This window comes from Virgibacillus sp. JSM 102003 (genome assembly GCF_041949995.1).
Taxonomy (GTDB): domain Bacteria; phylum Bacillota; class Bacilli; order Bacillales; family Amphibacillaceae; genus Lentibacillus.
Genome location: NZ_JBHFQH010000004.1, coordinates 1 through 57,671, shown reverse-complemented (window position 1 = coordinate 57,671; position 57,671 = coordinate 1). Strand labels below are relative to the sequence as shown.

Sequence of the window (57,671 nt, the reverse complement as noted above, 5' to 3'; positions counted from 1 at the left end):
GAAACAGGAGAATTTGCAAAACAAGCGAACGGGGCATGTATGATTCGCTACGGTGATACCTCTGTGTTATCAGTAGCAACAGCATCCAAAGAACCGAAAGACTTACCCTTTTTCCCATTAACTGTTAATTATGAAGAACGTTTATATGCTGTAGGGAAAATACCTGGAGGCTTTATTAAGAGAGAGGGTCGCCCAAGCGATAAAGCTACACTAACTTCACGTTTAATTGACAGACCAATTCGACCACTTTTCCCAGATGGCTATAGAAATGAAGTACAAGTTATCAGTACGGTAATGAGTGTTGATCAGGATTGTTCATCCGAAATGGCTGCAATGATAGGATCTTCTATTGCATTGGGAATTTCTGATATCCAGCTTTCTGAACCAATAGCAGGAGTGAACGTTGGGCTTGTAGATGGTGAGTTCATTATTAATCCTGACGTTGAGCAACAAAAGAATAGTGAAATTGAATTAACTGTGGCAGGTACAAAAGATGCTATCAACATGGTTGAAGCTGGTGCACAGGAAGTACCAGAAGATGTTATGCTTGAAGCCATCATGTTTGGACATAAGGAAATTATTCGCCTTGTTGAATTTCAAGAGAAAATAATTGCAGCTGTAGGCGTTGAAAAAGCGGATATGCCATTAATTGATACTGATGAAGACATTGCTGCAAAAGTGGAGTCTGAAGCTAAAGATAAATTGCAGAAAGCAATTAAAGTAGAAGAAAAACACGCCCGAGAAGAAGCAATCAGTAATGTGAAGAATGAGATATTAGCTTCATACGAAGAAGCCGATGAAGAAGTTATTAGCGACGTAAAAGCTACACTTGAAAAAATGGTGAAAGAAGAAGTACGTCGGCTAATTACTAAAGAAAAAGTACGTCCAGATGGCCGTAAAGTAGATGAAATACGTCCGTTATCATCGAGAATTAACGTTTTACCAAGGACTCATGGTTCTGGTCTTTTCACACGTGGACAAACTCAGGCTTTGAGTGTGTGTACTTTAGGGGCATTAGGAGATGTACAAATTTTGGACGGTCTTGATTTAGAAGAGTCCAAGCGTTTTATGCATCATTATAATTTCCCCAAATATAGTGTTGGCGAAACAGGACCAATAAGAGGACCAGGTCGTCGTGAAATTGGACATGGAGCTTTAGGTGAGCGTGCCCTTGAAAAAGTCATTCCTTCAGAAAAAGACTTCCCATATACAATTCGTTTAGTATCTGAGGTTTTAGAGTCGAATGGTTCTACATCACAAGCAAGTATTTGTGCAAGCACTTTAGCAATGATGGATGCTGGTGTACCAATTAAGACACCTGTTGCCGGTATTGCGATGGGTCTTGTTAAATCTGGTGAAGACTATACAATATTATCAGACATTCAAGGTATGGAAGATGCACTTGGTGATATGGACTTTAAAGTAGCCGGAACTGAAAAAGGTGTTACAGCGCTCCAGATGGATATTAAAATTGATGGACTTTCAAAAGAAATTTTGAAAGAAGCATTAACCCAGGCTAAAAAAGGCCGCATGCATATTCTGGAATCCATGCTTGCGACAATTAAAGAGCCAAAATCTGAGCTGTCACAATATGCACCTAAGATCCTAACGATGAAAATAAATCCAGATAAAATCCGTTCTGTGATTGGACCAAGTGGGAAACAAATCAATCAAATAATTGAAGAAACAGGAGCAAAAATTGATATCGAACAGGATGGAAGTGTGTTTATATCATCAACCGATGCTTCCATGAATGAAAGAACAAAAGAGATTATTGAAGATCTTGTACGGGAAGTTGAAGCAGGACAAATGTATCTGGGTACTGTGAAACGTATTGAGAAATTCGGAGCGTTTGTGGAATTATTTAAAGGAAAAGACGGCTTGGTTCATATTTCTGAACTGGCAGAAGAACGAACTAACAAGGTTGAAGACGTCGTATCAATTGGTGATCAAATTATGGTCAAAGTTAAAGAAATTGATAATCAAGGTCGGGTTAACCTCTCAAGAAAAGCGGTTTTAAAAGAAGAAAAAGAAAAAAGTGAAAAATCAAGTATGTAAATGAATTAATGAAACAAGAAGCTGGAATGCCAGTTTCTTTTTTTATTTGTATACCAGGAAATTATAAAATTTAAGTGCTGTGGATAATTGGACATCAGAATCAGCGACGTCCAGCCCCGACGTACAGGACGTACTAGTGCCGGTGACGCCACAGGACGTGGCGTTCTCACCGGCCAGCGCCTAGCGCCAAGTGGACGTCCCTCTCCGTGTCTACGATTATGAAATAAAGGATGTTCGACTAAAACCACCACATCCTGTGGCAACGTTGACCCACGAGCGATGTGCGAGCACGGTACCGAATAGGTGCTTACTCTTTTTATTTACATATCTTGTCCCTTACATTCATATTAATGAATGAGGGGGGATTTGAATGTATCGATACCGTTCTATTGTTCATTTTTGCGTATTCGTTATTATTGTAGGTTTGGCATTTAACAACAGCTATAACCCATTTATTTTGAACGATGCTGAAACATTTTCTTATACTGTATCCAAATCGGAGGATTCTCTTTATCAAAAAATTAGAACAAAAAGTACTGATTACAGAAAACCTCCTGAAAATGCAATAATCGATAAAGTGTGGAAGAAAATACCTGGATTAAATGGTGTCCGTGTAGACATAGATAAATCGTTTGAGCAAATGAAAAAGGGTGGTGTTTTTGATAAAACACTACTTGTATATAATCAGGTTCCACCTGAAGTTACATACGATGAGCTACCAGCAGCTCCAACTTATCGTGGCCACCCTGAAAAAAATATGGTTTCATTTTTAATCAATGTAGCATGGGGAAATGAGTATATTCCTTCGATACTAAACGTTCTAAAAAAGCATAACGTTAAAGCAACATTCTTTATTGAAGGTAAATGGGCGCAGGAAAATGCTGATTTTGTCAAAATGATTGATGAACAAGGTCATGTAATAGGTAATCATGCATATAATCATCCGGATATGTCAAGGTTATCGAAACAACAAATTACCGAACAGATAAACCGAACAAATGAAATTCTCAAGGCAATTACTAATAATAAACCAAAATGGCTAGCTCCGCCAAGCGGTAATTATAATGATCAAGTAGTTAAAATTGCACACGAAATGAACATGGAGACAATTCTGTGGAGTGTAGATACCATCGATTGGAAGAATCCATCTGTATCTGTTATGATGAACCGAGTAAACAACAACATCCATCCTGGTGCGACAGTATTGATGCACCCTACTTCCTCAACAGCACAAGGATTAGATTCGCTAATTGTGAATATAAAAGAAAAAGGTTATAAGATTGGAACTATTACTTCATTACTTAGTGAGGAAAGATAGCATTTGGATGGACATTAGGAGGAAATACATTGATAGAGAAACATACTAGTAATAATGGACTTCGAATTGTTTTAGAAAATATACCTGCTGTACGATCTGTTACAATAGGAATTTGGATACTAACTGGATCAAGGAATGAGTCCGAGCGAACAAATGGAATCTCGCATTTTCTCGAACATATGTTTTTTAAAGGGACAAAAAAAAGATCCCCACAGGATATTGCAGAAGCTTTTGATGCAATAGGCGGACAGGTTAATGCATTTACATCGAAGGAATACACTTGTTTTTATGCTAAAGTTATTGACTCACATAAGGAATATGCTCTGGAAATTTTAGCTGATATGTTCTTTAACTCTACCTTTGATGAAGAAGAAATGGAACGTGAGAAGAAGGTGGTTTTGGAAGAAATTAAAATGTATGAAGATACACCAGATGACATTGTGCATGATATTCTGGCACGTGCTTCATATGGGGGGCACCCATTAGGCTACCCGATACTAGGATCTGAAGAACAGTTATTATCCTTTAAACCGGATTCATTGAGGAAATATATAAAAGAGAGCTATACACCTCAAAATGTAGTAGTTTCTGTTGCAGGTAATGTAGATGAATCATTTATTAAAACAGTCGAAAGTTATTTCGGCAATTATGAATCAGACTCAGAGCGTGCAAAATTAAAGAAACCTGAATTCTTAGCAAATAATATTGAACGTAACAAAGATACTGAACAAGCTCATTTATGCCTGGGATATAATGGCTTGGCTGTCGGAGATGAGAATTTGTACAGCTTAATCATCATGAATAATGTACTGGGCGGCAGCATGAGTTCAAGGCTTTTTCAGGAAGTCAGAGAAAAACAGGGATTAGCATATGCTGTATTTTCCTACCATGCATCATTTCAGGATAGTGGAATGCTGACTATCTATGCTGGAACAGGAAATGATCAATTACCGCAATTGCAAGATACAATAAATCAAACTGTGGAGCAGCTTATAAATAATGGCTTAACTGATAAAGAACTTAAAAATAGTAAAGAACAGTTAAAAGGGAATCTCATGCTAAGTTTGGAGAGTACCAGCAGTCGGATGAGTCGTAATGGAAGGAACGAATTACTCTTAAACAGGCATCGATCTTTAGATGATATGATTCAGGAGATTGATGCAGTTAATCACGAAAAAATACAGAATGTAATTAAGACGATATTCGAACAATCCCCATCAAGTGCATTAATTGCACCTAATACGTCTTCTTGATCATAGATTATCTTAAATGGCATATATATACTAATAGCTAGAAATCATGGGGGCGATCATATGCGCTATAAGGATATTAGCGGTAAGGAAATTGTTAATGTCAACCATGGATCACGGTTGGGTATATTAGGTCAAACAGATCTTGAAATCAATGAAAGAACAGGTCAAATTGAATCGTTTGTCATTCCTAATTACAAATGGTTTGGATTAAAGAAAGAAGGCGAAGAGACAAAAATCAGATGGAGTTCAATTAAAAAAATTGGCGAAGATATGATCATGATTGAAATCGATTAAAGAAGTACCTACGAGGAAGGCTAGTGTCATTTTTATGATACTGGCCTTTTTTTTGTTTCATCTAATCACTAACCCATGATATGCACATAAGCTATAAAGAAATGAATTTAGTGAAAGTATGTCTGGAGGGGTTTTTCAACGATGAATCAATTGATTGCCGTTATAGGTGGAGATGCACGTTACCTGGAATTAATACGACAGTTGCAGACACTGCCTGATACAACCATCTTTTTAGTTGGATTCGATAAGTTAGAACAAGGGTTCACAGGATTAAAACAGGTGGATATTGGTGAATTGGAGCAGGAAAAGTTAGATGCAGTTATTCTGCCAATAACTGGAACAAATAGTGATGGGTATGTTGAGACCGTTTTTTCCGATCAGGAAATTCAATTAACAAAACAGTGGTTTTCTAAATTAAAAAAATCATCGATTGTATTTACTGGAATAACAAACGACTTTTTAACTGCTGTTACCGATCAACTTCATGTTTCCCTGATACCATTATTCGATCGGGATGATGTAGCCATTTACAACTCAATTCCAACTGCAGAAGGTACAATTATGATGGCAATAGAGCATACAGACTATACAATACATTCGTCACGAGTGATCGTTGTAGGATTTGGCAGAGTGGGCAATACTGTAGCAAATAAATTCTCGGCTCTTGGGGCGAAGGTTTCTGTGTGTGCCAGAAGTATTATGGATCTCGCCAGAATAACTGAGATGGGGCATACAGCTATTCCATTTGATAAGTTACATGAGCATACAAGTAATTGCGACTTATTAATTAATACGATTCCAGCAAAAGTAGTTAGAAAGGAATCCATTCAACAGCTTCCGTCACATGCGTTTATTATTGATCTTGCTTCAAAGCCTGGCGGTACTGATTTCGATTATGCTGACCAGCGTGGTATTAAGGCGATTTTAGCCAGAAGCCTCCCGGGTATAGTAGCACCAAAGACTGCAGGCAAAATTCTGGCCGATGTAATCAAGCAATTTTTAACTAATGAGGAGGAACGTATATAATGTCATTAGAGGGAAAGCGTATTGGATTTGGAGTTACAGCATCACATTGTACGTATGATAAAGTATTTCCGCAATTAGAACGTCTGGTTGAAGCTGGAGCAGATGTAATACCTATTGTAACGTATACTGTCAGAACCACAGACACCAAGTTTGGCAAAGCAGAAGACCATGTTAAGAAAATAGAATCCATTACAGGTAAAAGTGTAATCACAACAATGCCTGAGGCGGAACCATTAGGCCCAAAATTACCTCTGGATTGTATGGTAATTGCTCCATTAACCGGAAACTCATTAAGCAAAATGGCAAATGCATTAACTGATTCCCCGGTATTAATGGCTGCAAAGGCAACAATGCGAAATCAGAGTCCAGTGGTTCTTGGAATAGCTACTAATGATGCACTTGGGTTAAATGGTGTAAATTTAATGAGATTAATGGCAACAAAATTTATTTATTTTATTCCATATGGCCAGGACGATCCGATTAAAAAACCGAATTCATTGGTTGCAGACATGGGCTATCTGCTTGATACTGTTGAACATGCGATGCAGTATAAACAACTTCAGCCTGTAATTATACCTCATGAGTATGATAATATGGTAAAATAAATAGAATCTTATTATAGTGAGGTGTCATTACAATGACAAAGAAAACAGCATATAATATTGCAGTAGTAGGTGCAACTGGTGCAGTCGGCCAAAAAATTACTCAAATACTTGAGCAAAAGAATTTTCCAATAAATGAGCTGAAACTTTTATCATCAAAGCGGTCAGCAGGCACAAAGCTATTGTTTAAAAATAAGGAAATAACAGTAGAAGAAGCAACACCAGAAAGTTTTGCTGGCGTAGATATTGCTTTATTTTCAGCTGGGGGTTCTGTCTCTAAACAGTTAGCACCAGAGGCAGTAAAACATGGTGCGGTTGTAGTTGATAATACAAGTGCTTACAGAATGGATAATGAAGTTCCTCTAGTAGTACCTGAGGTTAATGAAGAAGATATTAAATCACATAAAGGAATTATAGCAAATCCAAACTGTTCAACTATTCAAATGGTAGCTGCTTTGAAACCAATTCAGGAAGCATTTGGCATATCTCGTGTAATTGTTTCAACATATCAGGCAGTTTCCGGTGCAGGTAATGAGGCATGTAATGAATTAGAAAATCAAACAAACCAATATCTAAATAATGAGGATATGACTGCTGAACTATTACCTGTGAAGGGTGATGAAAAGCATTATCCAATTGCCTTTAATGCACTTCCGCAAATCGATGTATTTCAGGAGAATGGTTATACATTTGAGGAAATGAAAATGATTAATGAAACCAAAAAAATAATGCATGCACCAAATTTACCTGTAGCAGCTACTTGTGTGAGACTACCTCTTTTTACGTCACATGCTGAAAGTGTTTATATTGATGTCGAGAAAGAAGGTTTAGCAGTAGAAGATATTTGGAACGTGTTGAGGGATGCAGATGGGGTAATACTTGAGGATGACCCAAGCACACAAACGTACCCAACCCCTTTAAGTGCGTCAAACAAAGAAGAAGTTTTTGTGGGTCGTGTCCGGAAAGATCTGGATAATAATAAAGGGTTCCATTTATGGGTTGTATCAGATAACCTAGTAAAAGGTGCTGCATGGAACACGATTCAAATTGCCGACCGTTTAATAAAAAATAACTGGCTTTAATTTAGAGGTGAAATAATGCAGGTATTAGTACAAAAATTTGGTGGTACTTCGGTACAGACCGAAGAAAATAGAAATCATGTTATTAAACATATTAAAAATGCTCTAATTAACAATTATAAAATAGTTGTTGTTGTATCTGCATTGGGAAGAAAACCTGATCCATATGCTACAGATACATTATTGGATTTAATAGGTTTTCCTTCGAATCATAATTCAGATCGGGAACTTGATTTATTAATGTCCTGTGGTGAAACGATTGCTTCAGTCGTTTTATCTAACGAACTCCAAAAAAATCATATAAGTGCTTCAGCTTTAACTGGAGCACAAGCCGGATTCATTACAAACGAGGATCATAACCGAGCAAAAATAAAAGAGGTAAGAACAGAGCGAATCCTTAAGGAATTTGAACAGCATGATGTAGTAGTTGTAGCTGGGTTTCAAGGACAAACATCTACTGGTGAAATAACAACTATTGGCAGAGGTGGCAGTGATACAACAGCAGCTGCCTTAGGTGCTGCACTAGAAGCGGAAAGTATTGAAATTTTCACCGATGTAAATGGAGTAATGACTGCCGACCCTCGAGTTGTTTCTTCGGCTCGACCCCTAGATATAGTTACGTATACCGAAATATGTAATTTAGCATATCAGGGAGCAAAAGTTATTCACCCGCGTGCTGTTGAGATTGCTATGCAATCAAAAATTCCAATGCGTGTAAGATCAACTTACTTACAGGAAGAAGGAACTTTGGTTACTGCATCCAGATTGCAGGAATTAGACAGAGATATTCCAGACCGGTTAATAACTGGAATTGCTCATATTTCGTCTATAAGCCAAATTAAAGTACAAACTAAAGAAGAGGCGCATCGTTTACAGTCTGAAGTATTTAAAGCAATGGCTGAGGCTGGTATATCAGTTGATTTTATTAATATTTCGCCGACAGGGGTAATTTATACAGTTCCAAATGCACATAAAGAAAAAGCGGTGCATATCTTGGAGACATTAGGTTTTCAGCCTGAAATAACAGATAACTGTGCGAAGGTATCTGCAGTTGGCGCTGGTATGACAGGAGTTCCTGGTGTTGCTTCAAGGATAGTTCAATCGTTGACGAATGCCGGTGTTCAAATATTACAATCAGCAGATAGTCATACAACTATCTGGGTTCTTATTCATGAAAAAGACTTAAATGCTGCTGTTAATGCACTACATGATGTTTTTGAATTAAGCGGTGATAATGGTATATAAGGCATAAAATGAGGCAGGTGTACTAACATGAAGTTTGGCAAAGTTTTAACAGCAATGGTAACACCACTTGATAAAAGTGGTAATATTGATTTCGGTCAGACAACGAAACTGATCGAATATTTATTGGAGAACGGCAGCGAGGGGCTGGTTATAGCAGGTACGACTGGCGAATCGCCAACGTTAACAGCAGAAGAGAAGGTATCTCTCTTTAAGCATGTTGTAGAGAAAGTAAATAATCGAGTCCCTGTTATAGCAGGTGCAGGCAGTAATAACACATCTTCAGCGGTGACGCTAACAAAAGAAGCGGAATCGGTTGGAGTAGATGCTATAATGCTTGTAACACCATATTATAATAAACCAAATCAACAAGGGCTTTACGAGCATTTTTCTACAATTGCAAACGAAACAAAACTACCAGTTATGATGTATAATATACCTGGTCGTTCTGTTATAAAAATGAGTGCTGATACGATTATTCGTTTGAGCGAAATAGAAAATATTGTGTCCGTTAAAGAAGCTAGCGGTGATCTTGATTTGACATCAAAGATTATTGAAGAGACCACTGATAACTTTAGTGTATATTGTGGGGAAGACGCAATAACATTACCTATGCTGGCTATTGGAGCGGACGGTGTTGTCTCAGTTGCATCCCACGTCATCGGAAATGAAATGCAGAGTATGGTTAATGCCTATCAATCAGGTAATGTAGGGAAAGCTGCATCACTACACCGAAAATTATTACCGATTATGAACGGTTTGTTCGCAGCACCTTCGCCTACACCTGTGAAAGCGGCATTGAAAATGAAAGGTATGGATGTTGGTGGTGTTCGTTTACCTTTAGTACCGCTTACTGAAGAAGAAGAAAATACGTTAAAACAATTAATTTATTAATAAAAAATTATCGGCAGCTTCTGCCGGTAATTTTTTATTGTTTGTATTATAAACTTCCTCTTCGTTCATACTAACTTTATACGTATTGAACATAGAAAAAGGGAGTGTCTTAACATGCAAAAAGACCCATCTAAAAAGGATGATCAGAATCAAGGAGATCAATCAAATCCGTCATCATTAGTACAAAAGATTCAGCAGTTAGGTCAATCTAATGTCCCGCAAGCGCCAGACTCCAATGTTCATGTTTTGTCTATCATCGGGCAAGTTGAAGGGCATGTACAATTGCCCCCACAAAATAAAACAACAAAGTATGAACATTTATTACCCCAACTTATAGCAATTGAACAAAACCCTAAAATTGAAGGGCTTATTGTGTTATTAAACACAGTTGGTGGTGATGTGGAAGCAGGTCTTGCACTCTCCGAAATGATTGCATCGATTTCCAAGCCCACAGTGTCTATTGTGTTAGGTGGAGGTCATTCGATAGGAGTACCAATTGCAGTTGCCACAGATTACTCATTTGTCGTTCCCACTGCAACAATGACTATTCATCCAATTCGGTTAACAGGATTGGTGATTGGCGTACCCCAGACGTTTGAGTATATGGATAAAATGCAAGATCGTGTCATAAACTTTGTTACCCAGCATTCCAATATTAAGGAAGAAAAATTTAAGGAGTTAATGTTTGCAAAAGGTAACCTTACACGAGATATTGGAACAAATGTTGTAGGGGATAATGCTGTTGAATATGGTCTGATAGATGAAGTAGGAGGAGTAAATGAAGCCATGAAAAAAGTAAATGAAATGATTAAAAATAATAAACAATCCGAAGATCAGGTGATCCAGTAATGTTATACACACCTTTATCGGAAACAGATATTTTTCCAACTTCTGAAAAGGATTTCTCCAATCGCCATTGTGTTTCCTACCAAGGAAAAAATTTATATGTAGAACAGGAAGAAGATGGAAGTTATCAATTACTACAATTATTATCTACGGACCCTCAGGACTTTATGAATAGTAATTACAACCCTGGAACTATTTTACGGTAATCTGTAAGCTATCAGAAAAAATCTGTGCTATAATGGAATTAATTAACCCTTGCCTAACAAACGGCAGGGGTTTGCTATTCAATTGTTTGGACGGATTGCTAGATGTAATAGAGGTGATAACTTTGGCAAAGAAAAAAAGAAGAAAAAAGAAAAATCAATTAAAGAAACAAGTGAAATTTGAATTATTAGGATTACTTTTTATATTTCTAGCTATTTTTGGAAGTGGAGCTAGCGCTATTAGCGATGGAGCCATTCCAGGTGGCCTTGAATATATTTTTCGTTTCTTTCTGGGAATCTGGTATTTTATAGCTTCAATATTTTTATTCATTACAGGAATAATGCTGATGGTTAAAAGACGCTATCCAAATTTCACAAATAAAAAAATGATAGGATTTTATATTGTTTTTGTAGGTGTTTTATTAATTACGCACATTCAGACATATGAAAGATTACTAATGTTGTCAGATAATACGTCAATTATTAAAACAACATGGAGCAATTTCTTTGCTTACATAGATGGCAGTGTTTCTTCCACACAAACAGGTGGTGGGATGACTGGAGCAATTCTTTTTGCTTTTTGTTATTTCTTATTTTCATCTGTAGGTGCAAAGATTGTTGCTTTGTTTTCAATCATTGTTGGTTTTATTTTTATCACAGAATTTTCGTTTGGTGACTTCTTTTCAAAGCGGGTGAAACAGATTTCTGAAACTATTAAGTCTATTAAGGGCAAATGGAAGGAATCACGTGTAAATAAGCAAATTGACGAAGGCGAGCAAATTTATGAGATGAATTCTGTGCCCGAAGCAGATTCTAATCAGGATGAACCAGTGATTGAGGATTTTACTGATATTGCATATTCTTTTGATCCAAATGAATCAACCAAACCTGTCGTTGAGGAGCGAGAGGTTGAATCCGATGAGGGTAATAGGGAGCCAGAGAGTGAAAGTCCGCTACCAATGACCGAAGCTGAAAATTATGAATATATATTACCTTCACCAAATTTGTTAGCTGAACCTTCACAAAGTTCACAGCAGCATGAAAAGTCACATATTCAGGCTACTGTTAGGAAACTGGAGCGGACTTTTAACAGTTTTGGGGTGAAAGCCAGGGTAACAAAGGTACATGTAGGCCCTGCAGTTACGAAATATGAGGTATACCCTGATGCAGGTGTAAAGGTTAGTAAGATTGTTAACCTGCATGATGATCTTGCATTGGCGTTGGCAGCTAAAGATATACGAATAGAGGCGCCAATACCAGGAAAATCAGCTGTTGGAATTGAAGTTCCTAACCAGGAGATAGCAATGGTTTCATTAAGAGAAGTGCTGGATAGTACATTGAACAATAAAACATCGAAACTGTTATTTGCACTAGGCAGAGACATTTCCGGGGAATCAGTAATGGCTGAATTAAATAAAATGCCCCACTTGCTTATCGCAGGTGCAACAGGAAGTGGTAAAAGTGTTTGTGTAAATGGGATCATTACGACAATTTTAATGCGTGCAAAACCGCATGAAGTAAAAATGATGATGATTGACCCAAAGAAAGTGGAACTTAACGTCTATAATGGAATCCCTCATTTACTAGCACCTGTTGTTACTGATCCAAAAAAGGCATCCCGGGCACTGAAAAAAGTGGTTGCTGAAATGGAAAGAAGGTATGAATTATTCTCTGACACGGGTACTCGTAATATTGAAGGTTATAATGAATATATTCGCAAATACAATCAGACATCAGAAGAAAAACAGCCAAACTTACCATATATAGTTGTATTAGTAGACGAGCTCGCAGACCTAATGATGGTAGCATCAAACGATGTAGAGGACGCTATTACTAGATTGGCACAGATGGCAAGAGCGGCAGGTATTCACCTGATATTAGCTACTCAACGTCCATCAGTTGATGTTATTACTGGTGTTATTAAAGCTAATATTCCATCAAGAATTGCTTTCAGTGTATCATCACAAACTGACTCACGTACGATCCTGGATTCGGGTGGTGCCGAGAAACTTTTAGGCCGCGGTGATATGCTGTTCATGCCAGTAGGATCTTCGAGACCAACCAGAGTTCAAGGTGCATTTTTATCTGATGAAGAGGTTGAGCGGATTGTTGACCATAGTATTGAACAGCAAAAGGCAAAATATCAGGAAGAGATGATACCAGAGGAAACAAGTGAAGTGACATCGGATGTTGATGATGACTTATATGACGAAGCTGTTGCCCTTATTACAGAAATGCAGAGTGCTAGTGTCTCAATGTTGCAACGCAGATTCCGAATAGGCTATACACGGGCCGCTCGTTTAATCGATGCGATGGAAGACCGGGGCATAGTTGGACCTTATGAAGGTAGCAAACCACGATCTGTATTAGTTACACAAAGTGAGGAAAGGTCTTCATAATAACCTGAACGGACAGTAATCCTAATGATTTAGGAAAAAGCTGTCCGTTCAATTTGCCGTTTATAACCTTCGACTTTCGAACTATTTTTAAAACCACTTTTTTATGTAAATTTTCCTATATCTATTTATTTATTGTTCTAAAAGTGTTATATTTATGTCGAATAATAGAGTCATACGTCAGATGTCAGATCTCTTTTTAGCTGATTATCGAAGATTGGAGGGTTGTCATGTCGATTAAGATAGATTCACGTCAGTTATACTTGCGAGTTATCGATGAAATAAAACGGGATATTGAAAACGGTACCTATAAAACGAAGCAAAAACTCCCATCAGAATTTCAGTTGTCAAAATTATTAGGAGTCTCACGCGCCACTTTGAGAGAGGCATTACGTGTATTGGAAGAAGAAAATATAGTGACCCGGCGTCATGGGGTAGGGACGTTTGTAAATCCAAAACCAATCTTTTCCTCAGGAATTGAGCAGCTAAATAGTGTTACATATATGATTGAACAATCCGGAAAGACTCCAGGGTCTCAATTTTTATCGACTGAATTACTTGAGCCGACGGAAGACGAGCGACTGAAATTTTCACCAAAAGAATTTTGTTCACTTGTAAAAATTGAGCGTGTTCGAACAGCGGACAATAATCCTGTCGTTTTTTGTATTGATAAAGTACCGGAAGGATTAGTGCCTATCGATATAATTAACAAAAAAGATTCGTTGTTTAAACTAATGGAGAGTTATTCAGGCAAAAGAATCTCGTATGCGGTAACATATATTGAACCTGTAAGCTACCATGATCGTATATACGAAATCCTTAAGTGTGACCCTGAACAATCACTTCTTTTATTAAAACAAATGCATTATACCGATGAAGATGAACCGGTTTTATATTCGGCTAATTACTTTCGGTCTGATTTATTCAGTTTTCATGTTTTAAGAAAACGTTTGTAAGGGGTTTCACATGTATTCTATTTAGGGAGGTGGTTGAAGGATAGCGCTAATACTATTTTTACTTAGCAGTTAATAAAGTGTAAATACTTTCTAACTGCATAACTGCAACTAATTTTTTTATATTTAACCAAAAATAGGGGGTTCTTATTTTGAAAAATCGTAAATTTATTTTATTAGCTGCAATGCTGCTAACGATTGGTATGATTCTTGCTGCATGTGGTGGCGGTTCTGACGAGGAAAATTCAGGTGGAGATAGCGGCTCTGACGGTGGAGACAGTTCAGCAAGTGAAGAAACAACTGACTTTTCTGCTGCAATGGTAACAGACGTTGGTGGTGTTGATGATAAATCATTTAACCAATCAGCATGGGAAGGTTTAAAAGCATGGGGAGAAGAACATGGACTTTCAAAAGGTGAAGGATTTGACTATGCTCAATCAAACGACAAGGCAGATTACATGCCAAACCTTACACGCCTTGTAAAAGCAGATTATAATTTGATCTTTGGTATTGGTTTTAAACTAAAAGAAGGTATTACAAAAGTAGCTGATCAATATCCAGATACAAACTTTGCAATTGTAGATGACGTTGTAGATAAGCCGAATGTTGCTAGTCTGACATTTAAAGAACATCAAGGTTCATTTCTAGTTGGTGTAGCTGCTGCAAAAAAGACCAAAACAAATAAAGTAGGATTTGTCGGCGGAGTTGATTCACCATTAATTAATAAATTTGAATCCGGCTTCAGAGCAGGTGTTAAATCAGTGAACTCTGATATCGAGGTTGAAGTTCAATATGCAGAATCATTCGCTGCTGCAGACAAAGGTAAATTAATAGCTTCAAATATGTATAATAACGATATTGATGTTATTTATCATGCATCAGGTGCGACAGGTAATGGTGTATTTGCACAGGCAAAAGACATCAAGCAGAACAACCCTGAACGTGAAATCTGGGTAATTGGTGTTGACCGTGACCAATATGAAGAAGGACAAATTGGTGATCATAATGTAACGCTTACTTCAATGGTTAAACGTGTGGATATCGCAGTCCAGGATATTTCTAACCAGGCAATGAACGGTGAATTTCCAGGCGGGGAAAATGTACAGTACGGCTTGGAAGATGGCGGTGTAAGTGCAGCCAAAACAAATGAAGAAGCATTAACTGAGGATATTGTTTCAGCTATTGAGGATTGGAAAGAAAAAATCATTAATGGCGAAGTGGAAGTTCCTCAAACACGTGAAGAAACTGAAAAATTCATAGATTCTTTATAATTGGATGCTTAAAAAGGCTGGATAAACCAGCCTTTTTCATCCTTACATTCTACATCGAAAGTCCTCAAATGAAGAGATAACTTTCCAGCCCTTTTCATTTGGTGATATTTCAATAGACTAAATAACGTTGCGGTTTTATAAAGAAGGAGTGAAATCATTTGGATTATGTTATTGAAATGCTTAATATACGAAAGGAATTCCCTGGTGTTGTCGCAAATGATGACATAACAATTCAGGTTAAGAAACAGGAAATACACGCATTGTTAGGGGAAAATGGTGCTGGGAAATCTACATTAATGAATGTTTTATTTGGATTGTACCAGCCGGAAAAGGGAGAAATACGTGTTAACGGTAAGAAAGTGAACATTACTGACCCTAATATCGCCAACGAACTTGGAATTGGTATGGTGCATCAGCACTTTATGTTAGTAGATACATATACAGTAACAGAAAATATCATACTGGGCAGTGAGCCAACAAGTGGTGGGAAAATTAACCTGAAGCAGGCAGAACAAGAAATACAGGAGCTTTCTGATCAGTATGGACTTAATGTGGACCCAACCGCCAAAATCCGCGATATTTCAGTTGGTATGCAACAGCGTGTTGAAATTTTAAAAACACTGTATCGTGGAGCTAACGTTCTTATTTTAGATGAACCAACAGCGGTTTTAACCCCACAGGAGATTAAAGAGCTTATTGAAATTATGAACTCGTTAATAAGAGAAGGAAAATCTATTATATTGATAACGCATAAACTAAAAGAAATTATGCAAGTGTGTGATCGTTGTACAGTTATTCGAAAAGGTAAAGGTATCCAGACCGTAAATGTAGAGGATACAAACGTGACTGAACTAGCATCCCTTATGGTGGGAAGAGAAATTAGCTTTAAGACTGACAAAGGAGAAGCAAATCCTAAAGAAAACGTTTTGAGTATTTCAAACCTATATGTAGAAGATGCTCGAAAAGTAAACCTTGTTAAAGGTTTGAACCTTGATGTTCGTGCTGGAGAGATCGTTGGTATAGCTGGTGTTGACGGAAATGGACAAACGGAATTGATAGAGGCAATTACAGGGTTGAGAAAAGCACAGTCAGGGTCAATTACTATAAATGAAAAAAACATAACAAATCTTAAACCACGAAAAGTAACAGAAAGTGGGATTGGCCATATACCTCAGGATCGTCAAAAATATGGCTTGGTTTTGGACTTTCCAATTGGTGAAAATATGGTGTTACAAACGTATTATCAAAAACCATACTCCAAAAATAAAATATTGAATTTTAAAGAGATTAGTAAAAAGGCTAAAAGTTTAATAGACGAGTATGATGTTCGAACACCGAATGAGTTCACTAAAGCTAGAGCACTTTCGGGAGGAAATCAGCAAAAGGCAATCATAGCACGTGAAGTTGACCGATCACCTGATTTATTAATTGCTGCACAACCTACCAGAGGTCTTGATGTTGGAGCAATTGAATTTATTCATAAGAAACTAATTGAGGAACGTGATAAAGGAAAAGCAGTCCTTCTAGTTTCTTTTGAGCTTGATGAAATATTTGATGTGAGTGATCGGATTGCTGTTATGTTTGATGGTCAAATTGTTGCAAACGTTAAACCTGCAGAAACGAATGAACAGGAACTTGGGTTACTAATGGCGGGTAGTAACAAAGACGAGGCAGGTGAAACCAATGATATCGAATAGATTATTTAATATATTAATACCGGTGATATCTGTTTTGCTAGGTTTAATCGCTGGAGCAATTATCATGCTTGTTTCGGGTTATAATCCGATTGCAGGATATAGTGCCTTATGGGCAGGCGCCTTTGGTGATTTATATTATATGGGTGAAACCGTACGACAGGTTACACCATATATTTTAACAGGTCTTGCAGTAGCTTTCGCTTTTCGTACAGGGCTATTTAATATTGGTGCTGAAGGACAGGTTATTATTGGGTGGCTTGCAGCTGTCTGGGTTGGTTTGGCTTTTGATGCTCCCATGATTGTCCACTTGCCCTTGGCAATATTAGCTGCTGCAGCTGCCGGAGCACTTTGGGGCTTTGTTCCAGGTATTTTAAAAGCAAAGCTTGGAGTACATGAAGTTATTGTTACGATCATGATGAACTATATCGCATTATACGTTACAAACGAAGTCATTAGGAGTATTTTAACGGATAACCTGAGTTCTAGTGAAAACATTCCGGCATCTGCATCGCTTGCATCAGAATGGCTGCAGGGTTTAACTTACTTTTCAAGGATGCACTATGGAATATTAATTGCACTTTTTGCTGCAATCATAATGTGGTTCATTATTCAAAGAACATCAGTGGGATATGAGTTGAAATCAGTTGGATTTAACCAGCATGCATCGAAATACGCAGGTATGAATGTAAGTAAAAATATCGTTCTGTCTATGGTAATTGCCGGAGCTTTTGCAGGTTTGGCAGGAGCTATGGAAGGATTAGGTACATATGGATCTATTTCTGTTATGTCCGGTTTTACTAATCTCGGCTTCGATGGTATCGCTGTCGCTCTTTTAGGTGCTAACACCGCTATTGGCGTTGTTTTTGCCGCCATATTGTTCGGTGCGTTGAAGGTCGGGGCAATAAATATGCCAACCGCTTCTGGCGTACCTACAGAGCTTGTTGATATCATAATTGCATTAATCATTTTCTTTGTAGCATCTAGCTATATTATTAGATGGGCAATACTTCGCTTTAAAAAGGAGGAGAAATAAATGGGGCTTGTAGAACTGTTACAATCAATTATTCCGCCCGCACTTTTCTTTTCAGCGCCTCTGATATTTACGGCGTTAGGTGGAGTATTCAGTGAACGTTCAGGTGTTGTTAATATTGGGTTAGAAGGTTTAATGGTAATGGGGGCATTTGTCGGTATTGTCTTTAATTTGACATTTGCTGATGTGCTGGGCGCATGGACACCATGGGTTTCGATATTGGTTGCCATGGTTGTTTCGGCTATTTTTGCAATCATCCATGCCGTTGCATCTGTTTCATTTCGGGCTGATCAAGTTGTAAGTGGTGTAGCTATTAACTTTTTAGCGTTAGGATTAGGTGTCTTTTTAACAAAACAATGGTATGGAAAAGGTCAAACGGATATGGTGACAGAACCTTTTTATACAAATGATATAATGATTCTTAGTGATATACCTGTACTAGGACCAATCTTTTTTCAAGATATTTACCTTACTTCGTATATCGCAATAGCATTAGCGTTTTTAGCCTGGTATGTATTGTATAAAACACCATTTGGCCTACGGTTGCGTGCTGTTGGGGAACATCCAATGGCAGCAGACACAAATGGAATAAACGTTTATAAAATGCGCTACATTGCTGTTATTCTTTCTGGTGCATTTGGTGGATTAGGTGGTTCTGTCTTCGCTTTAACAATCGCATTAAACTTTTCACATGCGACAATTGTTGGTCAAGGGTTTATGTCTCTGGCAGCTGTCATTTTTGGGAAATGGCATCCGCTTGGTGCAATGGGTGCTGCTTTATTCTTTGGTTTTGCACAAAGTCTAAGTGTTATTAGTGCAGGAATTCCACTGCTTGAAGACGTTCCTCAAGTATTCTTGCTGATTGCGCCATATGTGTTAACAATCTTAGCACTAGCTGGGTTTATCGGTCGGGCTGAAGCGCCAAAAGCAAATGGAGTACCTTATATTAAGGGAAGCAGATAAAGAACAAAAGCGCAAGCGCCTGTTCAGCGCCGTATGGACTGGACTGACCCGTGTGAAATAAAGGATACACGAAGAGCGTAAGCGATTCGATGTTGACTTATCGTAGACACGGGGAGGGAAGTCCACTAGGCGCTAGGCGCTGGAGCTGGACGTCGCTGATTCAGAAGTCCAGTTATCCACAGCACTTAAATTTTATAATTTCCTATACCAGAACAAAAGCGCAAGCGTCTGTTAAGCGACCTATGAACTGCTACCGCGCATCGTGGGATGATTAAACGTTGCTGCGCAAATCGGCTGCCTTAGTTGAACTTCAGATAAAACTCTTTTAAAGGAAAGCTGGCGACCAAGAGTTTGCCGAGGTAGACTTATCGTACGAAGGTGAAGGAAGTTCCCAGTCGCTGGAAGTGGCTGATACGAAAGCACAGTTAACTACTGAACTTCCACAATATTGTTTCCTAGGGGAAATACCTGGGTTGTTATTATATTAATAGCAACCCAGGTTTTTTTGCTATAAAATAACAATTATAGGAGCACACTATGAGTAGAATGAATTTCAAACAAATACATATCCCGGGAGGGTCACAAATGGATACAATGGTTGAAGATGTGACACATGAAAATGGTGTTAACCTGCATGTTGTCCCAAGTAAAAAATTTAAGACAGTGACAATTACAGCTAAGCTAAAGGCTCCATTGTCAAGGGAGACAATAACAAAACGTGCTTTACTTCCATATGTTTTACAACAAGGAACGAAATCCTTTCCAAGCAGAAGTGACATACAGTCAAAACTTGACAGCTTGTACGGTGCAGTCCTTTCGATGGGGGGAGGAAAAAAAGGAAACAATCACATTCTGAGCATTCGTATGGAAGTGGCAAACCAAAAGTTTATTAGGGATGAATCCGCTATATTAGATGAAGCGATGGCACTACTGAAAGAGGTTATCTTTCATCCAAACAGTGAGAATGAAGCTTTTAAGCAATCTATCATAGATAGGGAAAAAGATACATTAAAACAGAAAATGAGCGCTATAATTGATGATAAAATGAGTTATGCCAACATGAAGTTAATTGATGAAATGTGTGAAGATGAACTATATAAACTTCATGTTCACGGGTATGAAGAAGATTTGGAATCAATTACTGCTGAAAACCTTTTTGCATATCACCAAACTGTATTGCAGGAAGATCAGATGGATATTTATGTATTAGGTGATTTTGATTCTGCAACAGTAAAAGAGAAGATACGTTCAACATTTCAACGCAATAAGTATCAAGATACACCTAATATAAAGGAAGATGCGACCAAAGAACTGAAGCAGCAACCTAATGTTATGATAGAAAAGCAGGATATTCAGCAAGCAAAGCTGCATTTTGGCTATCGAACACACAGTACTTACCAGGACAATGATTATTTTGCACTCCAAGTATTCAATGGTTTGTTTGGCGGGTTCCCCAGTTCTAAATTATTTATCAATGTTAGGGAAAAAAACAGCCTTGCTTATTATGCAGCATCAAGATTTGAAAGTCATAAGGGGTTATTATTTGTGTTTAGTGGTATAGCTCCTAATGATTACGAAAAAGCAAGAGAAATTATTGAACTGCAGATGGATGCAATGAAAAAGGGTGATTTTTCAGCAGAAGAGATGGATAATACGAAGGAACTAATTATTAATCAGTTGCTTGAAACCATGGACAGCGCTCAAGGTATGATTGAGTTATTGTACCAGCAGGTTGTTGCAGGGACTGAAAGATCGCCGCAGACATTAATTGAGGGTATTAAACAGGTATCAACAGAAAATGTAATTGAAGTAGCAAATAAAATTGAACTGGATACGATTTATTTACTGACTGGCAAGGGAGGCGATTCAGATGAATAAGTTAACATATGAAAATATTGATGAAACAATTTATACAAATCAGTTAAAAAATGGATTAACTGTCTTTTTACTTCCAAAGCCCGAGATGTCAAAAACGTATGGTGTCTTTTCCACTAACTATGGATCGATTGACCAAACATTTGTGCCGATAAAAGGTAGTGAAGAGATTACAGTCCCTGAAGGTGTCGCACACTTTCTGGAACACAAGATGTTTGAGAAAGAAGATCGGGATGTATTTGCAGATTTCAGTAAACAAGGTGCGTCACCAAATGCTTATACATCATTTACTAAGACGGCATACTTATTTGCAGCTACAAATTTTATTGAAAAAAATGTTGAAACGTTACTTAATTTTGTTCAGGATCCTTACTTTTCAGAAGAATCGGTAGAAAAAGAAAAAGGAATCATCGCTCAGGAAATTGAAATGTATAATGACCAACCTGATTGGCAGTCTTTCACCGGGACACTCAGGAGTATGTTCCAAAATCATCCTGTTAAGATTGATATTGCAGGTACAGTAGATTCCATTAACTCCATTACAAAGGATGATTTATATACGTGTTATAATACGTTTTATCACCCTGAGAATATGACATTGTTTATTGCGGGTAACTTTGATGCAGATAGTATGATGAATTTAATTGAAAGTAACCAGGATTCCAAAGACTTTGCTAAATTGGATACTATTCAACGGGAGTTTCCCGAGGAACCAAAAGAGGTTGCAATGAAAGAGAATAAAATTGTGATGCCAGTCTCGATTGCAAAATGTACTATAGGTATTAAAGAATCGTCAGGCGAACTAAATAAACAGGAGTTTCTAGAGAAAGATTTGCTCCAGAGTATGATTATAGACTTTTACTTTTCAAAAAGTGGTCCTTTTTATAAAAAGTTATACGAGGAGAAACTTATCGACAGCAGTTTCTCATTTGAAACAAATTTAGAGAAAAACTTTGGCTATTCATTTATCGGTAGTAATACAGATAATCCTGACCAATTTGTAGAGAGGGTTCAGCAACTATTAAAATCAACAAATAATGCTACATTTACAACAGAAGAAGTTGATCGTATGAAGAAGAAAAAGATTGGTCAGCTATTACGTGCGATGAATTCACTTGAATTTATTGCTAATAAATATATTCATTATCATACAATGGGTATAGATTTATTTGAATTGATACCATCTATTCAATCATTGAAGGTAGATCAGTTCAATTCATTTGTGCAGGATTGGATAGAAGACGATCGTATAGCTGTTTGTAAAATTGTTAATGAATAGGGGATTATATGGGGAAAAACGTATTACTAATTGGTGCTAGTGGCGATATTGGTGGTGCTATTGCTCAAGCTCTTGCTAGCGAAGGCTACAGCCTTTTATTGCATTATCACAAGAATAAACAAGCGATAGACAGAACCCGATTAAATCTTAATGAAGAATCGATATTAACCGAAATTCAAGCTGATCTAAGCGCGGAAGCAGAAGTTAAACAACTGTTAACACAGCTCGTTTACCCAGTTGATGCTGTTATATTTGCTAGTGGCAAGGCTCACTATGGACTGTTTCAAGATACAGATGAAAAGATTATGGATGAGATGCTTTCTTTACATGTAAAAATGCCTTGGCTGATTACAAAGCACTTACTTCCTGCGATGATTCAAAATAAAAAAGGGAAGATTATCTTTATTACATCTATCTGGGGTGAAATTGGTGCAAGTAACGAAGTAATGTATTCTTCGGTAAAAGGCGCACAAAATAGTTTTGTGAAATCACTGGCTAAAGAGGTCGCTCCATCAGGGATTTCTGTAAACGCTGTAAGTCCCGGATTTATTGACACAAAGATGAATAACCATTTACTGCCTGCTGAGAAAGAAAGCATAACAAATGATATACCTAACAATCGGGCTGGAACAGCCGATGATGTAGCTAATGCTATTCTTTTCTTAATGAATGAAAAATCAAGTTATATTCAAGGAGAAATTATCAATGTAACTGGTGGCTGGTAATCCTAAATAGTTATGTATAAACTTGCTAAAAAATCAAATACTAATCATGTAAAAAATTGAAGGAGGCAGATTTGTATGTCCGTTCTGGATAATTTTGAATCATGGAAAGGTTTTTTAGCGAATAAACTGGAACAAGCAGAGTCACAGGGTATGAGTCAGCAGGCCGTATCGAATATGGCATACGAAGTTGGTGATTACTTAGCAAAAGGTACTGAAGCCAAGAATAATGAAGAAGCAGTGCTAAGAGAACTTTGGAATGCAGCGGATACGGATGAAAGACATGCGTTAGCTAATACAATGGTTAAACTCGTACAGAATCAGGGAAATACAAATTAAATTTATCTATATAAATAGAGAAGCTGTTGACTAATAAATGCAGCTTCTTTATTTTTTCTTATACAGAAATGCATAATCTTCTTTTCACGGAACTTAAAATCCTTTATTATAGTTATATAGATAGATTGCAATAATATGTTTGTTTCGTTACCATTAATACAGCATGATTATAAAGGGGCTTATTATGGAAAAAACAGAATGGTACCTTGAATATGAGATTCAATATAATCGCCCTGGATTACTGGGTGATATTTCTTCTTTGTTAGGAATGCTCTCTATTAATATTATATCTATAAATGGTGTAGAGAATTCAAGAAGAGGAATGTTATTACTTTCAAGAGAAGATGAGCAAATCACTCGATTGAAGTCAATTTTACAAACAATGGACATGATAGAAGTAAAAAAATTACGTAAACCGAAACTTCGTGATAAACTTGCTGTAAGACATGGACGATACATACATAGTGATGCCGATGATCGAAAGACGTTTCGTTTCGTCCGTGCTGATTTAGGTGTATTAGTTGACTTTATGGCCGAGTTATATAAAAAGGAAGGTCATAAATTAATAGGAATTCGTGGCATGCCGCGTGTAGGCAAAACGGAGTCGATTGTAGCTGCAAGCGTTTGTGCCAATAAACGTTGGTTATTTGTATCAAGTACTTTATTAAAGCAAACTATCCGAAGTCAATTAATACAGGATGAGTATAATAATGATAATTTGTACATTATTGATGGTATTGTCTCGACTAGGCGTGCCAATGAAAAGCACTGGCAGCTAATTCGTGAGATTATGCAGCTTCCCGCTATTAAAGTTGTGGAGCATCCTGATATGTTCGTACAAACTACTGAATATAAATTAGATGACTTTGATTATATTATTGAATTACGCAGCAATGAAGACGAATCAATTACATACGAAACTGTTGAGCAGGATCAATTCAGTCAGGATAATGGCTTTTCGATGTTTGATTTCTAGCAGGTAAGTCAGTATATAAACTTTCTTAACTATAAGTACAACTAAGGCTTTCGTCATTAAAACTTGGCGACAAGCTAAGTTTTCTAAAAATGGATGGTGTTATTATGGAGATAGGATCAAGACTAAAAGAAGCTAGAGAAGAAAAACAGATATCATTGGAAAGTTTACAGGAAACAACTAAAATTCAAAAGAGATACCTAGAAGCAATCGAACAAGGGAATTTCCATATTTTACCAGGTAAATTTTATGCTAGGGCATTTATTAAAGAGTATGCAAATGCGGTAGGTTTGGATTCAACTGAGCTGCTGGAAGAATATAAAGATGAAATACCAAAGACCGAAGCAGAAAGTTCTACCCAATATACCCAAATTCACCGGTCGCGTAAGGACAATAATCCAACAAAAAGTTCACCATTCTTCTCATTTATTCCAACTATTATTGTCGTTCTTTTAGTGATAGGTATTGTTTTTGCAGCATGGTATTTCTATCAGCAAACCTTGTCTGATGATAGTTCAGAACCTGTAGACCCACAAAATAATGGTGATGAGGTTACTTACCCTGCCGAAAACGATCAGGAAAAAGAACAAGCTGAAGATGAAAACTCCGGTGCAAACTCTGAATCAACAAGTGAGGAAAATAATAACGCAGATTCAGAAGAGACAGAACAAAAACAAGAACAACCACAGCCAGCATTAAGTGTAGTTGAAGAAGGTACTGGATCCACACCTGAATCAACACTTGCTCTGGATAATGCTAGTGATAATGTAACCGCGACATTAGAGACTTCTGCCAAATCATGGCTTGAAGTGGAGAACGGTGATGGTGAATCTTTATTTTCAGGGATGTTCACTGCTGGTGATTCTCCGCTTGAACTAGATCTTTCTGAAGCAGAGCGCGTATGGTTTAGAGTTGGGTCTGCACCTGATTTGTCGATTACGATTGATGGTGTGAAAGTTAATTATCCGGTTGATGAAAATGATTATATGCTTCAAAATCTTTGGATAAATATTAACAAAGCAAGTGCACAATCAAATTAGTAATTAGCCATTCTATTATACCCCCTTCCTTATATGGAGGGGGTTTATACCGTAGGAGGAAATAGTTGTGAATATACCAAATAAAATCACGCTCTCACGTATATTTTTAATCCCAATTTTCATTATTCTATTAAGTGTTCCATTCAACTGGGGTGTATGGAACATTGGCGAGTCATCTCTCCCTGTATCACATCTTGCTGCGGCAATTTTGTTTATCGTTGCTTCAACAACTGACTGGGTGGATGGCTATTACGCCAGAAAGTATAATTTAGTTACAAATTTGGGAAAGTTTTTAGATCCACTAGCAGATAAACTGCTTGTAGCCACTGCACTTATTTTACTTGTTGAACTAGGACTGGCACCTGCATGGGTTACGATTATAATTATTAGTAGAGAATTTGCAATTACTGGTCTGCGTTTGGTAGCTGCTGGTGAGGGAGTAGTCTTAGCAGCTGGCAGCATGGGGAAGTTAAAAACAGTAACTCAAATGATTGCGATTGCGGCATTACTGCTTCATAATTTTCCATTTTCATATATGGGATTACCTTTTGCTACCATAATGCTGTATGTCGCCTTATTCTTTACAATCTTATCCGGTTATGATTATTTTGTTAAAAATTGGCATGTTATGAGGGATTCAAAATGACGAAACAGTTTCGAACAGAAATTATTGCAGTGGGTACGGAGCTATTATTGGGACAGATTGCCAACACAAACGCTCAGTGGATGTCCGAAAAACTGGCAACGATAGGAATGAATGTGTTTCATCATTCAGTTGTGGGAGATAACCTGCAAAGAGTGAGGGAACAGTTTGAGCATTCAAAGAGCCGGGCAGATATTATAATTGTTACTGGTGGATTAGGTCCGACAGAGGATGACTTAACTAGAGAAGCATTTCAGGAAATAGCCAATAGGGAAATAATTGAACACCGTCCATCAATGGAAAAAATAGAGGCGTATTATAGGAAACAGAAAACTAAAATGACTCCGAACAATCGAAAACAAGCTCGCGTATTTAATGGTGCTGACGTAATTGAAAATACCGTGGGAATGGCACCAGGAATGATTGTATCTGAAGATGATACAACGTGGATTTTTTTGCCTGGTGTACCAAGAGAAATGAAACAGATGATGTCGGATAAGGTAATGCCGTATCTTCAGCAACTAACAGGAGAAAGCTCCGTTATCAAATCTACAATGCTGCGATTTATAGGCATTGGTGAGTCACAGCTTGAGGATAAACTTAGTGATATTATTCAAAATCAAAGTAATCCCACGATTGCTCCTTTGGCACAAAGTGAAGGTATAGCAATCAGGCTAACTGCTAAGGCGAACACCCAAGAAGAAGCGTTAAATTTAATAAGCAAGACAAAGATGCAAATTCATGCCAAAGTAGGAGACTACATCTATGGAGCCGATGAGCAATCAATAGAGGAGAACGTGTTTAACTTGTTAAAGGCTCAAAATAAACACATAGGTGCTGCTGAAAGCTTAACAGGAGGTATGTTTACCGACAAACTAATAGCTGTTGAGGGCGCCTCTGAAGTATGCCGTGGCGGACTTGTTTGTTATGATACAAACGTTAAAGAAAAGGTGTTGCATGTTTTACCTGAAACGATTAGGCAGCACGGAACAGTCAGTGAAGAATGTGCGCTGGAAATGTCCAGAAATATATGTGCACTATTAGAGTCAGATATAGGAATTAGTTTTACGGGTGTTGCTGGTTCGGATAGTGTGGAAGGTCATCCTGCAGGAACTGTTTTTATTGCTATTGATGACGGTACTAAAGAAAGAATTGCAAAGAAATTTACATTCCAGGGCGACCGTCAAACAATACGAAAAAAAGCCACTTTAAAAGGATTTGAACTTTTATATAATTTGTTGAAATAGTATTTTGGGATCATGAATTTACTGGGAATTTGTATTTTCAGAGTCTAATAATCTAGTAAAATTCATTTCTCACGTTATAAAAACCTCGAAAAATGAGAACATTTATTCGTTCTTTTCTTGGCAAATCATGAAAAACAAGGTATGATGTAGATAGTTAATTAAAGGAGGTAAGCTCGTTGGGAGATAAAAAGCAAGCTTTAGATATGGCGTTAAAACAAATTGAAAAACAATTCGGTAAAGGTTCTGTTATGAAATTAGGTGAACAGGCTGAACAAAAGATCGCAACAATTCCAAGTGGTTCGCTGGCATTGGATGTAGCCTTAGGTATTGGTGGATATCCAAGAGGACGAGTAGTGGAAATATATGGACCAGAATCTTCTGGTAAAACAACTGTTGCTCTTCATGCAATTGCTGAAGCACAACGAAAAGGTGGACATGCGGCATTTATAGATGCGGAGCATGCACTTGATCCTACATATGCGCGAGCATTAGGAGTGAATATAGATGAACTGCTATTATCTCAGCCAGATACCGGTGAACAAGCACTGGAAATTGCTGAGGCACTTGTGCGCAGTGGCGCTGTAGATATAGTTGTTGTTGACTCGGTTGCTGCCTTAGTTCCAAAAGCGGAAATTGAAGGAGAAATGGGCGATGCACATGTGGGCTTGCAGGCACGTCTTATGTCGCAAGCATTAAGAAAACTATCAGGTGCAATTAATAAATCAAAGACAACTGCTATATTCATTAACCAGATCAGGGAAAAAGTTGGGGTGATGTTTGGTAATCCTGAAACAACACCTGGTGGTCGCGCACTTAAATTCTATGCATCTGTTAGATTGGAAGTTCGTCGTGCAGAGACATTGAAACAGGGAAATGATATGGTTGGGAATAAAACACGAATTAAAGTAGTTAAAAATAAAGTAGCGCCGCCCTTCAAGAAGGCAGAGGTTGACATTATGTATGGGGAAGGTATTTCCAAAGAGGGAGAAATAATAGATGTTGGATCCGACCTTGATATCGTTCAAAAAAGTGGTGCATGGTATTCCTATAATGGGGATCGGCTTGGACAGGGCCGGGAAAATGCAAAAGAATATCTGAAGGCGAATGGGAATGTCATGACGGAACTACATGAAATGATCCGGCAACATTATAATTTAGATGAACAGCCGGATGAAACCGAAGAAAAGGGACAGGAAAGTTTAGATGTATAAAAATATTTAACTTAAATAATCCTTTGCTGGTAATTACTAGCAAAGGATTTAATAATTTGACCAAATTGTTAATTGTTACGATTCCTTGACATTGGCTATACGGACAATTACAATTAAATTGTATAATTTTATATTTTTATTATACAAATTTACTTATTTATTATTGAACATTGTACATGCCGACAATAATGAATTGTTGTACAACTTATAGCAATAGGAGGTGAACCCCATGGACAGTCCCTTAATCATCTCCATTTTGCTTGCCGTAATCGTCGGTATTGTTGTTGGTTATCTGATTCGTAAATCTATTGCAGAAGCTAAAATTTCCAGTGCGGAAAATTTAGCTAAACAAATAGTAGATGAAGCACATCGAAATGCAGATGCCTCTAAAAAAGAGGCACTTCTTGAGGCGAAGGATGAAAATCATAAACTTCGTCAGCAGACAGAAGAAGACTTACGTGAACGTCGAACAGAAGTACAAAAGCAAGAAAATCGTCTGATGCAAAAAGAAGAAAATCTGGACAGAAAAAGTGAAACGCTGGATAAGCGAGAGCTCTTGTTAGAGAAGAAAGAACAATCACTAACAGAAAAACAACAACAAATTGAAGAAATGGAAAGCAAAGTGGAAGCTGTAATTCAAGAGCAGCAAACGGAGCTTGAACGCATTTCAGGGTATACAACTGATCAGGCAAGACAGATTATTTTAGAGCGAGTCGAACAAGAGGTTAGTCATGAATCAGCATTAATGATTAAAGAAGCTGAAAATCGTGCGAAAGAAGAAGCGGACAAGAAAGCGAAAAGTATTCTTTCATTAGCCTTACAGCGTTGCGCCGCAGACCATGTTGCTGAAACCACTGTATCTGTTGTAAACCTCCCTAATGACGAAATGAAGGGTCGTATTATTGGTCGTGAAGGCCGTAATATTCGGACCTTAGAAACGCTTACCGGAATTGATTTAATTATTGATGATACGCCGGAAGCAGTAATTTTATCAGGTTTTGATCCAATACGTCGAGAGACAGCTCGTATGGCTCTAGAGAAACTCGTACAAGACGGTAGAATACACCCTGCAAGAATTGAAGAAATGGTGGATAAAGCCAGACGTGAGGTAGATGAATATATACGGGAAATTGGAGAGGAAACAACGTTTGAGGTTGGAGTACACGGACTACATCCGGATTTAGTTAAAATACTTGGTCGCCTAAAATATCGTACAAGCTATGGTCAAAATGTGTTAAAGCATTCTACAGAGGTAGCATACCTTTCCGGACTGCTTGCTGCTGAGTTAGGTGAAGATGAAATACTTGCAAGAAGAGCTGGCTTACTTCATGACATTGGTAAAGCCATTGATCATGAAGTAGAGGGAAGCCATGTTGAAATTGGGAAAGAACTTGGAATCAAGTACAAGGAACATGAGGTTGTCATTAATTCGATTGCTTCTCACCATGGTGATGAGGAAGCTACTTCCATAATTTCTGTTTTGGTAGCTGCAGCTGATGCATTATCCGCTGCACGTCCTGGAGCAAGAAGTGAAACATTGGAAAATTACATTAAACGACTTGAAAAACTAGAAGAAATATCAGAGTCGTTTACAGGAGTAGAAAAGTCATTCGCTATTCAGGCGGGTAGAGAAATCAGAATTATGGTTAAACCTGATGAAATTGATGACATTGATTCAGTAAAAATCGCACGAGATATTCGTAAGCAAATTGAAGGCGAATTGGATTACCCAGGTCATATTAAAGTAACTGTTATTAGAGAAACTAGAGCAGTTGAATATGCAAAATAAGTGACCATTAGAGGAACTAGATTAATAAAAGCGGCCAACTGGTCGCTTTTATTTTTGCTTTACAGTATAATTTGATTGTGAAACATACTTTTTACCCGTTAGGATGAGAAAAATTATGAAAATATTGTTTATCGGTGATGTAGCTGGATCTCCCGGAAGAGATATGGTTCAGCATTATTTACCTAAATTAAAGGAAAAACACCGTCCGCATATAACGATTATTAATGGAGAAAACGCAGCATCCGGAAAAGGGATTACTGAAAAAATTTATAAGCAATTTCTTGAATGGGGTGCTCAGGTGATTACAATGGGGAATCATACTTGGGATAAAAAAGAAATTTTTGAATTTATTGATGATGCCAAGAACATGGTGCGCCCGGCAAACTTCCCAGAGGGTACACCTGGAAAAGGGCTTACGTTTGTAAATTTAAATGGAAACGAAATTGCTGTGATCAACATGCAAGGTCGTACCTTTTTACCTGCACTTGATGACCCATTTCGAAAAATGGATGAACTAATTGAGGAAGCAAAGAAACGTACAAGTATTATTTTTGTGGATTTTCATGCAGAAGCTACAAGTGAAAAACAAGCAATGGGCTGGTACCTGGATGGTCGAGTCAGTGCTGTAGTTGGGACACATACACACACACAAACAGCTGATGATCGTATTTTACCACAAGGGACAGCATATATTACTGATGTTGGGATGACTGGACCCTATGATTCCATTTTAGGTATGGAAAAGGAAGCTGTTATGAAAAAGTTCCTCACGAATTTACCGGTACGTTTTGAAATTGACACAACGGGAAGAAGTCAGTTGAACGGATTGTTCGTTACAATAAGTGATAAAACTGGAAAGGCTACTCAGGTTGAACGTATTTTAATAAATGATGATCATCCTTTCTTCGGTTGATTATTTGAATGTTTAGAATTATTGATGCATAATAAGGTAATAAGCTATCATCTCCAAGAATATAGTAGCAATAGAACTACAATAGTAATTGAAGGAGGTACTAGTAATGGAAGTATTAAAGGTTTCAGCAAAATCAAATCCAAATTCAGTAGCAGGTGCACTTGCGAATGTCCTACGGGAACGAGGAACAGCGGAAATGCAGGCAATTGGTGCAGGCGCTTTAAACCAGTCTGTTAAAGCGGTAGCAATTGCCAGAGGATTTGTAGCGCCTAGCGGGGTTGATTTAATTTGTATTCCAGCTTTTACTGATATTATGATTGATGAGGAAGAACGGACAGCGATTAAACTGATTGTAGAACCCAGATAACTTACTAAATATAATATTAAGTGTTGCGCAGCTGCGTAACACTATTTTTATGACAAAATTGGTAAACTTTCTTTTTCATTAGGTTTTTTCTATGTCGCTAAACTGCTCATGTATTGTTAAATTTGCCTATAGGCTTTATAATTTAATAATGTACATCTATGTCATTAAAAGCGTTTTATATATAAGAAAGGAGTTTCGTTAATGAATGAGCAGCAACGAAAGGATCAGTCTCAAATAAAGCAACCGGAAAATCCAACGGACATAAAATCCGAATCGGATAATATGACACGGTTAAAAAACACTTCCAGTGACGACATTATTTCAAAGTACTTTGAAACGACATATGAGCCACCAAATTTAAATAAGGCACGTAAACGTGGCCGTGATGATGTGAAAGTTCATTATGACTTTGAAGTTCCTGAAGGTATGGAGAAAATTGGCGAGGGCAAAAAGTTCATGATTCGTACATATGGATGTCAGATGAATGAGCATGATACAGAGGTGATGGCAGGTATTCTTACCGAAATGGGTTATGAGTCTACTTCAGACACAAAAGAAGCGGACATTATCTTATTAAACACCTGTGCAATTCGCGAAAATGCTGAGAACAAAGTGTTTGGAGAAATTGGTCACTTAAAACCCCTTAAATTAGAAAATCCAGACTTAATCCTTGGCGTATGTGGGTGTATGTCACAGGAAGAGTCTGTTGTAAATCGGATTTTGAAAAAGCATCCGCAAATTGATCTGATCTTCGGGACACATAATATTCATCGACTACCAAACTTAGTAAAAGAGGCTATGTTTGGAAAAGAAAAGATTGTAGAAGTGTGGTCCAAAGAGGGAGACATTATTGAAAATCTTCCAAAAGCACGAAAAGGTAATATAAAAGCATGGGTTAACATTATGTATGGCTGTGACAAATTCTGTACCTACTGCATTGTTCCAATGACGCGCGGTAAGGAACGTAGCCGCAGACCGGAAGATATAATACAGGAAGTTAGACATCTGACAGCACAGGGTTATAAAGAAGTTACCCTGCTTGGGCAAAATGTTAATGCATATGGAAAAGATTTAGAGGGATTATCATATGGACTTGGTGATTTGATGGATGATATTCATAAAATCGATATACCACGTGTACGTTTTACAACATCACATCCTAGAGATTTTGATGATCGCTTAATTGAAGTGTTATCTCAGGGCGGAAACTTGCTTGACCATATCCATCTTCCTGTTCAATCAGGCAGTAGTGAAATTCTAAAGAAAATGAACCGAAAGTATACGCGTGAAGACTATTTGGAATTAGTTCGTAAAATACGTGAAGCTATGCCTAACGCAACTCTCACTACTGATATCATTGTTGGCTTTCCAAATGAAACAGAAGAACAATTTGAAGAAACAATGACATTGGTAGAAGAAGTTGGTTTTGAAGCAGCATATACATTTATTTATTCACCTCGTGATGGTACGCCAGCAGCCAGAAAAACAGATGATGTACCAGAAGAAGTGAAAAAACAACGGTTATACCGTTTAAATGATCTTGTCAATAAACAATCAGCAGAATCAATGAAAACCTATGATAATAAGATAGTTAAAGTTCTTGTTGATGGTGAAAGTAAGAAAAACCCAGATGTTCTTGCTGGGTATACAGAAAGAAATAAACTGGTAAACTTTAAAGGTCCTAAGTCAGCAATTGGCAAAATTGTTGAAGTCGAAATTACCGAATCCAAAACATGGTCATTAAATGGTGTAATGGTAGAAAATACAGTTGAGGTGAATTAATATGGCTGAATATACACGAAAACAAGTACTTGATGAGGCAAAAGGCTTGGCACAGATGCTAGCTGGCACAGAAGAAATTGATCGCTTTAAACAAGTTGAGGCGAAAATTAATGATAATAAGAAAGTACAAAAATTAATAACTAAAATTAAAACATTACAGAAGCAGGCCGTTAATTTTCAGGCTTATGAAAAGACAGAAGCATTGAAAAAGGTAGAAGCTGAAATTGACCGTTTGCAAGCTGAGATTGATGATATTCCAGTGGTACAGGAATTCAAAGAAACGCAAATTGTAGTTAATGACATCTTGCAATTGGTTTCTGGGACAATTGCGCGAGAGGTAACAAATGATGTAATATCATCAACCGGCGGTGACCTTTTATCAGGAGAAACCGGTTCAAAGTCAAATAACGGCTCAGCATGCAGCCATTAATTTAATGCCAGGCAGGAAATTTTTCTTGCCTGGCTTTCCTTATGGCAAAAGCATTTAAATGCTTTTTCAAAAAAGATATCTCAATCTTTATGTCCTTTTATAGAATAGCTATGCACTATAGGTATTTGTCTTGCATAAAATGACTATGAAAAAAGAGGAGGTAAACGAAATTATGACTTTTCTTGATCAAGAATTCAGAGAAATCATTACGAAAGCTGTTTGTGGTAAGGGCAGAAAGTTCACGCAGGCTACTCACAATATCTCACCGTCACATAGACCATCAAGCATTCTTGGCTGCTGGGTAATTAACCATCTATATAATGCCAAGAAAAAATCAGAAGATACTGTAGAGGTAAATGGCAGTTACGATATTAATATCTGGTATTCGTACAATGATAATACGAAAACTGAGGTGGTAACAGAACGTGTAACGTATTGTGATTATATTCCACTATCTGTTAAGGATGATCATTGTCTGACCGATGATTATGATGTCGTTGCCAAAGTAATTCAACAGCCTAATTGTCTGGAGTGCCAGATTGCTAACCAAGGGAATAAAATAGTTGTGGAAATAGAGCGAGAATTTGTTGTCCAAATTATCGGTGAAACAAAGGTTAAAGTAAGGGTAAATCCTAAAGGTTTCAATGATGATTATGATGATGACGATTGGGGATTTGATATAACAGACGACGAGTTAAGTGATGTAAGTCCGGATTTTGTGAACGATAAAGCGAAGGACTAAAAAACTTACGAGGGTTAATTCTCTCGTAAGTTTTTTTTTTGCAGTTAAGAAAGGATAACTTATTTCAAATATGAGCTGTTTTTGTTTTTAAAAGGTTTTATAGGGATTTACCAGGATTATTAGGATGAAGTATTACCACTCGGAATGATAAGGATCTGAGTAATGAATCCTCATTCCGCTAAATAGCAGAAAAGGTGCTCTCGGGAGGGTGAGACGGATCCTCGTTCCGCTAATAGCAGAAGATCAGCCAAAATTGAGGTAAAAATGACAAATAGCGGAAGAACGAAATCGCTTTGCGATGGCTAAAAACCTAAAAAATTCACCAATAATACACAAAAAAAGAAAAAGTATGCTCTATTTTATGGTATTGTTTAATCGCTAAACAAAACAAACCAAATAGAAAGGCATACTTTTTCTATGAAAATTATAACACGGAATTCAAGTATAATACATCCCCAAATTTATAAGGCAACCCGAGCTCCACCCTTACATAATTTTTGGTTTAGACGTTTGAAACGTAATCAATTATTGGAGGGAACTATTATGGAGCAATATACACGTAAAATCAATTTGTATTTTGAACTAAAGGGATTGCCAGAGTCCACAAAGGTATCCTATGGTAATTCAATGAAGATATTTCTTGTATTTATAGATAAACAAAATAAAACTATAGATAATCTAAATGTAGAGGATATCCAACACTTTATTCTATATCTTAAAAATGAGCGTGGCCTTTCCCCAGGAACGATTAATAATTATATTTCAGCTATTAAGTTTTTTTGGACGTATGTACTGGAGAAAGAATGGAATCCACAAAAAATACCCAGGATGAAAAGAATCTATAAATTCCCTGCCATCCCCTCGAAAGAGGAAGTTTTGGTACTTCTAAATGGAACGGATAACTTGAAACATAAAGCTATCCTACTATTATTGTATGGCAGTGGCTTGCGTGTTGGTGAAGTAGCCAAATTAAAAATTGGAGACATTTGCAGTAATACCATGCGTGTTCGAGTAGATAATGCCAAACACAATACAAATCGTTATACCATATTATCAACTACTGCACTTCAAGTACTACGAGAATACTTTAAGGTCTATTTTTCGAATGTGGTTTATACTCGGGATGACTGGCTCTTTCCAGGAGCAAACAAAGAAAATCATATACATGTGAGATCAATTAAAAAAACGGTCATAAAGTTAAGAAATAAAATTGGATTGGATACGCATATTTCTGCTCATACATTAAGACATTGTTTTTCCACTCACTCTTTAGAAGATGGAGTTGACCCTGTATTCATACAACAAATGCTTGGACATAAGCGTCTACAGACCACATTATCGTACTTACACATGACCTCTAAAAGCTTAATGGGAGTGAGAAGTCCACTAGATCCCCAGGGGGATCATAGAGAATGAGCACGATACAACAAATATTTCATGACAGATATCTTGATTTTATGGATATGTATAATCCATCAGCTCAACAGGCAAAGGCTGCCAATCAAATCATACAATGTAGAACCGAAGAATTAGGTGGACAATCTTACAAATGTGAAGACTGTGAGCTTACGGTCATGAGACATCGCTCTTGTCGAAATCGTCACTGCCCTACTTGCCAGGGAATAAATAAGGAAGTCTGGGTCGATCAACGGAAAAAGGATATTTTGAATGCCCCTTATTTCCACACTGTATTCACGATGCCGAAACAATTACACGGGGTCATTTATCATAACCAAAAATTACTTTACGATTTAATGTACAAAACAGTTGCGGAGACGTTAATGGAGCTTTCCGCAGATAAAAAATACTTAGGTGCACAGATTGGCTTTTTCTCCGTCCTACACACATGGGGGCAAAATTTGCATTACCACCCACATATTCATACGGTTGTGTTAGCCGGAGGACTTACGAAACAAAATCAATGGAAGAGCACAAGTCAAAAATTCTTTATTCCCGTAAAAGTTCTATCCAAGAAATTTCGGGGAAAGTATTTATATTATTTAAAGCAATATTATCGAGATAATGAACTTAAATTTTATAATGACCTAAAAAAATATAAAGAACCGAACGAGTTTCAGAAATTAATAGATGAATGTTACAACCTTGATTGGTATAGTTACACGAAAAAAACTTTTGAAGGACCTGTAGCCGTAATGAAGTACCTCGGTCGTTACACCCACCGTATAGCTATCTCAAATCAGCGAATTCTTTCCGTGACGGAGGATACTGTAACGATTGGTGTAAAGGATTATAAAAATAACAATCAAAAAAAGACGGTAACCTTACCTATTACTGAGTTTATTCGGCGATTTTTAATGCATGTTCTTCCAAGAGGATTTGTGAAGATTAGGCACTATGGGTTACTGGCTAATCGGAATAGAAAAACAAAACTTGTCATATGCCGAAGGCTTACGAAAAGTTCAATTTACAAGCCTCGATTCGAAGGACTCAGCAACACGGAAATCTTATCGTTACTGCTAGAAAAAGATGTGACATTATGCCCTGGTTGTAAAAAAGCACATCTTATACGCGACGAAGAAGATTCCTCGTAATAAAAGGAAACTTCATATTTTTTTAAAGCCTCTTCAGTGGGGAGGGGGGAGGTATATCCAAAAATACTGATTTCATCGATGCGCGAATACTGTATTATAGTGAAGCCATAGATTAGAAATTGTTTTTAGTGAGAAATAGAAGATTGAATACCCAAGGGTGACTCTCCAATCCCGCGACTTCATTCTTCTAGGGCAATCAAAAATTTTGCGGTTAGCTGTTACAAAGTATTAAAAGAAGGCACAATGGGCAGATTTTATCCGCTTATTGTGCCTTCTTTCGCGCAAAACTTCCGATTGTCCCCTTAAAGAATGAGGATCCGAACCGAAGCTAAAAACAAGAGTTTTTAAGCAGATAGCGGAATGAGGATCCGCCAAACCTCATTCCGTTAAAAAGTTCTTAAACAACAAAGGCACGTAGTTACTATAAGCTGTGACGCAATATACCGCTCCTGAAAAAAACTTCGTGACTAGGAATAGGTTATCCTCAGTTCGTGTTACGCTCCATTTAAACCCAGCATCCATTTAGAAAACAGCCATTCTTATGAAATGGGGAAGTCGCTTTATGTCTACAAATTATGCTATAATTGAACATTATATTCGGTATATTTTTGGAGGATTAACTTATGGCTAAACATACACCAATGATGGAACAATACTTAAAAATAAAGGCAGAACATCAAGATGCATTTTTATTTTTTCGACTAGGCGATTTTTATGAAATGTTCTTTGATGATGCAATAAATGCTGCCAGGGAATTGGAAATCACCCTTACAAAACGCGGGGCAGGACAAGATGATCCAATTCCGATGTGTGGCGTACCTTATCATTCAGCTGCTAATTACATAAAAAATTTAATTGAAAAAGGTTATAAAGTAGCTATTTGCGAACAAGTTGAAGATCCAAAGGCAGCCAAGGGGGTTGTAAAGAGAGAAGTGGTTCAGCTTATTACTCCAGGAACCGTGATGGAAAGTAATATGCTTAATGAACGAGATAACAACTATATTGCCAGTCTTTCACACTTCTCTGATGGTTCTTATGTGATTGTATATAATGATCTGTCAATTGGTGAAAACAATATTGCACTTATTACAAGTGGATGGGACGCAGTTATTCATGAGTTGTTCAATCAGCCAATAAAAGAAATTGTAATTCCTTCGAGTCTGCCAGATGAATTACAGGATCAATTAAGCAATAAATTAAACGTAACACTGTCCTGTCAGGATGAAATAAATTTTAATGCAGAATACCGCAGTTTATGTGATAACCTGAACGATGAGCGGCTTGTTAAGGCATTCAGCCGACTGCTTAATTACATTCAATACACACAAAAGCGTTCACTTGATCATTTACAGCCTGCCAGGATTATTGAATTGGATCACCATTTAGCGTTGGATATGTACTCCAAACGAAACCTGGAGTTAACAGAGACAATTATTAAAAAAGGTAAACACGGCAGCCTATTGTGGGTGCTTGATAAAACCGTAACCGCAATGGGCTCCAGAATGCTTAAAAAGTGGCTGGAACGCCCTTTATTAAATAAGAATGAAATTGAAAAACGTCATGATATTGTTGATGGCTTCTACCAGGGGTTTATGGAGCGCGATTCTTTACGAGATGTATTAAAATCAGTCTATGATTTGGAACGTCTTGCTGGTCGAGTAGCATTTGGGAACATAAATGCACGTGATCTCATCCAATTAAAACAATCATTAGAAAAGCTACCTTCAGTTAGCGCCATACTAAAACAATTCGATCAAAAAAATATAATAGAATTAAGTAGTAAACTTACATTTCCAGAAGAAATCTTAACCATATTAGATACCAGTTTGATAGAAGATCCGCCAATATCGATCAAAGAAGGATCGATTATTAAAGATGGGTATAATGAAAAGCTGGACGCTTATAGGGAAGCTTCACGTAATGGCAAACAATGGATTGCTGAACTGGAACAGAAGGAAAAGAGAGAAACAAACATCAAGTCTCTTAAAATTGGATATAATCGTGTGTTTGGTTATTATATCGAAGTGACTAAGGCAAATTTACATTTATTGCCCGAAGGTAAATACGAGCGTAAGCAGACACTATCGAATGCTGAACGTTATATAACACCGGAATTAAAGGAAAAAGAAGAACTTATTTTAGAAGCAGAAGAGAAAAGCGTTGATTTAGAGTACAACTTATTCATTGAAATCCGCGAACAAATAAAAGAGCATATACCTGAAATACAGCATTTGGCTGATATAGTCAGCAAAATTGATGTACTTCAGGCATTTGCAACGGTAAGTGAAGAGAATAATTATAAGCGCCCTAGATTTGTTGATGACACGTTATCTATTAAGAATGGGCGTCACCCAGTAATAGAACAGGTAATGAAGGGTGATTCGTTTGTTCCAAATAATGTTTTGCTGGATCAAAACACTGATGTTCTTCTAATAACTGGACCAAATATGTCTGGTAAAAGCACGTATATGCGTCAATTGGCATTAACAGTCATTATGGGGCAAATTGGCTGTTTTGTTCCATGTGAAGATGCGGATTTAATTCTGTTTGATCAGATCTTTACGCGAATTGGTGCAGCAGATGATCTAGTTTCAGGTCAAAGTACATTTATGGTTGAAATGTTGGAAGCCAATCATGCCATTGCTAATGCAACAGCAAACAGTTTGATTCTGCTTGATGAAATTGGCCGGGGTACAAGCACATATGATGGGATGGCACTAGCACAATCGATTGTTGAATATATCCACAATAATATTCATGCCAAAACATTATTTTCAACGCATTATCATGAATTAACAGCACTTGAAAATACCTTAGATAAATTGAAAAACATTCATGTTCGTGCGGAGGAATATGAAGGAAATGTCGTTTTCCTTCACCAGATAAAAGAAGGAGCGGCTGACCAAAGCTATGGTATACATGTTGCGAAATTAGCAAATCTTCCTAAACCACTTATTGATCGAGCAGATTCCATTTTAAATCAACTGGAGAACGATGATGACAAGCATGAGGAATCCAATCTAGCTGCTAATGATCAACTATCCTTTTTTATTGAGGAAAAAATACCTAAAGAAAATAAACACTACAACAAAGAAAGCAAATCAGTAATTGATGACTTAAACAATCTTAATTTATTTGAAATGACACCGATGGAAGCAATGAACGAATTATACCGTTTGCAAAAACATGTAAAAAAGTAGGATAGAAGGGAGTGTTCTCATGAATATCTTTCAAATGCCAGATGCTTTAGCAAATAAAATAGCTGCAGGGGAAGTAGTGGAACGCCCTGCGTCTGTTGTAAAAGAATTAATTGAAAATAGTATAGATGCTAATAGTACTTCGATAAAGGTTGAGGTAGAAGAAGCTGGTTTACAAAAAATTAAAATTACCGATAATGGTGATGGTATGTCTCAGGATGATTGCGAGAAAGCATTCTTGCGTCATGCGACAAGTAAGATAAAAAGTGAAACAGATTTATTTCATGTCAAAACACTTGGATTTCGTGGGGAAGCCTTAGCAAGTATCGCAGCAGTCAGCAGGTTAACAGTAAAGACATCTCAGGGAGATAATGCCGCTACATTGCTTCAGATGGAAGGCGGTTCCATAATTAACAGGGCGAAAAGTGATGCACGTAAAGGCACAGAAATTATTGTGGAAGATTTATTTTTTAATACCCCTGCCCGATTAAAATATATGAAAACAATTCATACGGAGCTTGGGCATATTACAGACTTATTAAACAGGTTAGCACTGTCACACCCGGGAATTCGTTTTGAAGCCGTCCATAACGGAAAATCTCTCTTTAAGACAACTGGATCAGGGGACCTGCTTCAGGTAGCTGGAAATGTTTATGGGATGAGCGTCGCTAAAAAAATGCTGCCAATTCAGCGTGATACCCTTGATTTTTCAATTGAAGGATATATAGCGAAACCTGAGGTGACCAGAGCTTCGCGCAATTATATTTCTACCATTATTAATGGACGGTATATAAAAAGTATTCCATTATCACAAGCGATTATCAGAGGATATCATACACTCTTACCTATTGGCCGTATGCCAGTAGTCGTCCTATCGATAACAATGGACCCAATTTTAGTTGATGTGAACGTACATCCAACTAAACTGGAGGTTCGTTTTAGTAAAGATAAGGAATTGTTTGCTGCCATTGAAGAAACAATCAGAGCAAAATTTCGGGAAACATCTTTAATTCCTGAACCTGAAATTGGACAAAAACAGGAAAAACAAGAAAAATCTGTTCAAAACACATTGCAATTTAATGAACCCCAGAAGGAAGAGCAACAATGGGAACCAAGGCCCCAAGTAAATGAACAAGTACCAGTTATGGAGCAATCAAATTCGACTAATAATGGTTTTCAACAAGAGCACGATATCACTAATGAAATTCCTGCTGATGTAGAGCCAGCAGTGTTCAAAGAAGAACAGCCGCGCGTCCCTACAATGTATCCAATTGGTCAACTCCATGGTACTTATATTCTGGCTCAAAATGAAAATGGACTATATATGATTGATCAGCACGCTGCACAAGAACGTATAAAATATGAGTTTTTTAAAACGAAGCTTGGTAAAACAGTTAATGAGTCTCAGGAGTTATTAATGCCTTTAACATTTGACTTCTCCAAACAAGAGTCTATCTTTATTGATCATTATAAAAGTGAACTTGAAAAAGTAGGTCTATTTTTCGAGTCATTTGGAAATCAATCCTACATTATTCGATCATACCCAACATGGTTTCCTGAAGGTTTTGAAGAAGAGATAATCCGGGAGATGATTGATCAGGTTATGGATGATGAACGGATAAATGTTGAGAAAATAAGAGAAGATGCAGCTATTTTAATGTCGTGCAAACGCTCAATTAAGGCCAATCATTATCTAAACCAGGAAGACATGTTTCGATTACTGGAAGATTTACGTAAGTCAACTGATCCATTTACATGTCCGCATGGTCGGCCAATCATTGTTCATTATTCTTCCTATGAATTGGAAAAAATGTTCAAACGAGTGATGTAAGGAATTGAATAAAAGAAGCACACCTCGTAAAAACTATAGGAAAAACAGCGAGGTGTGTTATGGAAAATCAGAAGCTAATAAACTTTTTAAATCAATTGTTGTCTAATTACTTTGTCATGTATGTGAAGCTCCATCGTTATCACTGGTTCGTTCAGGGAAAACACTTTTACCAGTTGCACGAAGTTTTTGAAGAGATGTATAAAACCACGGCAAGCGACTTGGATGAAATAGCTGAGCGAGTGTTAATGATCGATGGCAAACCCCTGGCAACAATGGTTAAATACATAAAAGAATCAACACTTGAGGAAGCAACTGCCGATGATAAAGAAGACGAGATTATAAGACAGCTAATTAGTGACTATAAACAGATTATTAATGAAATAAAGGCTGAAGGTATTCCTGAAGCTTCCGATCAAAAAGATGAGCCAACAGTGGATTTGCTTGTGACATTACAAGGAAAATTAGAAAAGCATATTTGGATGTTACATGCATATCTTGCGTATGAATAAAGAAATATAGGGGAATGATAATGAAAAAACCAGTTATTGCGATTATTGGACCAACTGCTGTTGGAAAAACTAGACTTAGCGTAGAAGTTGCCAAAGCGTTCAATGGAGAGATTATAAGTGGTGACTCTATGCAGGTATACGAGGGTTTGGATATCGGTACAGCAAAAATTACTGAGGAAGAAAAACAGGGCATTCCTCATTATATGATTGATACTAAACGTCCTTATGACTCATTCTCGGTTGCTGATTATCAGGTGCTTGTCCAACAATATATAGACGAAATCAGTTCACATCAAAGGTTGCCGATAATAGCTGGTGGAAGCGGATTATATATTCAAGCAGCATTATATGATTACAACTTTTCAAATCAAAAACGAGACGACGAAGTGACAAAGAGACTGGAAGAAGATCTTAATAATAACGGTGGCTTATCATTACATAACCGATTAAAAGAAATCGATCCTAATCAAGCTGCAAAAATTCACCCAAACAATCATCGAAGAGTTATTCGTGCGCTGGAAATCTATCAAACAACCGGATTGACTATGACAGCATATCAAGAACAACAGAAAAGGGAGTCACCATATAATCCCATCTTTATAGGTTTGGAGATGGACCGGAAACTTTTATATCAACGAATAAATGCCCGAGTTGACGACATGCTTAAACATGGCCTATTAGATGAGGTTGAAATGCTTTATAAACAAGGATTGGAAAATTGCCAATCTATGAGAGGAATTGGTTATAAAGAGTTTATTCCCTACTTTAAAGGGGAACAATCGTTAATACAAGCTACGGAAACATTGAAGAAAAACTCCAGAAGATTTGCTAAACGTCAATACACATGGTTTAAAAATAAGCTGGATGTACACTGGTATTCAATAACTCCAGAAACAATTGATGAAACATTTAGAAAAATTTTAGATGATTTAGCAGGAATGTTAAGAAGAATATAGAAGTATTTATATACAGATATAGAATAGAGGAGGATGTGCGATGGCGCAGTCAGTAAACATTCAGGATCAATATTTAAATCAGCTTAGAAAGGATCATATTTCAACAACGGTTTTTTTAACAAATGGATTTCAATTAAGAGGGATATTAAAAGCCTTTGATAATTTTACGGTCCTGCTTGAGACAGACGGAAAACAACAACTAATCTTTAAACATGCAATATCTACCTTTGCACCAGTGAAAAATGTAGAACTTGAAAAAGAATAATAAATGTAACGGACGCTCTTATTTTAACAGGGGTCCGTTTTTAATATTGTTGAGCTTCTAGGCGTTTGTCACATCTTTTTTATATGCCGCGTATACTAACGTGACTAAGGGGTGATGATGTGGAAACGCAAAAACTTCAAAAGAAAAATGGGCAGATTAATATTGTCCTGCATGATAAAAATAATGCATCATTTGAAAATACCAGCCGATTTGCTGATGCAGAGGAAAGTCCATTTTCACATATTGATTCAGAATTTTCATCATTCATAGGAATGGAGAAATTAAAGAAGACTATAAAAGAAATATACGCCACTATTGTAATAAATGAAAAACGAAAAGAAATGGGTCTCACTTGTTCGAAACAGGTGCTTCATATGCTATTTAAAGGTAATCCCGGAACAGGTAAAACAACTGTAGCCAGGAAACTTGCCAAGATGTATTTTGAGATGGGCCTCCTTTCAAAGGGGCATTTTATAGAAGCCGAACGTGCAGACCTGGTTGGTGAATATATTGGTCAAACTGCTCAGAAAACACGTGCCATTATTCAAAAGGCTATGGGTGGCATTTTGTTCGTTGATGAAGCTTATTCACTGGCACGTGGAGGGGAAAAGGACTTTGGAAAAGAAGCAATTGATACATTGGTGAAACATATGGAGGATAATCATAACGACTTTGTACTGATTTTAGCAGGATACCCATATGAAATGGATCGTTTCCTGACCCTTAACCCTGGTCTAAAGTCAAGATTTCCATTTATATTGAATTTCCAGGATTATGAAGTGAATCAATTAACAAAAATCGCAAAGCAGATGGTTCATGACCGTGAATATGAACTTACAAATGAGGCAGAATGGAAACTGCGAACCCATCTATATAAAAAGAAGCAGGAAACCCATCGTAATTTCTCTAATGCAAGATATGTTCGTAATGTTATTGAACAATCAATTAGGCTTCATGCTGTTCGATTATTAAACAATGAAAATTTCACCGTTAACGATTTAATTCAGCTAACAGGAACTGATCTCTCACTAGATGAAGAATGACATGTCAATTGTGATGTGAAAGGTTCTTTGCTAAGATAAAAATAAGAAACCACAAAAAATGACGGCCGGATAGAGGAAGAGGTATTTATAATGTCTGAACAAATATTAATAATTGCTGTTAAGATGCAGGAGCAAAATGATGATCGTTTTAAATCTTCTTTGGAAGAACTAAACGCGTTATGTAAAACGGCTGGTGGTACTGTACAAAAAGTAATGACACAAAACCGTCAGAAGATTCATCCTGCATATTATATTGGTGAAGGAAAAATGGAAGAAATAAATGAAGCAGTTGATGAAAATGAAATAAATCTTGTTGTATCAAACGATGAGTTATCTGCTGGGCAATTGCGTAATTTAAGTGATCGATTTGGTGTAAGGGTGATTGATCGCAGTCAGCTAATATTGGATATATTTGCGCAACGTGCACATACAAAGGAAGGTAAACTGCAAGTTGAACTAGCACAGCTTGAGTATATGTTGCCAAGATTGCATGGTCAAGGGGAGGCAATGTCTCGTTTGGGGGCTGGTATTGGAACACGTGGACCAGGTGAAACGAAACTGGAAACAGACCAGCGCCATATCAGACGACGAATATTCGATATTAAAAGACGGTTAAAATTAGTTGTGCAGCAGCGTGAACAATATCGTAAACGCAGAAAAACAAATGATGCATTTCAAATTGCCATCGTTGGTTATACCAACGCCGGGAAATCCACATTATTTAACCGGTTAACAAAAAGCAGCTCACATGAAGAGAATCAGTTATTTGCAACACTTGACCCATTGACAAGAAGGATTCAGCTGCCGTCAGGGTTTCAGACGCTTGTAACAGATACTGTTGGTTTTATTCAGGATCTGCCAACATCACTGGTAGCTTCTTTTAAATCAACGTTGGAAGAAGTAACAGAAGCGGATTTTATTTTACATGTAGTAGACGCTTCGAACTCAGATCTTGAACAGCATCAGCATACGGTAAGTAATTTACTGCGTGAATTGAATGCACATACTATACCGATGCTGACCGTTTACAATAAATGCGATAGGATTGATACTGATTTCATTGCAATGAATCACCCTAATATCCTTGTTAGTGCGTTTGATCAAAATGATATTCTAAAGCTTCAACTAAAAATTGAAAAAATTCTAAGAGATGAATGGGATTGGTATAAAACTGATTTAACACCTGACCAGGGGAAGATGCTGAACCGGTTGGAACATGAGACAATAATAAGTGACCGTTTCTATGAAGAAGAACAGGATAAGTATGTGGTAAAAGGATACATGCGACAAGAACACCCACTACAAAGTTTATTAAAGGAGTAATAATGTACTAATGACCAAACAATTAATGAAACAGGCAGAAGCGGATTGCGCTGCACAACATAAGAATGTTGTGGCTATAGCAGAAACCAATCAGAAGCGGGTACTGGATTCTTTTCAGAAGAACCGAGTTAGTGATAGTCATTTTAACCCAACTACTGGATACGGCTATGATGACTTAGGAAGAGAAACGTTAGAAGCTGTATATTCGGATGTGTTTGGTGGTGAAGATGCGCTTGTCAGACCACAGATTGTTTCAGGAACCCATGCAATATCAACAGCATTATTCGGTTTATTGAGACCTGATGATGAACTACTGTATGTTACTGGCAAGCCATATGATACGTTAGAGTCCGTAATTGGAGTCCATGAAACAAATACAGGGTCATTAACTGATTTCAACATCATATACAGTGAATTAGATTTATTAGAAGATGGAAAAGTTAATTATAATGGAATAAAACAAAAGATTTCCCAGCAAACAAAAGTAATTGGTATACAACGATCAAAAGGATATGATGATAGACCGTCATTCACAATTGATGAAATAGAGGAAATGGTTACCTTTATAAAAGGTATAAATAAAGACTTAATTGTTTTTGTAGACAATTGTTATGGAGAGTTTGTAGAAGAGAAAGAACCATTACATGTAGGTGCAGATATTATTGCTGGTTCGCTAATTAAAAATCCGGGAGGTGGAATAGTACGAGCTGGAGGATACATAGCAGGAAAAAAAGACCTCGTACTTCAGTGTGCTCACCGTTTAACTGCCCCAGGTCTTGGAAAGGAAACTGGGGCAACGCTTAATATGCTGCAGGAAATGTTTCAAGGATTATTCCTGGCACCTCACATTGTTGGGGAAGCATTGAAAGGAGCAATTCTGACTGCAAGATTTATAGAGTTAGTCGGATTTAAGACAAGCCCTCATTACAAAGCTGAACGCACAGACTTAATACAGTCTGTTACATTTGGTAATCAGGAAAATATGATCGCCTTTTGCCAGGCGATTCAACACAGTTCACCAATCAATTCATTTGTAACACCTTACCCGAGTGAAATTCCTGGTTATCAGGATAAGGTGATTATGGCAGCTGGTACATTTGTGCAAGGAGCGAGTCTCGAGCTAACAGCTGATGGACCAATCAGGGAACCATATACAGCATTTGTTCAAGGTGGATTAACTTATTCGCATGTAAAATTGGCTTTAGTAGCCGCAGTGGAAAAGTTAATGGATAGTGGTTTGGTAACAATTGAAAAACAAATGTAGAAAACCATGTTAAGTAAGTTAACATTAATTTGACAATAAACATTACATATGCTATTATTATTTTAGATGATTAAAAGGAGGTATTATAATGGACGATCAAGATAGACGTTCAATGCCTTTATTTTCAATAAGTATTGTTAAAAAATTAACTGAATTGACAGCAAGACAGATTCGATATTATGAAGAACATAATTTAATTCATCCTGAGAGATCTACCGGCAACCAACGTTTATTTTCTTTTAATGATGTTGATCGATTATTAGAAATAAAAAATCTGATGGACAGAGGAATTAATTTAGCTGGTATTAAGCACATCATAACAGAAGAAAATACACAAAATAATGAAAAAGCTAAACCTCAGATATCAGATCGTCAATTACGTACAATGCTGAAGAATGAGTTAATGGATGCAGGGAGAATGGGAAAGTCGAGCATGCGTCAAGGAGAGCTTTCTCGATTTTTTCACTAAATATATATAAAAATATACTAGGAGGCAGTTAGATGAGTTCAGATTTTACCAAAGAACAAATTATGAAGAAAATAGAGGAGGAAAATGTCCGGTTTGTCCGCTTGCAATTTACAGACATGCTTGGAACAATCAAAAATGTTGAGATTCCACTTAGTCAGTTGGACAAAGCCTTAGATAATAAGATGATGTTTGACGGTTCTTCTATTGAAGGATTTGTTCGTATTGAAGAATCAGATATGTACTTATATCCTGATTTAAATACATTTGTGGTATTTCCATGGACTTCTGATAAAGGGAAGGTAGCTCGTTTTATTTGCGATATTTATAATCCGGATGGTACGCCATTTGAAGGTTGCCCGAGGTATAATCTAAAACGAAACCTTAAGAAAATGGAAGATTTAGGTTTTGATGCATTTAATATTGGAACAGAGCCAGAGTTCTTTTTATTCAAGCTTGATGAAAAAGGTGACCCGTCAATGGAATTGAATGACCGTGGTGGTTACTTCGATTTGGCACCAACCGACCTTGGAGAGAATTGCCGAAGAGATATTGTGCTTGAGTTGGAAGAAATGGGATTTGAAATCGAGGCATCGCATCACGAAGTTGCACCTGGACAACATGAAATTGATTTTAAATACTCTGATGCAGTTAAGCATTGTGATGACATTCAAACATTTAAGCTTGCAGTAAAAACAATTGCAAGGAAACATAATCTGCATGCAACATTCATGCCTAAACCATTATTCGGAGTAAATGGATCTGGAATGCATGTTAATATGTCTTTATTTAAAGATGGTGAAAATAGCTTCTTCGATACAACAGGAGATATGCAGCTTAGCGATGTCGCTTACCAATTTACTGCGGGTGTCATTAAACATGCTACAAACTTTACAGCTGTTACAAATCCAACTGTTAATTCATTTAAGAGACTTGTGCCGGGATATGAGGCTCCTTGTTACGTTGCATGGTCTGGGACAAATCGAAGCCCACTTATTCGAATTCCATATTCGAGAGGTTTGAGTACAAGAATTGAAGTTAGAAGTGTTGATCCTGCAGCTAATCCATATATGGCCATGGCCGTATTACTTGCGTCTGGATTAGAAGGCGTCAGCAAGAAATTAACACCACCTACTTCTGTAGACCGTAATATTTATATGATGGATAAAGAAGAACGCGAGAAAAACGGTATAAAAGATTTACCTGCAACACTTATGGATGCGTTAGAAGAACTTCAAAAAGATAAAGTAGTTACCGATGCATTAGGCGAACACTTATACGAACACTTTATAGAAGCAAAAGAAATCGAATGGGACATGTTCCGTACGACTGTTCACCCTTGGGAAAGAGAACAATATCTATCAACATATTAAAGGCTATATAAAAAAGGCTTTCGTCATTTTAATGACGGAAGCCTTTTTCTTATTGAATATTACGGTATAAGCCGATTACCTTACCTAGAATTGTTACATTTTGATAGATGAGAGGATTCATTGTGGCATTCTCCGGCTGCAAACGTATTTGATTTTTTTCTTTAAAAAATCGCTTTACAGTTGCCTCGTCTTCATCAGTCATTGCTACAACAATTTCTCCGTTTTGTGCAGTATTTTGCTGTTTAACAATTACCATATCCCCATCTAAAATGCCAGCTTCTATCATACTTTCACCCTCAATAATGAGAACAAAAAGGTTATCATCAGGTCCGGCACTGGAACTAGGTAATGGAACGAATTCTTCAATGTTTTCTACTGCGGTAATTGGTATCCCGGCAGTAACTTTACCAATAACTGGTGCATATCTTGCTTCTTCTCTAGGAATTTGACTTTCTTCAGATAGATCTAAAACCTCAATAGCTCTAGGCTTAGTAGGGTCTCTTCTAATAAAACCTTTACTTTCAAGCCTTGCCAAATGCCCATGGACAGTTGAACTTGAAGCAAGTCCGACTGCTTCTGCAATCTCTCGAACTGATGGCGGATAACCTTTGCCATTCACTTCTTCTTTAATATAATCAAGTATTGTTTCTTGCCTTTTAGAAAGTTTATTCATCTATCATACACCTCGCGCATAGGATTTATTAATGATAGTTTATCACCTATTTTTGGAAAAAGCAAACATTCGTTCGAAAAACTGTTGACAAGATCGTATGTTCGTATATAATGATTAATAGAGGAAGATGCGAACAGAAGTTCTTATTATAAAAAGGAAGGACTGATTAATATGTTTGAAAAAGTAACAAAAACAGATATATTTTATTTAGTTGCTTTTACTTTGGCGTTAGGTTTCTTGTATTTCTCCATGATAACCAGTGCATAGCATAAGGAGCGTATAAAATTGAATGCAATAATCTATTGTCGTGTAAGTACCGACAAAAAAGTACAAGAGACATCTTTAAATAGACAGAAAGAAGAGTTAATGGCTCTTGCGAACAAACATCAGCTTACCGTTGTAGATTCTATTGAAGAACAAGAGAGCGGGTATGAGATAAATAGAGATGGTATTTTTCAGATGCTTGAGTCTTTTTCCGAAAAGAAGGCTGAATGTTTGTTAGTACAGGATGAAACGAGGTTAGGGCGGGGTAATACTAAAATTGCCTTGTTTCATCAATTACAAAAATTAAATATTTCCATCTATACAGGTATACAAGGTGGAGAAATTGAGTTGTCAGAATCAGATTCAATGGTTCTGCAAATAGTCGGTATAGTAGAAGAATACCAACGTAAAATCCATAATACGAAAATTAAGCGCGGTATGAAAAAGGCAATAGATGGGGGATTTGACCCAAGTGAAAACCTATCAAATCGTCACCATGCTCCTGGAAGAGAGCGAAAAGAATTTCCAATAGAAGAAGTTGTCCGAATGAGACAAAATAACTTAACATTTAAGGAAATTACAACTACATTAAATGGTTTAGGTCATCCGGTTTCCAAAGCAACAGTACACCGGAGGTATCAGGAGTTTCAAAAAACTTGAATCTAATATCCATGTAAAGTAATATAAAAAAGCAAGGACATTAAATATTGTTCTTGCTTTTTAAGTGTTTTTCTAGGAGGTTTTTAAAGGTGATATCAAAAGATAAATTGGAACGTATAAATGAACTTGCGAAGAAATCAAAAGAAAAAAAGTTAACTGAGCAAGAAAAAACAGAGCAAAAAGAGCTTAGACAGGAATATTTAAAAAATGTACGAAAATCATTTAAAAATCAGTTTAAATCCATGACTGTAATGGATAAGGAAGGAAATGATGTTACTCCTGATAAAGTACGTGATTTACAGGATAGGAACAAAAAACATTAAGTCTAAAACAATTTTAGTTTATTACTTGTTACACGATATGTTTCATTATAGAATAAAAAGGGATGTTAACAACTTTTAAGTGGAAAGGGGAATTTTTTTGTCACATGATATCGAACAATTATCAATTAATACGATACGTACACTAGCAATTGATGCAATAGAAAATGCAAACTCCGGTCATCCAGGCCTGCCGATGGGGGCCGCTCCAATGGCTTATACCTTATGGACTGATTTTATGAAACAAAATCCAAATAACTCAAAATGGTTTAATCGTGATCGATTTGTGTTGTCTGCTGGGCATGGATCCATGCTATTATATGGATTGCTGCATTTATCAGGATATGATGTAACAATAGATGATCTGAAGTCTTTCCGTCAATGGGATTCAAGAACACCAGGACATCCAGAAGTCCATCATACAGACGGAGTAGAAGCAACAACCGGACCATTAGGACAAGGTCTTGGGATGTCTGTTGGAATGGCAATTGCGGAAGCACATCTTGCAGCAAAATATAATCAGAATGACATATCAATAATTGATCATAATACGTATGCGCTTGTAAGTGATGGCGATTTAATGGAAGGTATTTCACATGAAGCTGCTTCCTTAGCAGGTCACTTAGGCCTTGGAAAGCTAATTGCATTATATGATTCAAATGATATTTCATTAGATGGCGACTTAGATCGAGCATTCTCCGATAATACGGAAGATCGTTTTAAAGCTTATGGATGGCAAGTTCTGCGTGTAGAAGATGGTAATGATTTAACCGCTATTCGAAATGCGATTAATGAAGCTAAACAAAATACCGAACAGCCTACCTTAATTGAGGTGAAAACTGTTATCGGTTATGGTTCGCCAAATAAATCAGCTTCTGCAGCTTCCCATGGCGCACCACTTGGTGAAGATGAAGTTAAACTGACAAAAGAGTATTATAAATGGTCACATGATGATTTCCAGGTTCCTGATGAAGTTTATGCTGACTTCAAAGACAAAATTGGAAATGATGGCGAGAATGCTGAAGATAAGTGGAACAAGCTCTTTGAAACATATAAAGAAAAGTATCCAGAGCTTGCAAGTGAGTTAGAACTGGCAATGAATGGTGACTTACCTAAAGACTGGGACAAGAATCTTCCTAGCTATGAGGCAGGAAAAGATTCAAGTGCAACACGCGCTTCTTCTGGTGAAGTACTTAATGCAGTCGCCGATGCAGTTCCATATTTCTTTGGTGGAAGTGCTGACTTAGCAGGTTCTAACAAAACGACAATTAAAGAAGAAAATGATTTCTCCCGTAAAGACTATGCTGGAAAAAATGTTTGGTTTGGCGTACGTGAATTTGCCATGGCAGCTGCAGTGAACGGGATGGCGTTACATGGAGGGCTGAAAGCTTATGTTGGGACATTCTTTGTGTTTAGTGATTATATGCGCCCGGCAATTCGTCTTTCTTCAATAATGAATGTACCTGTGACATATGTGTTCACACATGATTCAATTGCAGTTGGTGAAGACGGCCCAACACACGAACCAATTGAACAGCTACCATCATTAAGAGCAATGCCAGGGTTATCACTAATTCGTCCCGCTGATGGAAATGAAGTTCAAGCTGCATGGCGTTTGTCACTGGAATCAAAAGATAAACCAACGGCACTTGTATTGACAAGACAAGGCTTACCTACATTAGAAGCCACAAAAGAGCATGCCTATGAAGGTGTGAAAAAAGGTGCGTATGTTGTAAGCAAATCAGAAAAGGAAACACCTGATGCGCTATTACTCGCAACAGGTTCAGAAGTGCAACTGGCTGTTAAAGCAAAAGACGCACTTAAAGAAAAAGGAATTGATGTCAATGTTGTGAGTATGCCATCATGGGATCGTTTTAATGCACAAAGTGAATCCTATAAGAATGATGTACTTCCACCTAATGTTAAAAAACGATTAGCAATAGAAATGGCATCACCATTTGGTTGGGAAAGATATGTTGGTGACCAAGGCTCCATATTAGGAATTGATGGATTTGGTGCATCTGCAAAAGGTGATAAAGTTATTGAAGAATATGGCTTTACTGTTGATAACGTTGTTGACCATGTAGAATCACTATTAAAATAAGCTTGACATTATAAGATGGCCCTTACTGTTAGGGTCATCTTAGTTTAGCGGTTAAGAAAGTATAAATACATGCATAAGTGGAACTAAGGCGATTCGCCAAAGGCTTGGCGAATGCCAAGTTTTCTAATCTTATCGACAAAACTAGTGCTTGTTTGCAACGCGGTATGACAAAATTTTAAATTAAAATGCGTATAATTGAAGGTAAATGAGGAGGGATTTTGTTGAATCATTACTCTATTTACTGGATAAAAGAAGAATTTGCGCATCACTTTTTTCATAACAGTGAAGTCTTATATCGTTTTATTAAGGAATACCAAAAAAATAAAAATAGAGAAGATCTAAAATGTCAATATGAGTATATTACAATGGACTTTCCAAAATCATCTTTAATCTCTCATATCACAAATAACCACCCAAATAGTAGTTGGATGAGAGCAGAAGGTGACCGACTTAATATTTACAACGATATACAATATATTTCTTTACATATACAGAAAAAAAAGATAAACTTTCGAAGTGAAATGATACATGATGCTGAAGAATTATTATTCCCTGCATTACGGTTATTTCAGCCATACTTATTTATAGTGGGAAATGATTTAAACAATTATGGTTGGATTTCTCCAGTTACACAAAGAAAGAAGAACGAGAAAGGACAAGTATTGTATTCTTATCTTTGATTTATTATACTGTATGAGAGACAACACGAAGGAGGAAAGCTAGAATGGACTTGATCTGGGTTATACTGATAGGTATTGGAGCATTAATTGCAGGTGTTGCTCTTGGATTTTTTATTGCAAGAAAATATATGATGAATTATTTAAAGAAGAACCCACCAATTAATGAACAAATGCTACGTACGTTAATGATGCAAATGGGACAGAAACCATCACAGAAAAAAATTAATCAAATGATGCGTTCAATGAATAATCAAAACAATAATAAATAACGCTCATGGTTATTTCAATGTAATGCAAAAACCCCTGTTACTAGGTATTAACAGGGGTTTTGTTGGATTATTGTCATATTCAACTGCTTTTGATTAGAGAAAGTTCTGTTAAAATATATACAGTACTCTAATTAGGAGGATTATCATGTCTGAAATAAATATATTCCTAGCGTTTGGGGCTGGATTTTTATCTTTTATCTCCCCCTGTGTATTACCTTTGTACCCAGCCTTTCTGTCTTATATAACAGGTATGAGTGTAAATGAGATAAAAGAAGATAACAAAATGCTTAATCGAAAAAGTTTATTACATACAATCTTTTTTTTACTTGGTTTTTCCAGTATTTTTATAATACTTGGATTTTCTGCCTCATTTGTATCAGAATTTTTAACAACATACAAAGTTATAATAAGGCAAATTGGAGCTATTTTAATTATATTTTTCGGGCTCGTCATTGTTGGAATATTTAATTTCCAATTCCTGATGAAGGACAGAAAAATAACCTTTAAGAACCGTCCGGCTGGATTTTTTGGGTCGTTTATAATTGGTATGGCCTTTTCGCTGGGGTGGACCCCTTGTATGGGGCCAATTTTAGCAATCGTAATTTCACTTGCTGCAACTCAGCCTGACCTCGGTATGGTCATGATGATAAGTTATATACTTGGGTTTTCATTACCATTTTTAATTCTTTCGTTTTTTATTGGAAAATTGGGATGGATTAAGCGTCATAGTGTAAAAATAGTTAAAGTTGGCGGGTATATTATGATATTTATGGGTATCGCCCTATTCTTTAACTGGATGACAAAACTAACAGCATTTTTAGCTGGATGGTTTGGTTTTCAAGGTTTTTAGGCAAAGAAAGTAGATTTTTACAATCTTATGTATTAAACTTTAGTTAGATAAACTATTAGGAAATTAAAGAATAGAATCCACCGCTATTCTTTATATACAAGTAAAGGGGTATTTACATATATGTACAGACCAAATGATCTCATCTTGCGTACTACGACATCATTAATAGTTTTCATCCTTTTGGGATTTTCTATATATTTACTTCTCGTTGGTCATAATGCACCTGGTGGTGGATTTGTTGGTGGACTAATGACTGCGTCAGCAATAGTACTTATGTATATGTCTTATGGGTCAGAGGCGTTAGAGAAAATCCTCCCTGTAAATTACCGTATGTTAATTCCAAGCGGTTTATTGCTTGCTGTTGGAACAGGTGTAGGATCTTTCATTTTCAATGAGTCATTTTTATCACATACATATGGCTACTTTCACTTTCCTATTTTTGGTAAAATAGAGCTTGCCACTGCAATGCTATTTGACATCGGAGTATATGTAACTGTATTAGGTGTAACGATTACGATCATTTTATCAATAGCGAATGATCGATAACGATTATTGGGGGTAATAATCAAATGGCAAGAATACTTTTAGTTGATGATGCGAACTTTATGCGAGTGACTTTGGAGACAATTGTAAAGCAGGATAAACATGAAGTTATCGGTGGGGCAGAAAATGGTAAAGAGGCTATTAAGCTTTATAAAGAAATGAAACCAGATTTAGTTACTATGGATATTACAATGCCAGTTATGAATGGCATAGATGCTATTAAGGAAATAATGGAATACGATCCGGAAGCCAAGATTGTCGTTTGTTCCGCATTGGGGCAACAAAAGGTAGTAGTTGAAGCGATTGAAATTGGCGCTAAAGACTTTATTGTTAAGCCGTTTGATGAAAATCGGGTATTGGATACAATAAATCGGGTTCTGCATAAATACGAACAGATAAGTTAGTTAAGATCAAAAGCGCAAGCGCCTGTTCAGCGCCGTATGGACTGGACTGACCCGTGTGAGATAAAGGATACACGAAGAGCGTAAGCGATTCGATGTTGACTTTTCGTAGACACGGGGAGGGAAGTCCACTAGGCGCTAGGCGCTGGAGCTGGACGTGGCTGATTCGGATGTTCAGTTATCCACAGCACTTAAATTTTATAGTTTCCCAAACAATAAGAAAGAGTGATTCTTCATGTTTTGGTTAATAGCAAGTACAGTTGTTGCATGTTTTATGGCTGTTGCGATGATTTTTATACGGTTAAAGGCATCCAAACAGCCAGCTTCTGTTAAAAAAATTATTTTACCACCACTATTCATGAGTACTGGCGCATTGATGTTTATCTTTCCTGAATTTCAGGTTAAGTGGGCGCAGGTTGTCGAAGCATTCTCTGTAGGAGTTATTTTTTCAGTTTTTCTTATTAAATCATCAAAATTTGAAATTAAGAATCAAGCTATTTATCTAATACCGTCTAAATCATTTATATTTATATTATTCGGACTATTGCTTGTCCGGATAATCATGAAACTTGCAATTGGCGCTACAATATCCTTTGGTGAGACTAGTGGAATGTTCTTTTTACTTGCTTTCGGTATGATTGTGACATGGAGAATTGCAATGCTTTATAAATTTAAAAAGCTGGAAAAACAGCTTGGATATTCAGGAACATAGAATTTTAAAAACGCGTTCATACTTTTATGTATAAACGCGTTTTAATATGCACCAGCTATTTAGGCTTGTGCTGCAGACTAATTACACTTTTATAAATACTTTTCTGAATTTATGTTTTTCTAATCAAATAAATACTCGTAAGGTGTAATATCTATATTTTTTTGTTGCATTTTTTTTCTTAAAAACTTATGATCACGCTTTGGTGTGGCTAAAATATAACCTTCTATGAGTACATCCTGGCTAATCTTTTTTCTTTTTTTCTGTAATGCAACTTCACCGATTTTACTTGCGATTTTTTGTCGTGCAATATCCCTGAATAATTCAGGAACCGGGGATACCAGGTCTTCTAATAATTTTTTCTCCTCGTTACCCCACATATGACTTGTTTTTTCCATGAAGTATTCTTCCCAGTCCATTCTCGATTTACCATCTTCTTTTGGTAATCGCTTAAGAAACTTGCGAAACATAAAAAATCCGCCGATTCCCATCAAACCTATTAATAAAAAGCCCCACAATACAATTAAATAATCCACAATTACTGACATAATATCACCTGATTCTATTTCAAATAAAAAGCCTAAAACCTTCAATTTACAAGATATTCCATAAGAAACATTTATTTTTATCGTTATTTATAGTAACATGACAATTATTAGGTATATTCACATTTTTTACGAAGCTTTTACAATATACTTTAATTATACTATAATCTTATACAATTATAAAAGGATGAAATTATTCATACAAACACATATTTTCGTATAATTTGTCATATTTATTAGTGTGAAGAAATAATTTGTTTAATAGTTCACAATAAGTCTTACGGTGTGATGTCAAGTGATAAATACAAATGAATTGGAAATTTCTTTGCGTATTTCTCTAAAAAAAACCATACTGAACTAAACCTCCAGTTATTTGTAAAATACTGGAAGTGTAATC

Annotated in this window: 55 protein-coding genes (1 of these 55 running past the window's edge); 53 read left to right on the top strand and 2 right to left on the bottom strand. The window is 36.9% G+C overall.

The features are described 5' to 3' along the window. From ACE1TG_RS05690 to glnA, 44 genes are all read left to right on the top strand, one after another. Window positions 1-2,058 carry the 3' portion of a polyribonucleotide nucleotidyltransferase gene (locus ACE1TG_RS05690; protein WP_375051401.1) on the top strand. The gene continues 57 nt to the left of window position 1, outside the view, so 2,058 of the gene's 2,115 nt are visible here — the last part of the coding sequence; its start codon lies off the left edge, out of view; it ends in the stop codon at window positions 2,056-2,058. 370 nt (window positions 2,059-2,428) lie between these two features. Beyond that, on the top strand, window positions 2,429-3,376 hold the full coding sequence (locus ACE1TG_RS05685) for a polysaccharide deacetylase family protein (protein WP_375051400.1): 948 nt from the start codon (window positions 2,429-2,431) through the stop codon (window positions 3,374-3,376). Window positions 3,377-3,405: 29 nt separating this feature from the next. Further along, a complete protein-coding gene (locus ACE1TG_RS05680) occupies window positions 3,406-4,629 on the top strand; it encodes a M16 family metallopeptidase (protein ID WP_375051399.1) in 1,224 nt (407 codons plus the stop codon). A gap of 60 nt (window positions 4,630-4,689) precedes the next feature. Continuing rightward, on the top strand, window positions 4,690-4,923 hold the full coding sequence (locus ACE1TG_RS05675; protein WP_375051398.1) for a YlmC/YmxH family sporulation protein: 234 nt from the start codon (window positions 4,690-4,692) through the stop codon (window positions 4,921-4,923). Window positions 4,924-5,064: 141 nt separating this feature from the next. Then, window positions 5,065-5,949: a dipicolinic acid synthetase subunit A gene (dpaA, locus tag ACE1TG_RS05670; protein WP_375051397.1), complete on the top strand. Its 885-nt coding sequence runs from the start codon at window positions 5,065-5,067 to the stop codon at window positions 5,947-5,949. Next, window positions 5,949-6,554, top strand: a complete 606-nt coding sequence (gene dpaB / locus ACE1TG_RS05665; RefSeq protein WP_375051396.1) for a dipicolinate synthase subunit B — start codon at window positions 5,949-5,951, stop codon at window positions 6,552-6,554. Before dpaA ends, dpaB begins: the two co-directional genes overlap by 1 nt. A gap of 32 nt (window positions 6,555-6,586) precedes the next feature. Further along, on the top strand, window positions 6,587-7,633 hold the full coding sequence (gene asd / locus ACE1TG_RS05660; protein WP_375051395.1) for an aspartate-semialdehyde dehydrogenase: 1,047 nt from the start codon (window positions 6,587-6,589) through the stop codon (window positions 7,631-7,633). 15 nt (window positions 7,634-7,648) lie between these two features. Next, on the top strand, window positions 7,649-8,875 hold the full coding sequence (gene dapG / locus ACE1TG_RS05655; protein ID WP_375051394.1) for an aspartate kinase: 1,227 nt from the start codon (window positions 7,649-7,651) through the stop codon (window positions 8,873-8,875). A gap of 27 nt (window positions 8,876-8,902) precedes the next feature. Next, window positions 8,903-9,766: a 4-hydroxy-tetrahydrodipicolinate synthase gene (gene dapA, locus ACE1TG_RS05650; protein ID WP_375051393.1), complete on the top strand. Its 864-nt coding sequence runs from the start codon at window positions 8,903-8,905 to the stop codon at window positions 9,764-9,766. A gap of 114 nt (window positions 9,767-9,880) precedes the next feature. Beyond that, complete coding sequence (locus ACE1TG_RS05645) at window positions 9,881-10,615, top strand: ClpP family protease (RefSeq protein ID WP_375051392.1); 735 nt, start codon at window positions 9,881-9,883, stop codon at window positions 10,613-10,615. Further along, entirely contained in the window at window positions 10,615-10,818 is a 204-nt protein-coding gene (locus tag ACE1TG_RS05640) for a YlzJ-like family protein (protein WP_375051391.1), read from the top strand. Before ACE1TG_RS05645 ends, ACE1TG_RS05640 begins: the two co-directional genes overlap by 1 nt. 122 nt (window positions 10,819-10,940) lie before the next feature. Continuing rightward, window positions 10,941-13,214: an FtsK/SpoIIIE family DNA translocase gene (locus ACE1TG_RS05635; protein WP_375051390.1), complete on the top strand. Its 2,274-nt coding sequence runs from the start codon at window positions 10,941-10,943 to the stop codon at window positions 13,212-13,214. A gap of 227 nt (window positions 13,215-13,441) precedes the next feature. Beyond that, entirely contained in the window at window positions 13,442-14,167 is a 726-nt protein-coding gene (locus ACE1TG_RS05630; RefSeq protein ID WP_375051389.1) for a GntR family transcriptional regulator, read from the top strand. Window positions 14,168-14,316: 149 nt separating this feature from the next. Further along, window positions 14,317-15,435, top strand: coding sequence for a BMP family lipoprotein (locus ACE1TG_RS05625; protein WP_375051388.1), 1,119 nt, complete (start codon window positions 14,317-14,319; stop codon window positions 15,433-15,435). A gap of 158 nt (window positions 15,436-15,593) precedes the next feature. Continuing rightward, a complete protein-coding gene (locus ACE1TG_RS05620) occupies window positions 15,594-17,132 on the top strand; it encodes an ABC transporter ATP-binding protein (RefSeq protein WP_375051387.1) in 1,539 nt (512 codons plus the stop codon). After that, window positions 17,119-18,165, top strand: coding sequence for an ABC transporter permease (locus ACE1TG_RS05615; protein ID WP_375051386.1), 1,047 nt, complete (start codon window positions 17,119-17,121; stop codon window positions 18,163-18,165). Before ACE1TG_RS05620 ends, ACE1TG_RS05615 begins: the two co-directional genes overlap by 14 nt. Further along, on the top strand, window positions 18,166-19,125 hold the full coding sequence (locus ACE1TG_RS05610) for an ABC transporter permease (RefSeq protein ID WP_375051385.1): 960 nt from the start codon (window positions 18,166-18,168) through the stop codon (window positions 19,123-19,125). A 585-nt stretch (window positions 19,126-19,710) separates the two neighbouring features. Further along, entirely contained in the window at window positions 19,711-21,003 is a 1,293-nt protein-coding gene (yfmF, locus tag ACE1TG_RS05605; protein ID WP_375051384.1) for an EF-P 5-aminopentanol modification-associated protein YfmF, read from the top strand. Beyond that, complete coding sequence (yfmH, locus tag ACE1TG_RS05600; RefSeq protein WP_375051383.1) at window positions 20,996-22,279, top strand: EF-P 5-aminopentanol modification-associated protein YfmH; 1,284 nt, start codon at window positions 20,996-20,998, stop codon at window positions 22,277-22,279. Before yfmF ends, yfmH begins: the two co-directional genes overlap by 8 nt. An 8-nt stretch (window positions 22,280-22,287) precedes the next feature. Beyond that, complete coding sequence (ymfI, locus tag ACE1TG_RS05595) at window positions 22,288-23,004, top strand: elongation factor P 5-aminopentanone reductase (RefSeq protein WP_375051382.1); 717 nt, start codon at window positions 22,288-22,290, stop codon at window positions 23,002-23,004. 75 nt (window positions 23,005-23,079) lie between these two features. After that, window positions 23,080-23,340 carry a DUF3243 domain-containing protein gene (locus ACE1TG_RS05590; RefSeq protein ID WP_092492884.1) on the top strand — a complete coding sequence of 87 codons (261 nt, stop codon included), beginning with the start codon at window positions 23,080-23,082 and terminating at the stop codon, window positions 23,338-23,340. A gap of 184 nt (window positions 23,341-23,524) precedes the next feature. Further along, window positions 23,525-24,316: a YmfK family protein gene (locus tag ACE1TG_RS05585; RefSeq protein WP_375051381.1), complete on the top strand. Its 792-nt coding sequence runs from the start codon at window positions 23,525-23,527 to the stop codon at window positions 24,314-24,316. 89 nt (window positions 24,317-24,405) lie between these two features. Continuing rightward, window positions 24,406-25,353 carry a RodZ domain-containing protein gene (locus ACE1TG_RS05580; RefSeq protein WP_375051380.1) on the top strand — a complete coding sequence of 316 codons (948 nt, stop codon included), beginning with the start codon at window positions 24,406-24,408 and terminating at the stop codon, window positions 25,351-25,353. 67 nt (window positions 25,354-25,420) lie between these two features. Then, window positions 25,421-25,999 carry a CDP-diacylglycerol--glycerol-3-phosphate 3-phosphatidyltransferase gene (pgsA, locus tag ACE1TG_RS05575; protein ID WP_375051379.1) on the top strand — a complete coding sequence of 193 codons (579 nt, stop codon included), beginning with the start codon at window positions 25,421-25,423 and terminating at the stop codon, window positions 25,997-25,999. Further along, complete coding sequence (locus ACE1TG_RS05570; protein WP_375051378.1) at window positions 25,996-27,243, top strand: competence/damage-inducible protein A; 1,248 nt, start codon at window positions 25,996-25,998, stop codon at window positions 27,241-27,243. The genes pgsA and ACE1TG_RS05570 overlap by 4 nt, the downstream gene beginning before the upstream one ends. A gap of 176 nt (window positions 27,244-27,419) precedes the next feature. Further along, a complete protein-coding gene (recA, locus tag ACE1TG_RS05565; protein WP_375051377.1) occupies window positions 27,420-28,454 on the top strand; it encodes a recombinase RecA in 1,035 nt (344 codons plus the stop codon). A 229-nt stretch (window positions 28,455-28,683) separates the two neighbouring features. Beyond that, window positions 28,684-30,243 carry a ribonuclease Y gene (rny, locus tag ACE1TG_RS05560; protein WP_375051376.1) on the top strand — a complete coding sequence of 520 codons (1,560 nt, stop codon included), beginning with the start codon at window positions 28,684-28,686 and terminating at the stop codon, window positions 30,241-30,243. Window positions 30,244-30,358: 115 nt separating this feature from the next. After that, entirely contained in the window at window positions 30,359-31,156 is a 798-nt protein-coding gene (locus ACE1TG_RS05555; protein WP_375051375.1) for a TIGR00282 family metallophosphoesterase, read from the top strand. A 106-nt stretch (window positions 31,157-31,262) separates the two neighbouring features. After that, the gene (locus ACE1TG_RS05550) at window positions 31,263-31,523 is read left to right on the top strand and encodes a stage V sporulation protein S (RefSeq protein ID WP_092492876.1); all 261 of its coding nucleotides are present in this window, start codon (window positions 31,263-31,265) and stop codon (window positions 31,521-31,523) included. 201 nt (window positions 31,524-31,724) lie between these two features. Then, window positions 31,725-33,305 (top strand): tRNA (N6-isopentenyl adenosine(37)-C2)-methylthiotransferase MiaB, encoded by a 1,581-nt coding sequence (gene miaB, locus ACE1TG_RS05545; protein ID WP_375051374.1) that lies wholly within the window; start codon window positions 31,725-31,727, stop codon window positions 33,303-33,305. A 1-nt stretch (window position 33,306) separates the two neighbouring features. Continuing rightward, entirely contained in the window at window positions 33,307-33,735 is a 429-nt protein-coding gene (locus tag ACE1TG_RS05540; protein WP_375051373.1) for a YlbF/YmcA family competence regulator, read from the top strand. Window positions 33,736-33,907: 172 nt separating this feature from the next. Then, entirely contained in the window at window positions 33,908-34,477 is a 570-nt protein-coding gene (cotE, locus tag ACE1TG_RS05535) for an outer spore coat protein CotE (RefSeq protein WP_375051596.1), read from the top strand. Between the two features lie 543 nt (window positions 34,478-35,020). Next, a complete protein-coding gene (locus ACE1TG_RS05530; RefSeq protein ID WP_375051372.1) occupies window positions 35,021-35,893 on the top strand; it encodes a tyrosine-type recombinase/integrase in 873 nt (290 codons plus the stop codon). Next, window positions 35,890-37,029, top strand: a complete 1,140-nt coding sequence (locus ACE1TG_RS05525) for an IS91 family transposase (protein WP_375051371.1) — start codon at window positions 35,890-35,892, stop codon at window positions 37,027-37,029. Before ACE1TG_RS05530 ends, ACE1TG_RS05525 begins: the two co-directional genes overlap by 4 nt. 623 nt (window positions 37,030-37,652) lie before the next feature. Continuing rightward, entirely contained in the window at window positions 37,653-40,229 is a 2,577-nt protein-coding gene (gene mutS / locus ACE1TG_RS05520; RefSeq protein WP_375051370.1) for a DNA mismatch repair protein MutS, read from the top strand. Between the two features lie 19 nt (window positions 40,230-40,248). Continuing rightward, on the top strand, window positions 40,249-42,057 hold the full coding sequence (mutL, locus tag ACE1TG_RS05515; protein ID WP_375051369.1) for a DNA mismatch repair endonuclease MutL: 1,809 nt from the start codon (window positions 40,249-40,251) through the stop codon (window positions 42,055-42,057). Window positions 42,058-42,116: 59 nt separating this feature from the next. After that, the gene (locus ACE1TG_RS05510) at window positions 42,117-42,566 is read left to right on the top strand and encodes a Dps family protein (RefSeq protein ID WP_375051368.1); all 450 of its coding nucleotides are present in this window, start codon (window positions 42,117-42,119) and stop codon (window positions 42,564-42,566) included. Window positions 42,567-42,586: 20 nt separating this feature from the next. Beyond that, complete coding sequence (gene miaA / locus ACE1TG_RS05505) at window positions 42,587-43,522, top strand: tRNA (adenosine(37)-N6)-dimethylallyltransferase MiaA (RefSeq protein WP_375051367.1); 936 nt, start codon at window positions 42,587-42,589, stop codon at window positions 43,520-43,522. 40 nt (window positions 43,523-43,562) lie between these two features. After that, window positions 43,563-43,787 carry an RNA chaperone Hfq gene (hfq, locus tag ACE1TG_RS05500; protein WP_092492868.1) on the top strand — a complete coding sequence of 75 codons (225 nt, stop codon included), beginning with the start codon at window positions 43,563-43,565 and terminating at the stop codon, window positions 43,785-43,787. 119 nt (window positions 43,788-43,906) lie between these two features. Next, window positions 43,907-44,830, top strand: coding sequence for a stage V sporulation protein K (gene spoVK / locus ACE1TG_RS05495; RefSeq protein WP_375051366.1), 924 nt, complete (start codon window positions 43,907-43,909; stop codon window positions 44,828-44,830). 90 nt (window positions 44,831-44,920) lie between these two features. Further along, a complete protein-coding gene (gene hflX / locus ACE1TG_RS05490; protein ID WP_375051365.1) occupies window positions 44,921-46,153 on the top strand; it encodes a GTPase HflX in 1,233 nt (410 codons plus the stop codon). Between the two features lie 10 nt (window positions 46,154-46,163). Continuing rightward, window positions 46,164-47,417, top strand: a complete 1,254-nt coding sequence (locus tag ACE1TG_RS05485) for a methionine gamma-lyase family protein (RefSeq protein ID WP_375051364.1) — start codon at window positions 46,164-46,166, stop codon at window positions 47,415-47,417. 88 nt (window positions 47,418-47,505) lie between these two features. After that, on the top strand, window positions 47,506-47,886 hold the full coding sequence (locus ACE1TG_RS05480) for a MerR family transcriptional regulator (RefSeq protein ID WP_375051363.1): 381 nt from the start codon (window positions 47,506-47,508) through the stop codon (window positions 47,884-47,886). A 32-nt stretch (window positions 47,887-47,918) separates the two neighbouring features. Continuing rightward, the gene (glnA, locus tag ACE1TG_RS05475; protein WP_375051362.1) at window positions 47,919-49,256 is read left to right on the top strand and encodes a type I glutamate--ammonia ligase; all 1,338 of its coding nucleotides are present in this window, start codon (window positions 47,919-47,921) and stop codon (window positions 49,254-49,256) included. Between the two features lie 49 nt (window positions 49,257-49,305). On the opposite strand, the gene lexA is transcribed toward glnA, so the two are convergent. After that, window positions 49,306-49,929, bottom strand: coding sequence for a transcriptional repressor LexA (lexA, locus tag ACE1TG_RS05470; RefSeq protein ID WP_375051361.1), 624 nt, complete (start codon window positions 49,927-49,929; stop codon window positions 49,306-49,308). Between the two features lie 285 nt (window positions 49,930-50,214). Here lexA and ACE1TG_RS05465 point away from each other — a divergent pair, with 285 nt between their 5' ends. The 9 genes from ACE1TG_RS05465 (at window position 50,215) to ACE1TG_RS05425 (ending at window position 56,732) form a co-directional block, all read left to right on the top strand. Next, window positions 50,215-50,853 carry a YneB family resolvase-like protein gene (locus ACE1TG_RS05465; protein WP_375051360.1) on the top strand — a complete coding sequence of 213 codons (639 nt, stop codon included), beginning with the start codon at window positions 50,215-50,217 and terminating at the stop codon, window positions 50,851-50,853. A gap of 89 nt (window positions 50,854-50,942) precedes the next feature. Beyond that, window positions 50,943-51,176, top strand: coding sequence for a DUF896 domain-containing protein (locus ACE1TG_RS05460; protein ID WP_375051359.1), 234 nt, complete (start codon window positions 50,943-50,945; stop codon window positions 51,174-51,176). Window positions 51,177-51,273: 97 nt separating this feature from the next. Beyond that, on the top strand, window positions 51,274-53,277 hold the full coding sequence (tkt, locus tag ACE1TG_RS05455; RefSeq protein WP_375051358.1) for a transketolase: 2,004 nt from the start codon (window positions 51,274-51,276) through the stop codon (window positions 53,275-53,277). A gap of 221 nt (window positions 53,278-53,498) precedes the next feature. Next, a complete protein-coding gene (sirA, locus tag ACE1TG_RS05450; protein ID WP_375051357.1) occupies window positions 53,499-53,957 on the top strand; it encodes a sporulation inhibitor of replication protein SirA in 459 nt (152 codons plus the stop codon). A gap of 44 nt (window positions 53,958-54,001) precedes the next feature. Further along, the gene (locus tag ACE1TG_RS05445; protein ID WP_375051356.1) at window positions 54,002-54,226 is read left to right on the top strand and encodes a YneF family protein; all 225 of its coding nucleotides are present in this window, start codon (window positions 54,002-54,004) and stop codon (window positions 54,224-54,226) included. 145 nt (window positions 54,227-54,371) lie between these two features. After that, window positions 54,372-55,076, top strand: coding sequence for a cytochrome c biogenesis CcdA family protein (locus ACE1TG_RS05440; RefSeq protein WP_375051355.1), 705 nt, complete (start codon window positions 54,372-54,374; stop codon window positions 55,074-55,076). Window positions 55,077-55,196: 120 nt separating this feature from the next. Then, entirely contained in the window at window positions 55,197-55,622 is a 426-nt protein-coding gene (locus ACE1TG_RS05435) for a Na(+)/H(+) antiporter subunit B (protein WP_375051354.1), read from the top strand. Window positions 55,623-55,645: 23 nt separating this feature from the next. Next, complete coding sequence (locus tag ACE1TG_RS05430) at window positions 55,646-56,023, top strand: response regulator (protein WP_375051353.1); 378 nt, start codon at window positions 55,646-55,648, stop codon at window positions 56,021-56,023. Between the two features lie 232 nt (window positions 56,024-56,255). Beyond that, window positions 56,256-56,732 carry a CcdC family protein gene (locus tag ACE1TG_RS05425; protein ID WP_375051352.1) on the top strand — a complete coding sequence of 159 codons (477 nt, stop codon included), beginning with the start codon at window positions 56,256-56,258 and terminating at the stop codon, window positions 56,730-56,732. 119 nt (window positions 56,733-56,851) lie between these two features. Here the strand turns inward: ACE1TG_RS05425 and ACE1TG_RS05420 are convergent, their stop codons facing one another. Beyond that, complete coding sequence (locus ACE1TG_RS05420; protein ID WP_375051595.1) at window positions 56,852-57,277, bottom strand: DUF2621 family protein; 426 nt, start codon at window positions 57,275-57,277, stop codon at window positions 56,852-56,854. Window positions 57,278-57,671 lie beyond the last annotated feature (394 nt).

What these genes read in the sequence shown, in the direction of transcription:
- mutS (WP_375051370.1), top strand. Translation starts at nt 37,653, where the DNA reads ATGGCTAAACATACACCAATGATGGAACAATACTTAAAAATAAAGGCA.
- hflX (WP_375051365.1), top strand. Translation starts at nt 44,921, where the DNA reads ATGTCTGAACAAATATTAATAATTGCTGTTAAGATGCAGGAGCAAAAT.
- ACE1TG_RS05555 (WP_375051375.1), top strand. Translation starts at nt 30,359, where the DNA reads ATGAAAATATTGTTTATCGGTGATGTAGCTGGATCTCCCGGAAGAGAT.
- lexA (WP_375051361.1), bottom strand. Translation starts at nt 49,929, where the DNA reads ATGAATAAACTTTCTAAAAGGCAAGAAACAATACTTGATTATATTAAA.
- ACE1TG_RS05580 (WP_375051380.1), top strand. Translation starts at nt 24,406, where the DNA reads ATGGATGGTGTTATTATGGAGATAGGATCAAGACTAAAAGAAGCTAGA.
- rny (WP_375051376.1), top strand. Translation starts at nt 28,684, where the DNA reads ATGGACAGTCCCTTAATCATCTCCATTTTGCTTGCCGTAATCGTCGGT.
- ACE1TG_RS05630 (WP_375051389.1), top strand. Translation starts at nt 13,442, where the DNA reads ATGTCGATTAAGATAGATTCACGTCAGTTATACTTGCGAGTTATCGAT.
- ACE1TG_RS05640 (WP_375051391.1), top strand. Translation starts at nt 10,615, where the DNA reads ATGTTATACACACCTTTATCGGAAACAGATATTTTTCCAACTTCTGAA.
- ACE1TG_RS05525 (WP_375051371.1), top strand. Translation starts at nt 35,890, where the DNA reads ATGAGCACGATACAACAAATATTTCATGACAGATATCTTGATTTTATG.
- ACE1TG_RS05570 (WP_375051378.1), top strand. Translation starts at nt 25,996, where the DNA reads ATGACGAAACAGTTTCGAACAGAAATTATTGCAGTGGGTACGGAGCTA.
- ACE1TG_RS05440 (WP_375051355.1), top strand. Translation starts at nt 54,372, where the DNA reads ATGTCTGAAATAAATATATTCCTAGCGTTTGGGGCTGGATTTTTATCT.
- yfmH (WP_375051383.1), top strand. Translation starts at nt 20,996, where the DNA reads ATGAATAAGTTAACATATGAAAATATTGATGAAACAATTTATACAAAT.
- ACE1TG_RS05445 (WP_375051356.1), top strand. Translation starts at nt 54,002, where the DNA reads ATGGACTTGATCTGGGTTATACTGATAGGTATTGGAGCATTAATTGCA.
- hfq (WP_092492868.1), top strand. Translation starts at nt 43,563, where the DNA reads ATGGCGCAGTCAGTAAACATTCAGGATCAATATTTAAATCAGCTTAGA.
- dapA (WP_375051393.1), top strand. Translation starts at nt 8,903, where the DNA reads ATGAAGTTTGGCAAAGTTTTAACAGCAATGGTAACACCACTTGATAAA.
- yfmF (WP_375051384.1), top strand. Translation starts at nt 19,711, where the DNA reads ATGGATACAATGGTTGAAGATGTGACACATGAAAATGGTGTTAACCTG.
- ACE1TG_RS05675 (WP_375051398.1), top strand. Translation starts at nt 4,690, where the DNA reads ATGCGCTATAAGGATATTAGCGGTAAGGAAATTGTTAATGTCAACCAT.
- ACE1TG_RS05530 (WP_375051372.1), top strand. Translation starts at nt 35,021, where the DNA reads ATGGAGCAATATACACGTAAAATCAATTTGTATTTTGAACTAAAGGGA.
- dpaB (WP_375051396.1), top strand. Translation starts at nt 5,949, where the DNA reads ATGTCATTAGAGGGAAAGCGTATTGGATTTGGAGTTACAGCATCACAT.
- ACE1TG_RS05485 (WP_375051364.1), top strand. Translation starts at nt 46,164, where the DNA reads ATGACCAAACAATTAATGAAACAGGCAGAAGCGGATTGCGCTGCACAA.
- mutL (WP_375051369.1), top strand. Translation starts at nt 40,249, where the DNA reads ATGAATATCTTTCAAATGCCAGATGCTTTAGCAAATAAAATAGCTGCA.
- ACE1TG_RS05435 (WP_375051354.1), top strand. Translation starts at nt 55,197, where the DNA reads ATGTACAGACCAAATGATCTCATCTTGCGTACTACGACATCATTAATA.
- ACE1TG_RS05420 (WP_375051595.1), bottom strand. Translation starts at nt 57,277, where the DNA reads ATGTCAGTAATTGTGGATTATTTAATTGTATTGTGGGGCTTTTTATTA.
- ACE1TG_RS05430 (WP_375051353.1), top strand. Translation starts at nt 55,646, where the DNA reads ATGGCAAGAATACTTTTAGTTGATGATGCGAACTTTATGCGAGTGACT.
- ACE1TG_RS05425 (WP_375051352.1), top strand. Translation starts at nt 56,256, where the DNA reads ATGTTTTGGTTAATAGCAAGTACAGTTGTTGCATGTTTTATGGCTGTT.
- ACE1TG_RS05685 (WP_375051400.1), top strand. Translation starts at nt 2,429, where the DNA reads ATGTATCGATACCGTTCTATTGTTCATTTTTGCGTATTCGTTATTATT.
- dpaA (WP_375051397.1), top strand. Translation starts at nt 5,065, where the DNA reads ATGAATCAATTGATTGCCGTTATAGGTGGAGATGCACGTTACCTGGAA.
- ACE1TG_RS05645 (WP_375051392.1), top strand. Translation starts at nt 9,881, where the DNA reads ATGCAAAAAGACCCATCTAAAAAGGATGATCAGAATCAAGGAGATCAA.
- ACE1TG_RS05615 (WP_375051386.1), top strand. Translation starts at nt 17,119, where the DNA reads ATGATATCGAATAGATTATTTAATATATTAATACCGGTGATATCTGTT.
- miaA (WP_375051367.1), top strand. Translation starts at nt 42,587, where the DNA reads ATGAAAAAACCAGTTATTGCGATTATTGGACCAACTGCTGTTGGAAAA.
- ACE1TG_RS05510 (WP_375051368.1), top strand. Translation starts at nt 42,117, where the DNA reads ATGGAAAATCAGAAGCTAATAAACTTTTTAAATCAATTGTTGTCTAAT.
- ACE1TG_RS05550 (WP_092492876.1), top strand. Translation starts at nt 31,263, where the DNA reads ATGGAAGTATTAAAGGTTTCAGCAAAATCAAATCCAAATTCAGTAGCA.
- asd (WP_375051395.1), top strand. Translation starts at nt 6,587, where the DNA reads ATGACAAAGAAAACAGCATATAATATTGCAGTAGTAGGTGCAACTGGT.
- ACE1TG_RS05610 (WP_375051385.1), top strand. Translation starts at nt 18,166, where the DNA reads ATGGGGCTTGTAGAACTGTTACAATCAATTATTCCGCCCGCACTTTTC.
- miaB (WP_375051374.1), top strand. Translation starts at nt 31,725, where the DNA reads ATGAATGAGCAGCAACGAAAGGATCAGTCTCAAATAAAGCAACCGGAA.
- glnA (WP_375051362.1), top strand. Translation starts at nt 47,919, where the DNA reads ATGAGTTCAGATTTTACCAAAGAACAAATTATGAAGAAAATAGAGGAG.
- ACE1TG_RS05585 (WP_375051381.1), top strand. Translation starts at nt 23,525, where the DNA reads ATGGAAAAAACAGAATGGTACCTTGAATATGAGATTCAATATAATCGC.
- cotE (WP_375051596.1), top strand. Translation starts at nt 33,908, where the DNA reads ATGACTTTTCTTGATCAAGAATTCAGAGAAATCATTACGAAAGCTGTT.
- ACE1TG_RS05480 (WP_375051363.1), top strand. Translation starts at nt 47,506, where the DNA reads ATGGACGATCAAGATAGACGTTCAATGCCTTTATTTTCAATAAGTATT.
- ACE1TG_RS05540 (WP_375051373.1), top strand. Translation starts at nt 33,307, where the DNA reads ATGGCTGAATATACACGAAAACAAGTACTTGATGAGGCAAAAGGCTTG.
- dapG (WP_375051394.1), top strand. Translation starts at nt 7,649, where the DNA reads ATGCAGGTATTAGTACAAAAATTTGGTGGTACTTCGGTACAGACCGAA.
- ymfI (WP_375051382.1), top strand. Translation starts at nt 22,288, where the DNA reads ATGGGGAAAAACGTATTACTAATTGGTGCTAGTGGCGATATTGGTGGT.
- ACE1TG_RS05590 (WP_092492884.1), top strand. Translation starts at nt 23,080, where the DNA reads ATGTCCGTTCTGGATAATTTTGAATCATGGAAAGGTTTTTTAGCGAAT.